The sequence below is a fragment of the Terriglobia bacterium genome (genome assembly GCA_020072845.1).
GTDB lineage: Bacteria > Acidobacteriota > Terriglobia > Terriglobales > Acidobacteriaceae > JAIQGF01.
Genome location: JAIQGF010000023.1, coordinates 1 through 46,575, shown reverse-complemented (window position 1 = coordinate 46,575; position 46,575 = coordinate 1). Strand labels below are relative to the sequence as shown.

Here is a 46,575-nt window from a genome sequence, read left to right as displayed (position 1 = left end):
GTCAGTAGTCAGTAGTCAGGAGTCAGCGTTCGGCGGCGAGGACTTCGGTGAGGGCGGAACGCGGGGTGCGCGACGCGGCGGGCTGATCGAGTGCGAAGACGCGCTCGGCATTGCGGCGGAGGAAACAGGCGCGGGTTTCGGGCAGCAAGGGCAAGGAATTGACGGAGCGCAGGGCGTCACACCAATCCAGCGAGGCGCTGCCCCACATACATCGCTGTTGAAAAACTTCCGACAGAAATCTTGAACTGGATTCGTCGTGGGCGACGGCGAGCGCGGTCCATTGGTGGATGAGGTGGACCAGGGCGCCGGGGTCGAGGGCGAAGTAGACGTTTTCGCAGGCGGCGGCGATGGCGGTGAGGTCCGCCAACTGCGGGCGGGCCTGCGCCAGGACGAGGGAAAGATCCGGAAAATCGGCGGTCACGCGGTCGAGATCGCCGCTGGGAACCGGGGAAGATTGAAGCAGTACGGGTACGCCAAGTTCGGCGGCCTTGGCGAACAGCGGGTACAGGCGTGCGTCGGTGAGCGGCAGGCGGAAGCTGTCGGCATGCAGGTAGGCGCCGCGGAACGCATGGGTGGTGACGGCGAACTCGATTTCGCGGAAGCTTTCGGCGATGTCGAAAGGATTGTAGCCGGCAAGGCCGATGAAGCGCGGCGAGGACGCGGTGTAGCGCAGGACATCATCCAGGCGAGTGTCCACGCACATCCACTGGCGCTCGCAGGACCACCGCTTGCATTGCGAAACCAGCACGCGGGCGATTCCGGCGGCGTCCATGGCGGCGTCGGTGGGCGGAAGCAGCGGGCAGGGGCCGGCGGCGGGGCGTGCGCTAGGGTGAAAAAGAACATCGATGGCGGGGAGAGTTGCGAGACCCGAGTTGCCAGATGCGAGCACAGGTACCTCAGCGGCAAAAGCCGCCAGTCCTATCGAAGCTCAACCGCAGGGCACACGCGAGGGCACGTGCGCCACACAACCACGATTACATGCCCAGAGTAGACCCGGCGGGGGCGCGCGGAAGTGAGTTCTATCACCCCTGATGGTGACCCCTATCACTGCCCCTCCGTAGGGGTAGGACGACCATGAATAATGGGACTGAAGCCTCGCTTCAGGCCAGGGGTGAAGGGGACGCTTGGGCACCCCATCAAGCGCAAAAGCGGCGCTTGTTGGGGACCCCGCAGGCGCCCATGACGGATGGTCCGTCGCCTTCACTTCTGCGAGGTGACGGCAATGCTCCGGCGGAGGGCATCCAGGCAGAATCCAAAGATGGCAGGAGACCGGCCCGGCACTACTCATACGAATTCATAAGCACCCTTTCCAGGCGACAGCGTGCCCTCGTGTGCGCGCGAGAAGAGAGGACGAAATGGCAACAGCGATCGAAATCAAAAAACCGGCCGAGGCGACCAAGGGCGTCCGCTATCCGGGCGTGGTCACGACGACCGACGGATCGGGCGCGGTGGTGTGGGTGGAGAGCCACATCTCGCAGGGCGCGTGCGCGTATCCGATTACGCCCTCGACGCCGATGGGCGATGGCTTCGCGGTGGAGTTCGCCAACGGGACGAAGAACCTGTGGGGCGAGCCGGTGGTGTTCCTGGAGCCGGAATCGGAGCACAGCTCGGCGTCGGCGTGCGAAGGGTTCGCGCTGGCCGGCGGACGGGTGACCAACTTCACCTCCGGGCAGGGGCTGATCCTGATGAAGGAAGTGCTGTACGTGATCAGCGGCAAGCGGCTGCCGGTGGTGTTTCACATTGGAGCGCGGGCGCTGACCTCGCATTCGCTGAACGTGCACGCCGGGCATGACGACGTGATGGGCGTGGCCGACGTGGGCTGGGGCATGCTGTTCAACCGCAACGCGCAGGAAGCCGCCGACCTGGCGATCATCGCGCGGCGCGCCGCCGAGGACAGCGAAACGCCGTTCATGAACATCCAGGACGGGTTCCTGACGACGCACACGCTGGAAACGATCCGGCTGCCGGAAGAAGAGCTGATGAAGGACTTCATCGGCGATCCCAAGCTGCGGCTGCGCAAGCTGTTCGACCCGGCCAAGCCGGTGCTCACCGGCTGCGTGCAGAACCAGGACAGCTACATGAAGGGCAAGGTGGCGCAGCGCTACTTCTACGACCGGGTGTCGCCGGCGCTGTCGAACGCCTTCGAGGATTACGGCAAGCTGACCGGGCGGCGCTACGATTTCCTGAAGCGATACCGGATGGAAGGCGCGGAGTACGCCCTCATCGGCATGGGCTCGATGATGGACACGGCGGAAGCGACCGTGGATTACCTGCGCAGCCAGGGCATGAACATCGGCGCGATCACGGTGGTGAGCTTCCGGCCGTTCCCCTCGTGGGAGCTGGCGCTGGCCCTGCAACACGTGAAGGCGGCGGCGGTGATCGAGCGCTGCGACGTCCCGCTGATGGAGTCGAACCCGCTGTCGGTGGAGGTGAAGGCGGCGCTGGCGGATGCGCACATGGGCACCAGCGGCGACCGCATCCGGCACATCCCGGAAATTTATTCGGGCGTGGCGGGCTTGGGCGGGCGCGACCTGCGTCCGGGACACTTCGTGGCGGCGGCATACAACATGGTGAACGGCGGCGGCAAACGCTCATTCGTGCTGGGCGTGAGGCACCCGGACGCGCTGGAAATCACCGTCGATCCGGACGTGCGGCCCGAAGGGGCGTTCTCGCTACGCGGGCACTCGGTGGGCGGGTTTGGGTCGGTGACTACTAATAAGGTGATCGCGGCGGTGGCGAGCGATCTGTTCAACCTGTACGCGCAGGCGTTCCCCAAGTACGGCTCGGAAAAGAAGGGCCTGCCGACAAATTACTACTTGACGCTGGCGCCGGAGGTGATCCGGATGCACGCGGAGCTGAACCTGGTGGACTTTGTCGCCATCCAGGACCAGAACGCGTTCCGGAGCGGCGACCCGCTGGCGGGACTGAGGCCGGAGGGCGCGATCTACCTGCAATCAACCCTGCCGCACAACGAAGACCAGGTGTGGCGTAGCCTGCCGCTGAAGGCGCGCCAGACGATCCGCGAGCGCAAGCTGAAGCTGTACGCGCTGGACGCGCAGAAGATCGCGCGCGAGTGCGCCACGCGGGCGGACCTGCAGATCCGCATGCAGGGCATCGTGCTGCTGGGCGCGTTCCTGAAGCTGACGCCGTTTGCGGCGAAGGCCGGACTGGACGCGGAGAAACTGTTCGGCTTGCTGCGTACGACTTTGACCAAGTACTTCGGCAAGCGCGGCGGGTCGGTGGTGGACGACAACATCAACGCGGCGCGGCGCGGATATGAGGAAGTGGCGCTGATTACGCCGCCGGCCGAGGACGTGGAACTGGCAGCGGAGAAATCGTACAAGTTCCAGGTCGCGGACATCCCGACGGCGCAACCGGAGGTGGTGGAGGCGGACTTTTGCGAGCACGTGATCGGCAACTACGCCCGCGGCAAGGAAAGCGACCTGGCCGCCGACGAATACCTGGGTCGCAGCTTCATGCCGGCGGCCAGCGCCATGCGGCGCAGCTTCCGCACCCTGGCGCCCGACATCCCCGAACTGGTAGCGGCAAATTGCGTGGGCTGCATGGAGTGCGTAAGCGCCTGCCCGGACACCGCCATCCTGGGCAAGGTGGTGGAGCCGGAGGCACTGCAGGAGCAGTTGGCGAAGGTCGAGATCGCGGCCATGCGGGCGGAGTTGCAGGCGGAGTTCGTCAAGACGCAGAAGTACTGGGCGATTCCGGAAAAGAAAGGCGAGCAGGGCGGGCTGTTCAGCATCTTCGTGGACCCCGACAAGTGCAAGGGCTGCGGCGAGTGCGTGGTGGCCTGCGGCAGCCACAAGGCGCTGGCGATGAAGCCGAAGAATGGAAACGTCAGCCGGATGGATTTGATGATGGACCTCTATCATCACCTGCCGGAAACGCCGGCCCGGCTGCTGAACGAGAAGGCGCTGGGCGACATGATGCTGGCACACCGCTCGCAACTGTTCGTGGGCGGCGCCGGATCGTGCATGGGCTGCGGCGAAGCGACGGCCATACGGCTAATGTTGGCGGCCACCGGGTTCGTCTATGGGGCGGACAAGATCGGCATCGTAGGCGCGACCGGGTGCAACAGCGTGTACGGTTCGACCTATCCGTTCAACCCGTACACGGTGCCGTGGACGAACTCGCTGTTCGAGAACGCGCCGGCGGACGCGATGGGTATCCGTTTGCGCTGGCACCAGGAAGGCCACGACGAGTACAAACTGTGGTGCCTGGGCGGCGACGGCGCCATGTACGACATCGGGTTCCAGTCGCTGAGCCGGATGCTGGCCTCGGGCATGGACATCAAGGTGCTGGTGCTGGACACGCAGGTGTACTCCAACACCGGCGGGCAGGCTTCGACGTCCACCTTTACCGGGCAGGATGCCAAGATGGCGGCGGTGGGCAAAGCGAACCCCGGGGGAAAAACGGAGCATCGCAAGGAAATGGCGCAGATCATGATGATGCACCCCAACGCCTTCGTGGCGCAGACCATCGCCGGCAATCCCAGCCACTTCTACAAGACGATCATGGCGGCCAACGAGTATCCCGGGCCGGCGGTGGTGATTGCCTATACCACCTGCCAACCGGAGCACGGAGTGGCCGACGACCGTTCGATGCTGCAGGAAAAGCTGGCGGTGGAGTCGAGGGCGTTTCCGCTGCTGGTTTACGATCCGCGCAAGGGCGAGAAGTTCCGCGAGCGGCTGAGCCTGGCGGGCAACCCGGCGGTGAAAGAAGACTGGTACGTGGATCCGCGGAACAACCAGACCGTGGACTTCATCAGCTTCGCCAAGACGGAGGGCCGATTCTCGCGGCACTTCGACGCCGACGGCAATCCCGACGAGGCCATCAAGGCGGCGCAGCAGGACCGCTTGGAGAATTGGCGGAGACTGCAGGAGTTGGCCGGACTGAAGTAGCGATTAGCAATTAGCGAATAGCGATTAGGAATGCCGTCCCGAGTGGGGCGGCATTTTATTGTCGCTGTAGCCCCCTTCCGACGACCAATACAAAAGAAGAACTGCGGCGGCACAAGGCGGATGTGCACAACAATCGTGGCGATGCTTCGGCGTTCCGATGTGAAACCGCGGGTCTTTCCGGGATTTGGCGTGGTACGGCGCAGGCGCTCTTCTGCGCTGCCCGCGCCACCGCGTGCTAGCGTGAGTCGGTACTAACTTCGCCACGCCGAGTGAATCCATGAGCGCCGCTCCTGACGGTAACGCCGATGTCCAGCCTGGTAGCGGCAGCGCCGAGGCGGACGCGATGTCGTTCTTCAGATTGCTTCGCCGCTGGTCACGGGCCGAATGGATGGCCGCCTCCGCCGCGCTGTTCTGCTGTGTCGTCGGCGTACTGGACATGCTGGCCTGGCATCTTCACCTGGTTCCTTGGCTGACCTACCCAGCCGGCTCCATGCCGATGGTGCACAACACCGCCCTGTTGTTCTTCCTGAGCGGTATTTCGGTCCTGGCCGTGCTGGCACGGTGGCCGCGGATGGGGCTGTGGATCGGCATTGTGGTGGCAGCGATCGCCGCCGCGGTCGAACTGCAGTACCTGGCCAACGTGGATTTCGGCATTGACCAGTTGCTCTGCCGGGCGTACCTGCCCGGCTTTTCCCACCCGGGAGGCATGGCGCCGAACACCGCCCTTTGTTTCATCGCGGCTGGCGCAGCGTTGGCATTGGCCAATGGCCGATGGCGCTTTGCTCTGCGCGCGCCGCTCATCGGCTTGTTGGGATCGGCGGTCGCGGTGCTGGGGCTGGCCGCCCTGCTGGGATACGCCATCTCCCTGGCGACCGCCTACACCTGGATCGCCTCCACGCCGATGGCGCTGCTGACCGCGGTATCGCTGGTGATCCTGGGGATAGGCAATGGGGCGCTGGCCTGGGCGGCCACGAAGGCGGGAGCGGCGCCCGGCTGGCTGGCTTATGTGGTCCTTACCGGCTTGGCAAGCGCCTCCGCCCTGCTGTGGCAGGCGCTCGACGCGGAGCGCAGGTATCCAGTCAAGATCTACAGCTCGTCCCCGGAGGTGACGCTGGCGCTGGGACTGGTGATCTCGCTGCTGGCGGCTGGCGCCATCGCGCTGGCGCAGATGGCGCGGCGGCAGGCGCGCGCGACGGCGGCGAGCAACCTCCAACTCGCGGCCGAGATCGAGCAGCGCCGGCAAGCCGAAAGGGAACTGCAGCGAATGAACCGGGCCTTGCGCGCGCTCAGCGACTGCAACCAGCTATTGCTCCACGCGCCGGACGAGCAGTCCCTGCTGGAGGGAGTGTGCCGCATCCTGGTGGAGCAGTGCGGATACGCGCTGGCGTGGGTGGGGCATCCGCAGCAGGACGAAGCCAAGACGGTGCGGGCGGTGGCGGCTGAGGGCGTCGCGAAGGACTATCTCACGCCCGGGCTGGTGACCTGGGCCGACGAGGAGCGCGGGCGAGGACCGACGGGAACGGCGATACGAACCGGGAAGACCGTGACTCTCGACGACGCCTCCACCGATCCGCGCTTTGGTCCGTGGCGGGAGCGGGCGCTGAGCAAGAGCTTTCACTCCTCCGTGTGCCTGCCGGTCGATATCGGCGAGAGCCTGCCGGCAGGGCTGACCATTTATTCCACGCAAAAAGGAGCTTTCCAGGGCGAAGAACTGAAGCTGCTGGCCGAGCTGGCGCAGGACCTGGGGTACGGCATCCGCATGCTGCGCATGCGCGCCGAACGCGAGCAGGCCGAGCACCGGATGCGCTACCTGGCGGCAATCGTAGAGTCCTCCGAGGACGCGATCTACAGCAAGGATATGGAAGGAAGGATTCTCAGTTGGAATCGCGGGGCGGAGAAGATCTACGGCTATACGGCCGAGGAGATGGTGGGCCAGCCGGTGGCGCGACTTGCCGCGCCCGAGCAGGGCGACGAAGTCGAGCGGATCCTGGAACGCATTCGAGGGGGTGAGACGGTTGAGCACTACGAGACGGTACGGCTGCGGAAAGACGGAACACGATGTGATGTGTCGGTTACGGTATCGCCCATCCACGATCCCGGCGGGCGGATCACCGGCGCATCCAGCATTGCGCGCGATATTACGGATCGCAAGCACACGGCACGCCGCTTGGCGCAGCAGCAGTTCTATACCCGGTCGCTAATTGAGGCCAGCCTGGATCCGCTGGTGACCATCAGCCGCGAGGGGAAAGTCACGGACGTCAACCGGGCGACGGTATCGGTCACCGGCGTGAGCCGCGAGGAACTGGTCGGCAGCGATTTTTGCGATTACTTCTCCGAGCCGGAGCAAGCCCGCGCCGGGTACCAGCAGGTGTTCGCGGAAGGGTTTGTTCGGGACTACCCGCTAGCCATCCGACACAGTTCGGGCCGGCTCACCGACGTGCTCTACCACGCCACCGTGTTCCGTAATCAGGACGGTGAAGTGGAGGGCGTATTCGCGGCGGCGCGCGACATCACGGAGAGGAAGCTGGCGGAGCGCCGGCTGCAGGAACAGCAGTACTATGCGCGGTCGTTGCTCGAGGCCAGTCTGGATCCCCTGGTGACCATCAGCCGCGAGGGGAAGATCACGGACGTGAACCGGGCGACGGAAACGATCACCGAGGTGGCGCGCGATCGGCTGATCGGCAGCGATTTTTGCGACTACTTCACGGAACCCAGGAAGGCGCGCGATGGCTACCAGCAAGTGTTCGCGAAGGGCATGGTGCAGGACTACGCGCTCGCCATCCGGCACATTTCGGGCCAGGTTATCGACGTCCTGTACAACGCCACCCTGTTCCGCAGCGAAGCGGGGGAGATAAAAGGCGTATTCGCGGCGGCGCGGGACGTCACGAAACAAAAACGGGCAGAGTCGGAAGCACAACGCAACATGGAGGAACTGGAGCGCAGCAACGCCGAGCTGCAGGACTTCGCTTCCATCGCGTCGCACGATCTGCAGGAGCCGTTACGCAAGGTGCTGGCGTTCGGCGAGCACCTGAAAGAGCACAGCGGAGACAAGCTGGACGATCTGGGGCGGGATTTCCTGGCGCGGATGCAGAACGCGGCGCAGCGCATGTCGGGGCTGATCGATGCGCTGCTGGAGTACTCGCGGGTGGCGACGCGGGCCCTGCCCTTCCAACTGGTGGACATGTTGGCCGTGGTCTTCGGGGTGGTGGCGGACATGGAAGAGCGGATCGCGAAATCGCATGCCCGGATCGAGGTCGCGGCCATGCCGCAAGTGATGGCCGACCCGATGCAGGTGCGACAACTGGTGCAGAACCTGGTGGGCAACGCACTCAAGTTCCAGCGGCCCGGTACCAGGCCCCACGTGGTGATCGAAGGCCGGACCACCGGGCGCGGTTGGAGCGAGATCAGCGTGCGCGACAACGGGATTGGGTTCGAGGAGAAATATCTCGACCGGATCTTCCGCCCGTTCCAGCGGCTGCATGGGCGGACTGAGTACGAAGGCAGCGGCATGGGGCTGGCGATCTGCCGCAAGGTGGTGGCGCGGCATGAAGGCACGATCACCGCGCACAGCGCGCCGGGCGAGGGCAGCACGTTCGTGGTGACGCTGCCCGCCGCGCCGCAGGTGCAGGTCGAATTACAAGAGAGGAAAGAGCCATGGTTAACGGAAAAGGCGGCGAGCTAGTCCGAATCCTGCTCGTCGAAGATGATGACGACGATTACTTCCTGACGGCGCAGGCGCTGAAAGGGAACCGGTTGCTGAACGAAATCAAACGGGTGAAGGACGGCGTAGATCTGATGCACTACCTGCGCCATCAAGACGATTTTTCGAACCCCGAGAAAGCGCCCGAGCCGTCGCTGATCCTGCTGGACCTGAACATGCCACGCATGGACGGGCGGGAGGCGCTGCGGGAGATCAAGTCGGACCCGAAGCTGCGCCACATCCCGGTGGTGGTGCTGACCACGTCGCGGGCGGAAGAGGACGTGGTGCGCTCCTATGATCTGGGAGTGAATTCGTTCATCACCAAGCCGGTGACGTTCCAGGGGATGGTGGATGCGATGAAGGCGGTGGGGCGGTACTGGTTTGAGGTGGTGGAGTTGCCGACGTAGGGGACCATGATGAGCACGGAGACGCTGCAGTTCCTGGTGGTGGAGGACGACGAGGACGATTTCCTGCATATCCGCCAACTGTTGAAGAAGAGTTCCGGCGAAGCGGATGTGGAGCGGGCGTCGACGGCCGATGCGGCGATGCGGATGGCGAACGATCACCCTCCTGACCTGTGCATCGTCGATTATCGTCTGGGGGACAAGGATGGGCTGGAGGTCTTGCGGGAGCTGAAGAACCGCGACGCGGCGGCGCCGGTGATTTTTCTGACCGGGCAGGGAGACGAAGAGGTCGCGGTGCAGGCGATGAAGGCGGGCGCGACCGACTACCTGCTGAAATCGAAGCTCAATGCGCAGTCGCTGGCAGCGGCGGTGCGCTATGCGCTGACGCTGAGCAAGGAACACGAGGCGGTGCGGGTGGCGCGGCGAGCGCTCTATGCCAGCGAGCAGCGGTTTCGTGCCCTGGTGGAGAACAGCTCGGACGCAATCGCACTGCTGGATGCGCTGGGCACGATCGTTTACGTGAGCCACTCCGTGCAGCGGATGATGGGCTTCGCGCCGGAAGAAATGGTGGAGACATGCGCTTTCGACCACATCCACCCAGAGGATGTGGAGTCGGTTCGGCGGGTGTTTTCCGCCCTGTTGAAATCCCCGGGGATACCGCTGCGGGTCGAATACCGCCGGCGTCACAAAGAAGGCACGTGGCGGGTGCTGGAAAGCACGGCCACGAACCGGCTCAATGATCCGGCCGTCGGAGCCATTGTGGTCAACGAGCGCGACATCACCGAGCGGCGACAGGCGGAAGCCGAATTCCGCAAGCTATGGAGCGCGGTGGAGCAGTCGGCCGACATCGTGGTGATGACAGATCGGAACGGAGTGATTGAGTACGTGAACCCGTCGTTCGAAACGCTGACCGGGTACACGCGGGAAGAGACAGTGGGGAGAACGCCGCGCATCCTGAAATCGGGGCGCCAGGACCGGGCGTTCTATGGACGCATGTGGGCCACCCTGCTGTCGGGCAAGGTCTTCCGGGGCGAACTGGTGAACCGGAAGAAAAACGGGGAGCTGTACTGGGCGGAGAAAACGGTTACGCCCATCGTCGACGAGCGCGGCCAGATCCGCAACTTCATCTCCAACGATCGCGACATTACCGAACGGCGCGGGCTGGAGCAGCAACTGCTGCACTCGCAAAAGATGGACGCGGTGGGGCAGTTGGCGGGAGGCGTGGCGCACGATTTCAACAACCTGCTGATGGTGATCAGCAGCTATGCCGAGCTGCTGTCGGACTCGATCGGGGGCAACGCCAAGGCGCAGCGCCAGGCAGAGGAGATCCAGAAAGCGGCGCGGCGGGCGGCCGGGTTGACGCAGCAACTGCTGGCGTTCAGCCGCAAGCAGGTGTTAGCGCCCCGCATCATGGACCTGAACAGCGTGCTGGCCGATATCGGGCGGATGCTGCCGCGACTGATTGGGGAGGACATCCAGGTGGAAATCCGGCCCGGCGCCTCGTTGTGGAAGGTGAAGGCCGATCCGGTGCAAATCGGGCAGGTCATCATGAACCTGGCGGTCAACGCGCGCGATGCCATGCCGCGTGGCGGACAACTGGTGCTGGAGACGTCGAACGCGCACCTGGACGACGACTACGCGCGCAAGCACGTGGGAGTCTCACCGGGCGAGCATGTCATGCTGACGGTCAGCGACACAGGTTGCGGAATTCCTGCTGACATTCTGCCGCACATTTTCGAGCCGTTCTTTACCACCAAGGAGCAGGACAAGGGAACCGGGCTGGGACTGCCGACGGTGTACGGCATCGTGAAACAGAGCGGCGGGTTCATATGGGTGTACAGCGAAGTGGATCGTGGGACGGTGTTCAAGGTGTACCTGCCGCGCGCCGAAGCGGTGGCGGACCAGAACCAGGACGAGCGGCCGACCGCGCCCCCGCCGCGGGGGTCGGAGACCATCCTGATGGTGGAAGACGAGGAAGCGGTGCGCGAATCCACCTGCGAATATCTAGCCTCGCGCGGCTACACCGTCCTGCAGGGGAAAGACGGCGCCGACGCGCTGCACGTGCTGGAACACTTCGCGGGGAAGATCCACCTGCTGATTACCGACGTGATCATGCCGGGCATGAGCGGGGCAGAGCTGGGCATGCGCGTGCGCGAGCTGCGGCCGGGCACCAAGGTGATCTACATTTCCGGCTACACCGAGTCCACGGTCGGGCATCACGGGGTTGAGGCCACGTCGGGATTTCTCCCGAAGCCGTTCACCTTAACGGCACTGGCCGGCAAGGTTCGTGAAGTGCTGGACCAGGCCGTGCCCGCGTCTGGCGAAGCAGAATCGCTGCCGCTGGCGGAGGCGAAGTAGTGGCGCGCGGCCCAGCACAAAGCTGGGGAGCCGCGATTCCGATCCGAACCGGCCCACGGGTCAGCGGACGACCATCACCGGGCAGTGCGCGTACCGGAGTACGCGCTCCGATACCGAACCCAGCAGCCATTTCTCGAACCGCGACATTCCTCGTCGCCCCAGGATGATCAGGTCCACTTCGTCTTGTTCCGCCCGATGCACGATCTGTTCTGCCGGGTGGCCCACAGCAATGTCCGTGGTAATTTCCAAATCGTGGCCCTTGGCCTTTTCGAGAATCTTCTTAAAACCTTCCTCGTAGTGTTCTCGCGCGTCATCGAGCACCGCTTCCATCTCGACTGACGTGGCAGGTTCGGGAGGGCGAGCGACAGCAAAGATCAGGACGGTGCAATCGAGCGACTCGGCCAGCGAAAGCGCGACATCCACGGCCTTGTCCGCCTGCGCGGACCCGTCGTATCCAACCATGATCTTGCGGAAGTGCGGATTCTGCCTTCGTCCAGTCATTTGCCTCCCCAATCTAGTCCGCCGTAGAGGCCGACACCTGAGGAACGGACCCCACCTGTTCCTCGTGCTTGCGCGGCAACAGATGCCGCGGCATGAAGAACGCATTGGCGATCATCGTCGGAACGACGGCGCTGCCGATGACCGTGGCAACAAGAAACGAATACTGCCCCTGGTCGATGATGCCGTGATTCAGGCCGAAGAGCGAAGAAATCGTACCAAACGTCAGACCGGTGGACATCATCAGCGTGTAATACAGACCTTCCTCGCGCTGATACTTAAATGCCTTCACGGTAGGCAGCAAACCGGTGATCTTTGACAGCATCTTGGCGAAGAACAAGGCCACGAAAATCAACGGGGCTGCGATCAGAGCAGGTACGGACACAAACGAACCAGCCCGGATGAAGTAGAACGGCGTCAGCAGCCCGAAGGTCAGCGTCCGCAGCCTGCGGATGAGCGCGTGATCCTTGCCGACCGTTCCGGCCAGGATCATTCCGATGATGTAGGCCGGAAGCACAGCCTCGCTCCCTGCCCACGACGCTAAAGCGCCCATGGCGAAGAGCACCAACAATAAATACTTGGCTTCAATCTCGGATACGCGCCCGCCATAGCGGCGGAAAAATTTGGGAGTGACCATCGGCAGGACGGCGAACACGGCCACGCTGACGACCACAAAGATCAGCGTACGAATCGTGAACGGCGAAAAAATCAGTCCGAGAGCAATCACGGTCCCGAGGTCATTGACGAAGCAGGCTGCGAGAATCGCTTTGCCGAAATTAGTCTTGTTGAAGCCCAGCTCCAACATGACCGCGTAGACAACCGCGACCGACGTCGTGGAAAGCGCCACGCCCGCCAGCCAACTGGAGCGGGCACTCCAGTGCAAGAGGTAGTGCGCGATGGCCGTACAGCCGAGGAACGGTCCGAAAAAGCCGACCAAGCCCACGGCCGACGCCTCTTTCCACTTGGCGCGGAAAATGGCCGGATCGAGTTCCGCCCCGGCCAGAAAGGTAAGAACGATTGCGCCCGTGCCAGCGAGAAAGCTGATCCATCCAGTGCTGCCCGCCAACCCCGACTTCACCACCAACGACACGATCACGAGTTGGGCCATCGTGCCGACGACGATTTCAGTCAGGGCAACAGAAATTTTGAGCCAATTGCCCAGCAGAGTGGAAACTACCGCCAAGCCGACCCAAACCGCTGCTAAAAGCCACACGCTCTCCATGACTCGCTCCAAAGCTGGATTGCAGGATCGTTGCCGGGCACATGACTCCGCGACAAGGATTCCCGTCAGGAGTCATCATCTGTCCCGGCATGAGGTGGGACAGCGGTTATGCGGCGAACTCCTTCGCCGTTACCAGATTCATTACAGGAAGATGCGATGGCGAGTCAATTGGATTCCGCGACATCGTTCTTTGGCGGACTGGCCCCTATCCGCTCACCACGGGCCACTGCCGTATGGGGCGAAGTTTTCCCTTTTCCAGAATGAATTCGTCGCCGCGCCAAGCCACGGTGTGGCCGGCAAAGCTGGCGATCCAGACTGCCAAGGCGACGACGTCGCGCAGCGGCAGCAGCGCCAGCAAGCGGGGAACGTCATCGTCATGCAGGATTTTTCTGCCGACGACCATCGCCATGGTGAGGCGCAGCGCGGCGGCCACGGCGAGCACGCCCCAGGCCCAGGCGGCGCCGCCGGACAGCAGCAGCGCCAGCAAAGCCCACGGCAGGCCGAAGGTCAGGCCAATTCCGGTGTAACCCCAGCGGCGCGAGTCGCGCGTACTGCGCGCCCAGCGCAGTTGATGCTGGAGAAAGCCGCGCACGCCGTAATCCGGCAGATGATGGTCGACCACGACATCGGAGAGGCGAACCTCAAATCCGGCCTTCGCGACGCGCGCGCCCAGCTCAAAATCGTCGGCCAGGTAATCCACCAGCGGCCCGAAACCGCCGATCGCATGCAGCACCTTGCGAGGGAACGCCAGCGTGGAGCCGAGCGCGAAGCGGATGCCTTCGATCTGGCGCGCGGCCAGAACGCCCGCGCTGAAATCGGTGCTGATCCCGATGCTCTCCAGCTTCGATCCCAGCGTCTTGCCGGCGATGCCGCGATACAGGCAGGTCACCATGCCGACGTGAGGGTCGGCGAATTCCTGCACCACCCGGCGCAGGTAGTCGGGATCGACACGAATGTCGCTGTCGTTGACGATCAGGTATTCATGGCGCGCCTGCGGCAACATTTGCACCAGGTTGCTGACCTTCAAATTCGTCCCCAGCACCTTGGGGCAGACCATCAGCCGAATGTCATGCTGCGGGAACTCGGCTTGCAGCCGCTCGACCAGTTGCGCGGCCGGATCATCGGGATCGCTGACGCCGAAAATCAGTTCGTACTGGGGATAATCCTGCAGGCAATGGCTGCGGAAGCTGCCGTACAGATCGGGATCGGTGCCGCGCAGCGGCTTCAGGATCGAGATGGGCGGAGTCCAGTGAGGCGCGGGGGAACGGCGGCTGTCACGCAGGAAGCGGCGCGCGCTCCACAGACAAAGCAGGTAGTACCCGCAGCCGGCGGCGGCGGCCAGCAGCGCGATCACTTCGACAAAGTGGACCAGGTTCTGCAACATCCAAGCTCGCGCGCCCGGCGCTCACTCCCCTCTTTGCGAACGCAATGGCGTCGCACAACGACAGGACAGAGTAGCAGATGGCTCGCGGCCCCTGTCAGTGAATTCCCACCAATGGGCGCATTCTACTCGTATCGGAGCGCCTCAATGGGATCAAGATTCGACGCCTTCCATGCCGGATAGATGCCGAACACCAACCCGGTGGCGCAAGCAATCCAGAAACCGGTCATGGTCCAGAACACCGACATCCGGGCCGGCAGGGACGACCAGATCACGCGCACCAGGTAAGTGAGCGCCGCCCCCAGCAGCACGCCGAGCAGGCCGCCCAGGGCCGTCAAGGTCACCGCCTCGAGAGTGAATTGCAGCAGGATGTCGCGTTTGCGCGCGCCCATCGCCTTGCGCACCCCGATCTCACGGGTGCGCTCGGTGACCGAGACCAGCATGATGTTCATCACTCCGACCCCGCCCACGATCAGCCCCACGCTCGACACCGCAAACATGAAAACGAACACCGCGCCGGTCACCTGGTTCCAGACATCGGACAGGGAATCCTGCGTCAGGATGGCGAAATTGTCGGGCGCGTTGGGCGGGACGTGACGGCGCCGCCGCAAGAGTTGCCGCATCTCGTCAATCGCCTTCGGCATGTCCTCATGCGAGGTGGCCTTCACGCTGATCCAGTGGTCCTTGATCTCGGGATGCAGCTTGCGGAAGGTGCTTAGCGGAAAACGCACGATGTTGTCGTCGGGGTTCTTGCCGCCGGCAAACGCGCTCTTCACCGGGTCCATGACGCCGATGACACGAAACAACTGTCCCTCGATGTTGATCTCCTTGCCGACCGGATTGCCTTCGGGGAACAGTGTCTGGGCGGTTTCCGCGCCCAGGTTAATGACCGGGGTGCGGTGCTGGTCGTCGAATTCATCGAACCAGCGCCCTTGCGAGATCGGCAGGTCGTACACGATGCGGGCGCTGGCCATGTCGCCCTCGAGAATCACGTTCTTCGCCTTCTGACCGTTGTACTTCACGACGTAGGTGCCGGTGCCGAACTGGCGCATGAAGAAGCGCACGCCGGCGGTGACGTTCTGCACGTGCGGCAGGTCGCGCATGGCCAGCGCGTCCTCGCGGGTCAGTTCCTTGCGCTTGCGCATCTCGTCGGGAATGCGGCCGAAGATGAAGGGCTCCTGGTGGTAGGCAACGATGATGTTGGAGCCCATGGACTGGATGGCCCCGGTGACGTTGTCGTTGAGGCCGCGCACCACGGAAGAAATGGCGATGACCACGGCGACGCCAATCACCACGCCCAGGATGGTCAGTCCCGAGCGCAGCTTGTTTTTGCGGATCGTCTCCCAAGCCATGCGCACGATCACGCCGTAATCGCGACTCTGAATCATTTACTGTTCGGACCTCAGGGCGACGATCGGGTCCAGGCTGGCCGCGCGCTTGGCCGGATACACGCCGAAGAAAATTCCCACGCTCGCCGAAACCAGTAAGCCGGCAGCGATCGCCCACAGCTTGATGACCGACGGCATGCCGATCAACAAGGTCACGGTTTTTGCGATCAGCACGCCGAGGCCGATGCCGAAAAAGCCACCGACAATCGCCATCGTGCTCGACTCGATCAGGAACTGGCGCAGCACGTCGTTGCGGCGCGCGCCCAGCGCCTTGCGGATGCCGATCTCGCGGGTGCGCTCGGTCACCGACACCAGCATGATGTTCATGATGACGATGCCGCCGACGACCAAGGAAATGGCGGCAATGGCGATCATGGCGATGAAGAAGCTGCCGCTGATGTTGGACCAGATGCCGAGAAAGCTGGCGTTGGTTTCGACGGCGAAGGAGTCGGGCGCGCCCGGCAGGTCGTGGCGGCGCGAGCGCATGATGGCGCGCGCCTCGTCCATGGCGATTTCGAACTGCGGTCCCAGCCCCGCCGATTTCGCGACAATGCGGATGCTGTTGTGCGACCCGTACTTCCTCATCCAGGCCGTCACCGGGATCAGGACGTAGTTGTCGCGGCTCTGGCCCAGCGTCTTGCCCTCCTTCTTGCCCAGCCCGATCACGGTGTACATCTCGCCGTCAATGCGGATTTCGCGGCCGATCGGGTCCAGGCCGGGCATCAGCTTCTCCACGATGTCCTGGCCGATGATGGCGACGCGCGAAGCATTTCTGAGATCAACGTCGTTGAGCATGCGCCCGGCCACGATGTCCAGGTCGAGAATCGGCGCCATGCTCGGGGTCAAGCCCCGGACCAAGGTGTCGCTGCTGGACTGGTCCGCGTACTTGACCTTGCCGTTCAGGTTGTAGATGCTGGCGCCGACGTACTTGCAGTGCGTGCATCCGGCGAGCACGGCCTCGTAGTCGTCGAGCGTGAAGTCCTTGCGCTTCTCGCCCTCGATCAACTGATCAATGCTGGTTATAAGCGGCGAGACCTTGCTGACGATGAACACGTCCGCGCCCAGGTTGAAGATCTTGGTGGCCACGTAGCCGTTGATGCCGTTGACGAAGGTCACCACGGCAATCACCGCCGCCACGCCAATGACGACGCCCAGCAGCGTCAGCGTGGAGCGCAGCTTGTTGGCCCACAAGGAGTGCAGGGCGATGCGGATGCCTTCGCTGGTGTTCATGCGGGAGCAGGTATCAGGATACTAGATGAATAGATGTGGGAGGCAGGCGGCTGGAATGAATCGGGCTTGGCGGCTGCGGATCGAATATAATGAGGAAGTTGGCAGCCGGACCGGACGGTCGCTGTCGCCTTCACCGGCGGCAGAGGAAAGTCCGAACTCCGCAGAGCAGTGTGCCGGATAACGTCCGGGAGGCTGGTTTCAAGACCAGTCGACGGAAAGTGCCACAGAAAACATACCGCCGAGCAATCGGTAAGGGTGAAAAGGTGCGGTAAGAGCGCACCGCCCGTTTAGTAATAAACGGGGCAGGGCAAACCCCACACGGAGCAAGACCAAATAGGGGACCAGTCCGGGAGCAATCCCGGCACGTGCCGGCTCGGCGCGGATGAGTTCCGGGTAGGTCGCTACAGCCGGGCAGCGATGTCCGGCGCAGAGGAATGACCGTCCCACCCGCAAGGGCGGACAGAATTCGGCTTACAAAGTTCGGCTGCCAACTTACTGATTTCAAGCAAGTTATTTCCACTCCATCGCCTTAGTGTCCATGTTACGAGAATAGAATTCTCGGTCCGGCAGGGCGTAGCTGAGTAGTTGGCGCGACGTCACGGGTACGCGCCTCCGATAAAGCCCTAGCGTAATCCGCCAGTAATACACGGATGCGTGAGCATTCGCGCAGATTGCTGGCGCATTTTGCATGCATAATGGCATGTTTTGCATATCGTAACACTCGGCGAACATCTAAATTAAATACATGCAGAACGCCAAAGCTTACTCCGCTGCCAGCACGACTTCGCCGCTTGCCTTTACCACGATCCCGAGGCGCGAACCAACCGAACACGACGTACAGATCGAAATCCTGTTCTGCGGTATTTGCCACTCTGATCTTCACTCGGTGCGTAATGAGTGGAGCGAATTCATGCCCACTGTGTACCCGATTGTTCCGGGCCATGAGATTGTCGGCCGCGTGACCAAGGTCGGCTCCGCCGTTACCAAATTTAAGCCCGGCGATCTCGCCGCGGTTGGCTGCCTGGTGGACTCGGACGGCACGTGTCCAGAGTGTCGGGCTAACCTTGAGCAGTTCTGCCCGAATCTCACGCTCACCTTTAATATGCCGGACAAGCACCTCGGAGGCGTGACCTATGGCGGTTACTCCGAGAGCATTGTCGTGGACCAGAGGTTCGTCCTGCGTGTCCCATCGAATCTGAACCTCGCCGGAGCCGCTCCTCTGCTCTGCGCTGGAATCACAACCTACTCGCCCATGCGCCGCTGGGGTGTCACCAAGGGCAAGAAAGTTGGCGTGGTTGGGCTAGGCGGATTGGGCCACATGGCCGTAAAGTTTGCGCATGCGCTCGGAACCCAGGTCGTTGTCTTCACGACTTCACCGAACAAAAAGGAAGACGCACTTCGTCTCGGCGCCGACGCAGTCGTCGTCTCCCGCAATGCCGACGAGATGCAAAGGCACACCGAAAGCTTCGATTTCATCCTCGACGCCGTTTCCGCGGACCATGACATCAACGCCTATATCAACCTGCTCCGCCGCGACGGCAACCTTACTATTGTCGGCGCCCCGGCGAAGCCCCTCTGTGTTTCTGCCTTCGGCCTGATTATGCGCCGTCGCAGTTTTTCAGGCTCAAACATCGGCGGCATCGCCGAAACTCAGGAGATGCTCGATTTCTGCGGGAAGCACAACATCACCGCCGATGTCGAAGTCATCCCGATCCAGAGGGTTAACGAAGCCTACGAGAGACTGCTCAAGTCCGATGTGAAGTACCGCTTTTCCATCGATATGGCTTCTCTCAAATCCGAGTAAACCGATGAATAAGCACTTTCGCTTCTCGGGCAGTACTTTTCAACGATTGGAAGAACTTGGGGTCCGTGCCCGTACGGTCCTGCGCAGAGCCGGGCTCCCCCAGACATTTATCAATCAACCCCGTGTGCTTCTCAACACGGAAGAACTCTTTGCGCTTTGGTGTGCCGTGGGCGAGGTCAGCACAGACCTTTCCATCGGGCTCCTGCTCGGCACAGAAACGAAGGTCGAGCGATTTCACCCAATCGGTCTCGCCGCTCTCTCGTCAGAGAACTTCGGCTCAGCCATGGACCAAATGGCTCGCTATAAGCAGCTCACCTGCCCTGAAGAGATTCTGCAGGAAGTGAACGGCGGAGAGTGGAGCATCCAGTTCCGTTGGCTTCTCGCGCATGAGGTGGAGCCTCCGGTGCTGATCGAATGCTGCTTCGCCTGGGTGCTCTCGACCGCTCGCCTCGGCACGGGGACGCGTATTTCGCCGCTTCGCGTGGAGTTCGTACAACCTCGTGCCCACGTGAAGACTATCGAGCGTCACTTCGGCTGCCCTGTCGTCTGCGCGGCTCCGCGCAACGCTATCATTTTTCGCGCCACGGACGCCAATCGCCCGTTCGTCACGCGTAACGCCGAGCTCCTGGGATTACTTGCACCGCAGTTTGATGAAGAGCTGAAGGAGGAAAACGGGGACGAGAACTTTATCGAACGCGTCCGTATAGCGATACAACAGAGACTCACTGGCCGCCGCCCCACCATCGAGGACATCGCCGATGCGCTACATATCAGTTCCCGTACCTTGCAGCGACGCTTGCAAGACGATGGATCCAGCTTCCAGCGCGTTCTCGAAGAAGCCCGTCACCAGCTTGCTCGCCACTATCTTAATAACTCGGTCCTCGAATTGAATGAAGCCGCCTACCTTCTCGGATATGAGGACGGAAACTCCTTCGTTCGCGCTTTCCGCACTTGGGAGGGAGTTCCACCCGCTCGATGGCGCGAACAACAGCGTGCAAGGGCGGCATCGTAACCGGGACCAATTCGATTTGTAAGGAGAAACAATGCAAAAGCGCAAACTTGGAAAAAGCAACTTAGAGGTATCGGTCATCGGGCTCGGCTGCATGGGAATGAGCTTCGGTTATGGTCCGGCTGCGGACAAAAAAGAGATGATCTCCCTGATTCGGTCTGCCGTCGAACGTGGCGTAACGTTCTTCGACACCGCCGAAGTTTACGGTCCTTTCACCAACGAAGAACTCGTAGGCGAAGCGCTGGCTCCAGTTCGTGACCAGGTGGTGATCGCCACCAAGTTCGGCTTCAAGCCTGATCCCAATGGTGGAACGCGCTGGAGCGGTCTGGACAGTCGTCCGGAACACATCAAAGAGGTCGCCGAGGGCTCGCTCAAGCGCCTCAAGACCGATGTCATCGATCTGTTCTACCAGCATCGTGTTGACCCGAACGTCCCTATCGAGGACGTCGCGGGAGCGGTGAAGGATCTAATCCAGCAAGGCAAGGTGAAGCACTTCGGACTTTCTGAAGCAGGAGTTCAAACGACGCGTCGCGCACACGCCGTCCAGCCCGTCGCGGCACTCCAGAGCGAATACTCACTTTGGTGGAGAGAACCTGAGGCCGAAGTCATACCGACCCTCGAGAAACTCGGCATCGGGTTCGTTCCATTCAGCCCGTTGGGCAAGGGCTTCCTCACCGGCAAGATCAGCGAAGACACGCAGTTCGACAAGACTGACTTCCGCAACATTGTTCCTCGCTTTACGCCGGAGAACCGTAAAACGAATCAGGCGTTGGTTGATCTGATTGGCAAGTTCGCGCAACAGAAAAAGGCGACGCCTGCCCAGATTGCTCTCGCATGGCTGCTAGCGCAGAAGCCGTGGATCGTTCCGATCCCGGGTACGACGAAGCTGCATCGACTCGAAGAGAACATCGGAGCCGCTGCCGTCGAACTTACGCGCGAGGATCTCCGGCAGCTGGAAACCGCAGCCTCAAAGATCGCGGTGCAAGGTGCTCGTTACCCCGAAGAACTGCAGAAGTTGGTGGGCCGCTGAGCAACAACGGATAACGAAAGGCGAGGTAAAGCGGTCGGGTGGTCATCACCGTCCCGTGACACAGGATGTCCGAGTGATCGTATTTGGAAGGAGTAATAAGCATGAGTAAAGAGCCGTCCCCAGCCCAGAAGATGATTGGTGACTTCGCGCCCAAGCTGGTCGATCTGACCGATCGTGTGCTTTTCGGAGAAGTATGGGAGCGCCTGGAGCTCTCCAAGCGCGACCGTAGTCTCGCAACCGTGGCGGCGCTGATTGCGATGAATCGTCCGGATCAGTTGCGGTTTCACCTGAGTTATGCCGTGCAGAATGGAGTCAAGAAGGAAGAATTGCTTGAGGTCATTACGCACCTGGCGTTTTATTCAGGCTGGCCCAATGCAATGAGCGCCATCATGGTCGCAAAAGAGGTGTTCTCGAAGGCATGAAAGCCGGGGGCTATCAAGCTAAGAGTTAGGTACAGAGGAGATCGCGAAATCACGATTACCGTGACCGGCAGAAAGTCAGGACGCACCATCTCACTGCCAATCTGGTTCGTGTGGGATGACGGGAAGCTGTACCTCTTGCCGGTGAAGGGATCGGACACACAGTGGTACAAGAACGTGCTCAAGAACCCCTCAATTCGGATTGATGCTGGGGGTGCACAGAGTCAACTTAAGGTTTTTGCTGTCACTGACGCCACGCAGGTGAAGTCCGCGGTCGAGAAATTCCGCGGCAAGTATGGGACCAGCGGCGTGAATCTTTATTCGAAGCTCGACGTAGCAGTTATCGCCCAAACGCGCTGATCGTGCGTCATCACGCCTCCGAAGTCGGATTGGAGGAAGTTTCGCCGGATTGGTACTGGGAAATACTGTTGCTTGGAGTTTTTGGTGAGGGACTTTGGTGTCCATTTAGTGTCCGGTTTGTAAGGTTCCAGGCGGACTGGAGGGCAATGGCGAGACTGAGCAGAATCTCCACAAGCCGCTGAAATCGCGGTGTTTGGACACTATCTTCCGGTCCGACAATAACTTGGGCCAGATTGGCGTTATATAATTCAACTTACAGGTCCGGCTGCCACTGTGCCCTCCACTTCGCGACACGAGGTGGAGGGCTTTCATTTAGCCTTTGGACGCACCCAGAGAATCATCTGACGGAGAATGACAATCGGAGTTGCCAAACCGCAGACGTAAAAGGATCGAGGCACTGCAATGCACTACTTGTTGTTTTACGAGGTGGGTGAGGACTACGTTTCCAGGCGCGCGGAATTTCGCGATGCGCACCTCGACAAGGCATGGAAGGCAAGCGAGCGCGGTGAACTTGTCCTGGGAGGCGCGCTGGCCAATCCGGTGGACGGCGCCGTGCTGCTGTTCAAGGGCGACTCGCCCGAGGTCGCGGAGAAGTTTGCCCGGGCTGATCCTTATGTGACCAGCGGCGTGGTGAAGCGATGGAGGGTCCGGGAGTGGACCACGGTGGTTGGAGAGGACGCCGCGACTCCCATCCGAAGCGCACAATGAACTGCGATCGGCGCGCCGTCGTTTCGCGCTAAACGTTTACACGCCATCGGGATAGAAATGGCTGCCTGAATCACCGTCGCCCACCCTTGGCTCCGGCGAAGGGTGGGATTTTTCTGCGGCGTCGGAACGACGGCCCATGAAGGGCGAGATCAGAGTCTTGCCGTCGGCAATCAATTGCAGGAGTTGCCGGTCGCGGATGTAGAGCGTGGACCCATCCAACTCCGCGAGCTTTCTTTTCTTGAACTCGACGAAAAGGCGGCTGACGGTTTCGCGCGAAATCCCGATCATCTGCGCCACCTCTTCGTGCCGGAAGGCAAACTTGATCCGCGAGGCCGTGTCACCGGCGCTCATCGGCCAATCCAACAGCAACAGGGCCAATTTTTCACCGGAAGATTGCGACAGGCCCAGACAACGGATCTCGTGACAGGCGCTGATGTAACTGGAGGTGAGCTGCCGGGCAACTCCCATGCTGATCTCCCGGCAATTGTTCATTAAACGCAAGAAGGGATCCCGCTTGATGAAAGCCAGTTGGCAAGGGCCCATGGTCTCGGCCGTCAATTCGTACTGTCTTCCGGAAAGTGTTCCGGGAAGACCGAGCACGTCGCCCGCCTTGGCCATTCGTAAGATCAGGGTCCTGCCGTCAACCGAGGTGAAGTAGAGCTTGACCCGGCCGCTCTGGAGAATGAAGATGCCACGCGCCGGCTCCCCTTCGGTAAACAGCTTGGCGGCATCCGGGTAATGGATGGGAAAACTGATCGCTTCCAGCTCGTTGGCAATGCTTTGAGTCAAGACGCCGAATACCGTGGCTGTCGTGGGCTCAGCCTGGCGTGCACGCCGGCTGGCTGCATGGTCGCGCGAAGTAGCCATAGACACCCTCCATAGGGCTGCGCCGCACAACCTCGAAGTCATGCTGGCTCAACCCCATATCAGCGATGGTTCCGGCACAGGTCTGACGCAGGGCAAGATCGAACGTCGGATCGTGCCGGGGTTCGGGTGGCCAAGACTACTCCGAACGGCCGGAAAAAACGAGGCAAATGTTACAGAAATTAGTGATGTACGTCACACGGAGCAGTGCGCTCGTCGGCGGGGTAATCCCGGGCGCATCACCTAGTCACCCGCGGCCGCATTCTCTTGCTCGTGATCCGGTGGAGTGATCTGGATCAGGTTGTCCTGGCGCAAAGCGGCTGTGGCCAGGTCGCGCTCCCAGCGGAGCGCCTCGCGAACGCCGGGGCGGAAGTTTGCGGCAAACTTGCCCACACGGACCGACCCACGCACCAGGTGGCCGACCGTGAGCGGGCCGGCTAGCTTGCGGTGGCCGATCCAGTGGAGCGCCGAACTGATGGCGCATCCGCACCGGCTGCAGTCCGGATCGCCGCCAAAGATGCACGGCTCCACGCGCGTGCGCATGTCGGCGGTGTAGTTCACCGACATCTTGGAAAAGATGCAGTCATCCGGGTCGCGCGGAGGCGCCAGCAGGGTGCGCGCAATCTCCTGGTTGAAAAGGAACTTCGGATAGCGGCGCCGCAGGTCTGGAGTCTCGCGGATGAGCCGCTCGTAATGTTCCGGCCTGAGCATCTCTGCCGAGTCCTCGTCCCGCTGCGGCGAATACGTGCTCACCCAGATGAAGTTCACCTCCGGGCGCTCGCTCCAGAAGCGTATGTACTCTTCCAGGTAACCGTCGCGCTCCAGCATGGGGCGCGTCAGGGTCCAGTGCACGTTGACTTCACAGCCCTCGATGTTGCGCAGGATGCGTTCGTAGGTGGCGGGCTTGCGGCGGACGTCGTGATGCTCGGGAAGACCGTCGATGGAGATCGTGACGCGAAAATCCTTGAACTTCATCCAGTGCTTTGGGATAGGGATGACGGCGCTGGTCACCAGCATGGCGAAAGTCCCCAGCGCGGTGATGCGCGGGATCATGGTTTCCAGTTCGCGGTGGCGCATCATGGGCTCTCCGCCCACCAGCGAGACGTGCAGCGGCCGGTAGCGGCGGATCAGGTCCACCACCCGTTCCACCAGTTCGTCGCCCTTGAAGTCGCTGAGGTCGCGCAGGCTCTTCTCGCCGCCGAGGTGGTCATCGCCGTAGGCATAACAGCCGGGGCAGCTCAGGGGGCACTCGCGCGTGATCTCGATGGACATCAGGGGCGAGCGGCCGGCCAGGATTCCCCCCCAGCCTTTCAAGAGGTGTATGGCCCGCAGGCTGCTTTTCTTTTTCATGCTTGCATTTCTCCTGGCTTCGCGGGAGACCGGTTAGGGTACTGAAGATTGTAGCCGAGGATGATTCGGCGAAACAGTGCGCAAGCAGACCAGCACGCACACCACCGCCCACATCAAGTGATTAGACGTGGGCGGTTGCTCAATTGGTTGTTTTATTGTTTTCCGGTAAATGTGGAGGCGCCTTCGCAGCCTGGAGCCTAAAGCTTGCTTACGGTTTCCACCGGTGTTGCCGCCGGCTCGCCCGCCACCTCGCGGTACACGTTCAGGATGCGCTGCACCGAAGTTTCCCACGAGAAGCGCTCGACCTGCTCGTAGCCTCTCTGCTTCAGCTTCTCCCGCAGCGGCTGGTCCACCAGGACCTTGTGCAGCGAATGCATGATTTCGAAGACATTTTCCGGGTTCACCAGCACGGCCGCGTTGCCCACCACCTCGGGCAGCGACGAAGTATTGGAGGTCACCACCGGCGTGCCGTGCGCCATCGCCTCCAGCGGCGGCAGCCCGAACCCTTCGTAGAGGGATGGAAACACGAACACCTTGGCCACATCGTAGAAAATCCGCAGCACCTCGATGGGCACGAACCCGAGGAAGCGCACGTCATTCTGCACGCCGCTCTTGATCACCGTGCGCCGCAGGTCGGGATGGCGGGAAACCTCGTCGCCGATGATGATCAGCTTCAGGTCAGGGAATTTTCCTTCCTTCTCCAGCTCCGCCTTGAGCGCGGAAAACGCCTCGATGATTCGCACCACGTTCTTGTGCGGGCTGATCCGGCCCGCGTACAGGATGAACGGGTAATTGCACTGGTAGCGTTCGGCGATCAGCTCGCGGTCGGCGTCGGTGGCGTGGCCCACCCGAAAGCGCTCGTCAATCGCGTTGTACACCACCTCGATCTGGCTCTCGGGGATATTGAACAGCCGCTGGATATCCATCTTGGTGAATTGCGAGACGGCCAGGATGCGCGCGGCGCGGCTAAGCACGCGATGCGTCAGGTAGCGATTTGCCGCCCGGCGAATTCCCGAGCCGTTGTGCGTCCGGTACATGAAATCCAGCAGGTCGTGTACGGTGATCACGTACGGGCAGGGCAGGTACAGTGGCGTCCAGAACAGGTGCGGGATGTGCACCAGGTGGCACTGGTAATGGCGCAACACCTGGGCGAATGCGAGATAACTGCGCGGCGAATGTTCGTCTACCGAAAACGGGACGATGCGGAAGTTCGGCGGGAGCTTGCCGATTTCGCGCACCCGGTCGCGCCCGCCGATCAGGAAGTAATCGCTGGCCTGGTCGAGGCGCCCCAGCGCCCGCACCACATTGCGGATGTAGGTGCCGACGCCGAAGTCGTGAATCGGCCGAATATCAATTCCCACGCGCACGCGGATAGTGTAGCGCGGAGTGCTGAAACTGAAACTCGAAACTAGTGTGTTCCCGCCATGGCCCGCGCCCGCCGCTCGGGATACAGCGGGAACGTCTCGCACATCGCCAGCACCTCGCGCTTGATCTTGCCCAGCACCTGCGCGTCGGTGCGGCTGTTGAGCGCCTGCGCGATCCAGCGTCCGATCTGGCGCATCTCGTTTTCCTTCATGCCGCGCGTGGTCAGCGCCGGCGTGCCGATGCGGATGCCGCTCGGCTTCATCGGCGGGTTGGTGTCGAACGGGATGGCGTTCTTGTTCACCGTGATGCCGGCTTCGCCCAGCGCTTTTTCCGCCTCGCTGCCCAGCATGCCCTTGCTGAAGACATCCACCAGCATCAGGTGGGTGTCGGTGCCGCCGGAGATGATGCGGATTCCTTCGCCGGCCAGCGTTTCCGCCAATACCTTGGCGTTGACCACGATCTGCCGCGCGTAGTCCTTGAACTCCGGCTGCATGGCTTCGTGGAAGCAGACCGCCTTGGCGGCCACCATGTGCACCAGCGGACCGCCCTGGTCGCCGGGGAAGACGGTCTTATCAATGGCGGCGGCCAGGTCCACCTGCTTGTCGCCCACCTGCGCCATCTTTTGGCACAGGATCATGCCTGCGCGCGGCCCGCGCAGCGTCTTGTGGGTGGTGGAAGTGACGATTTGCGCGTGCGGCACTGGCGACGGGTGCACGCCGCCCGCCACCAGACCGGCGAAGTGCGCCATGTCCACCAGGTAAAGCGCCCCGACTTTGTCGGCGATCTGGCGCATGCGGACGAAATCAATGATCCGCGGGTACGCCGAGCCGCCGCCGATAATCAGCTTCGGCCGCTCGCGCTCCGCCATCTTCTCCAGGTCGTCGTAGTCAATGGTTTCCGTTTCCTTGGTCACGCCGTAGGGCACGATCTTGTAGGTCTTGCCGGAGAAATTCAGGTGATGCCCGTGCGTGAGGTGGCCGCCGTGCGCCAGGTTCAGCCCGAAGACCACGTCTCCCGGCTGAATGACCGCGGAGTAGGCCTCCATGTTTGCCGACGAGCCGGAGTGCGGTTGCACGTTGGCATGCTCGGCGCCGAACAACTGCTTGGCGCGCTCGCGGGCCAGGGTTTCCACCACGTCGGTGAACTCGCACCCGCCGTAGTAGCGCTTGCCGGGATAGCCTTCGGCGTACTTGTTGGTGAACACCGAACCCATGGCTTCGAGCACGGCCTCGCTGACGAAGTTCTCGCTGGCGATCAACTCCAGGCCTTCGTGCTGGCGGCGCTCCTCGTTGTAGACGGCGGTGGCGACGTCGGGATCAACTTCATAAAGAGGGCGCGACATGCGGTTGTTCATAGGAAGCTCTCAGCTATCAGCCGTCAGCTCTCAGCCGCGACGGCGAATCGGAAGACGGTAAAGGATACTCCCGCCTGCGGTGGTATCCAATGAAAACACAGTTGCCGGGAAGAACAAAGCCTAACCGGTACTCACACACCGCGCTTATACATTCCCGGATCGAAGATCTCCATGTAGGTCGCCGGGTCGGCGAGCGCTTTGAAGCCGACCTTGGCATAGATACGCTGGTCGTGGGTGTACAGCATCCAGCGCCGGAGTCCGTGTAAATCGGGATGCTGCTGGATGGTCTGCATCAGCCATTTGCCCAGGCCGCGGCCGCGGTGGCTCTCCTCGATGTAGTCGTCGAGAATGAATGCGAACGTCGCGTAATCGGTGACGACGCGCGCAAAGCCGATCTGCCGCTCGCCCTCGTACACGCCGAAACACAGGGAATTTGCGAGGGCGCGCTCCAGCGTCGCGCGCGGAATGCCATCCGTCTCCCACCCCGGCCAGTTCGCGAGGAATTTGTGAATGGCGTTGAAGTCCAGGCGGCGAGGATCGGTGCTGATCACGTACTCGCCGTTACGATACTCGTGGAATTGCGGTGTCACTTGTGACGTCCCCATAACACCTCACTTGCCGGGCGGCTTAGCGATGGGCAGGTCGCGGATGGGAGGGGGTGGAGGCACACCGTGGGTTTGGATCAGGCGCAGCGGTACGTCGCTCAACGTCTTCAGCGGCGGGTCGGAGTAGGGATCGTGTCCGACGGTGATCCACCAGGTCACGGGCTTGCCGGCTATGCCGCGCTGGTAAGTGCCCACGGCAATGCAGACGACAATCACGCGCTTGTCGCGCAGGTGCGCCTCGGCTTCCACGCACAGCGGGAAATCGCTGTCACGATCCTCGGGTGTGCCCGTCTGCTCGCCGCAATCGTTCACTTCCCAACTGATCTCGGCGCCTTCGCCGGCCTGTTTGATCAACCAGCGCTCAAACGGAATGGCCGGCAGCTTCGGGTCGATCTGTGAGACCAGGAGCGCTTTGGTGTGGGCAATGGCCTTGCGATCCCGCGGCGTCTGCCCGGCGGCTGCAACGGCGATCAGCACGATCAACCACGCGGCTGTGCGCACGAAACGCAACCTGCACTCTCCGCAACTCGGTACTAGGTACTCGGTACTCTTTCCTCTTTCTCGATCTGCGCAATCTTCTCCACCCGCCGCTGATGCCGGCCGCCGGCGAACTTGGTGCGCAACCACATATCGAGAATGCTGTGCGCCTCGTCGTCGGTGAGCACGCGCGCGCCCAGCGTGAGCACGTTGGCGTCGTTATGCTCGCGGCTCATCTGCGCCTCATATACGGTATGCGCGTTGGCCGCCCTGACTCCCGGCACCTTGTTGGCCGCGATGGACATTCCGATCCCGCTGCCACACACCAGCACGCCGCGGTCCGCCTTCTTGGCCGCGACCGCTTCGCCGACCTTGCGCGCGTAGTCCGGGTAGTCCACCGAATCGAGAGACAGCGTGCCCTTGTCGTCCACCTGGAGGCCTTGTTCGGTGAGCCACTGCCGGATCTTTTCCTTGAGCGGAAAGCCCGCGTGATCGGCGCCGAGTGCGATTTTCATAATCAGTATTCTAGTCCCGAGTCCCGAGTCCCGAGCATTGACTTTGCGCCGCTCGGGACTCGCGACTTCAGTGCTTGCCGCCGGACATTATGCGGCACTCAACCGCACTTGTCCGCTTCCGGATTTCGGCACATAATGCGCGGCTTAGGGACCTTGGGAGGCAATTATGGCTACCGCGCCGAGTGCCGCGCAGGAATTCAAGTTCATCAAGTTCGACCACAGCACCTTCGCCGCGCGCATCACGCTGAACTACCCGCCCTACAACGTGCTCACCGTGCCGATGATGACGGAACTGGCGGTTGCGATCGAAAGCCTGAACAGCCGCCCCGACGTGAAGTGCATCGTGCTGGATTCGTCGCAGAAGACCTTCTCCGCCGGGATCTCCGTCGAAGACTCGCGCCCGGAGCGGGTTTTCCAGACCCTCGATGCCTTCAACCGCGTCTTCCAGGCGATCGGGGAAATTTCCAAGCCGCTCATCGTGGTGGTGAATGGCCCCGCTATCGGCGCCGGTTCGGAGCTGGTCGCGTTCGGCGACATGGTCATCGCCACCACCAACGCCCGTTTCGCGCAGCCCGAGGTGAAGATGGGCGTCTTCCCGCCCTTCGCGGCCATCATGCTGCCCGCCCTGATCGGGCCGAAGAAGACCTACGAGCTGATCCTCACCGGCAATCCTCTGACCGCCGAAGACGCACTGGCGCTGGGCTTCGTGAATAAGGTGGTTGCCGAGGTGGAACTTTCCAGAACGGTGAACGAGGTGCTGGCGCGCATTGGTGAGTTCAGCGGGCCGGTGCTGGAAATGACCAAGCGCGTGATCGGCAGCTCCATCGGCCTGCCCCTGGCCGAGGCGATGAAGAATTCGCAGGACATTTACCTCAACCAGCTCTATGCGCTGGAGGACGTCGCCGAAGGCCTGCGCGCGGTGGTGGAGAAGCGCAAGCCGGTGTGGAAGAACAAGTGACGGCGTTTTGCGGGCCGTCTGAGGATAGAAACCAGGAAAGAGTCGACGGTCGATGGTCGACGGCAAAAGCAGATTCCTCGCTGCGTTCGGAATGACAATCCTCGAGAGATAAAGCCTAGAGGGCGCCGTTGATGAAGCGCACCAGGTGCCAGGCGTCGAGAAATTTGTACGGTGTCTCGCCGGTGGTGTAGTGGCCGCAGGGCAGCACGGCGATGCGATGGTCAAGCCGGCGGCGGCGGAACTCGGCGACGATCTGCCGCGAGAACTCGGGCAGAAACGTCAGGTCGTAGGTAGCGTAAACCACCAGCGACTTCTTGGGAAAGCGGCTGAACTGGTCGAAGTACGACATCGGGCTGATGGCCCGCCAGCAATCGCGCAGGCTCTCCAGGGTGATCTCGCGCTCGACGCCGGCGCGGACGTGGCGGGTGGATTGGCCGGTCCACACCACGTCGGCAAAATACGTGGAGGCGTGATTGAAGGCGTTCACGCGCAGGCGCGGGTCATGGGCGCTGGCGATGAAGGCATAGCAGGAGCCCAGGCTGGTTCCGAGAATGCCGAACTCGCGGTAGCCCTGCGACTCCAGCCAGTCGAGGCAGCAGCGGATGTCCAGGATGGCCTGGCGCGCGGCGGCGATGGTGCGTCCAATGTTGGCGGAGACGGCATAGTCGGCGCGCTCCAGTTCGGCGGGGCGGCGCACGTCGTGATAGGGCATGCTGAGCCGAAGTCCGGCGATGCCGCAGAAGTTCATCATGCGGCAGAGCGCGTTGTGGCTGAGCGCGTCGGCGTTCCACTGCGGCAGCACGATCACGGCGCGGCGCCCGCGAGCCGGGAACCAGCGCGCGTTGACGGTGTTGTTCTCGGCATAGGGTGTTTCGACGGCCGAGGTGAAACGCAGAAACTCGCCCGTGCCACGCTCTTCGTCGTCACCGTTGTTGCCGCCGGAAGCGTGCAGCTTGACGGGATGCTTCTCGATGCGGAAGTCGGTGGGAGTGCGGTAGGAGAAAAAGTCGTCGCTGTGGGCGACGATGTGGCGGTTGAGTTGGTGGAAGAAATATTCGAGCGCGTTGGGATCGGGATGGGCGCCGTTCACGCCCGGCCAGCCGCGGGTCCATTCCACGCCCCAGTCGAAGGGACGCACCACGCGGTTGGTGTCGCGGGTGGTGAGGCGGGTCTCCCAGGTGTGCATCCAATTTTGATAGCGCTGGCGCATGGCGTGTGGGAAGAATAACAAAGCTGTCAGCTATCAGCTATCAGCTGTCAGCTTGTAGCCGCTGGCGACTCAGCCGTCCCTACGGGACTTGGATTTCGCGAGGTGACGTTCCCGGCACTGAAGTGCCGGGCTATTTTCATTCGCGCCTACGGCGCTGACACGCGAGGGCGCCGGGACCTACGATTTCTTGGGGGCTTTCTAGGTACATCGAGATGTGCGCGTTGAAGAGCGAGCGGGCATTTCGGGTGATGCGGCAGGGTAGGGGGCCTTCGACTCGGCGTCGCCAAAATCGGGCGACTCCTCGCTCAGGATGACAACCGTTGAAGTATGCGTCTAGCTCAGAGCTGACGGCTGACGGCCGACGGCCGAATGCTGAGAGCCAAGAGCTGAGAGCTGAGAGCTGAGAGCTGATAGCTGATTGCTGACAGCTATTCCTTGTACATGCGGCGGACGCGGCCGCCGACGCGGCAGAGGACTTCGTAGGGGATGGTGGCTTCCAGGCGGGCGTGCTCCCAAGCGTCAATCATGCAGTCGCCGTCGGCGCCGAGGATGGTGACCTCATCGCCGAGCGCGGCGCCGTTCACATCGGTGACGTCCACGACCGTAATGTCCATGGAAATGATTCCCACCATCGGGGCGTAGGTTCCGCGCACGATCACGCGGCCGCGCGAGGAGAGATGACGCGACAGTCCATCGGCATAGCCGACCGGCAGCACCGCGAGCTTGGTGGGGCGATTGGTGACGTAGGCAGCCTTGTAGCCGACGGTCTGGCCGGCGCCCACGTCCTTCATGGAGATGATCTTGGTTTTCCAGGAAAGCACGCGCTCGACGGCCAAGGGGTGCGGAATTTCGGGATCGTCCTCGGTGCGCATCAGCGGCAGGCCGTAGCCGTAGAGCAACATTCCCGGCCGCACCATGTTGCGCCATAGCGACGGGCGACCGCCGACGGCGGCGCTGTTGGCGATGTGGCGGAAGCGGGGCGAGAAACCGTGCTGGACAATGAACTGCTCGAATTCGGCGAAGCGCTGCGCCTGGTGCTTGGCGTCTTCGGCATCGAGCACCTCGGCCGATGCGAGGTGGCTGAACACGCCTTCGAGTTCGATGGGTTCGGCGGCTCGGATGCGCTTCAGGAAGAGGTTCATGAAGTAGTCGGGCACGCCGAGGCGCGCCATGCCGGTGTCGACTTTGATGTGCACGGGAAAGGAGCGCGGCGGAGCGTTGATTTTGCCGAGCGCGGCTTCCAGCGCGCCGATCTGCCACCACTCCCAGACGGTCGGCGTCAGATGGTGGCGGACCACGTCTTCCTGCTCGCCGCGCCAGAAGCCGGTCATCAACAGCACCCGCCCGGTGACGCCGGCTTCGCGGATCTTGATGCCCTCTTCGGTCGAGGTCACGCCGTACCAGGTGGCGCCGGCCTCCTGCAAGGCGCGCGCGCACTCGGGTGCGCCGTGGCCGTAGGCGTCGGCCTTGATGACGGCGCAGACGGTGACTTCGGGGCCGACGTGCTGGTGGATCAGGCGGAAATTATGGCGCAGCGCGCTGAGGGAAATCTCCGCCCAAGTGGGTCTCATGACATTGGCAATTTGTAATTGGTAATTTGCAATTGCCGAAGAGTGATTGTAAACGAGGACACCGGGAACGATTGGCGGAAAAGACCCACATCTGCCAAAGGCTGGCAGATGTGGGGCACCGCATCAGGTGGAGTTGGGACGAGGCTGCGGGAACAGCGACCGCCATTGCTCCAGATCGGCCCGCGGTTGGGAGATGACGGCGAGGTCTGCCTTGACGTGCTCGGGCCTGCCCATGCCGACCAGGGCAGTAACCAATCCCGGGCTGGATCGCGCAAACTGGATGGCATTCTCCGCCGAGGATTTCATTCCCAGGCGCTTGGCGACGAAGTCCGGCAGTTCGCCTGCGAGGTTGCCTTGCGCCAGCGCGCCGCTGCCCACGGCGGCAATGCCCAGGCGATGGGCAAACTCCAGCGCCGACACCCCTTCCTCGGACTCGTCGAGCTGGTGGTTGTTGGCCGACCACGCTTCGGTCATGGCGAGATTGAACGGCAACTGGATGAAGCGGAAGTGATGTTCTTCTCCACCCGCGTTAAACGCGCAATGCAGGACTGCTTCCAGGGGCATATAACCGCGGTCGTTGGGATTCACGCGAAACGCGTTCCAGCTAGCTACGCCGTAGCAGCGGATCTTGCCCGCCTGGACGGCGTTTTCCAGCTCGGCAAAGGCGGCGGTGAGGCGCGTGACGAATTGGGACGGCGGGATCTCGGCGAGCTGTGCCTCGGGATTGTGAACGTAGAAGACATCAATGGTTTCCAGGCCAAGGTTGCGGCGCGAACGCTCGAGCTGGTCGGCAAGGAAACGGGGCGCCATGCAGTGCATGCCGCCGGCGATCTCGGCCGGATCAAGGATGCCGGGCTCGATGTATTCCTGCATGAAGTAGGCGCGCGGATCGGAGGGCATGTCGCGATCGAAGGCCAGGTATCCGGCCTTGCTGCAAACCAGCACCTCGTCGCGGCGCAGTTGCCCGGCGCCGATCACCTCCGCCAGCGCGGCGCCGATGTTGCGTTCCGAGCGCTGGTGGCGGTAGTTGATGGCGGTGTCCACGACATTGATTCCGGAGCGCAGGGCTTCGGAAACGGCGGCGGTGTAGGCGCGGTCGGCGTCATCGTCGGCCTCGCCCAGATAGGTGCCGATGCCAATGGAGGAGAGAGTAAGCTCGCCGACGTCTTTCACCCACTCGGGACGGCGGAAGTGGCCGGCGCCACCCGCCTGTGGAAAACGTTGTGCATAGCGTGCGGTGCCTTCAGCGGTAGCAAAGCCTGAGTTCATGGCCGCCTAGTCTATCAGTGCGTTAGGCACGAGTCTTTATTCTGAATCGATTTGCGAGTTGCACCACAATTGCAGCAGCAAACTTTCTCAGCAGTTTCGCATCTGTGTAGCAGTGGGAAGAGGTGTGTTGGGCGAAGGCCGGGGCGCAGGCCCGGGGCAGGGTTCAACCGGCGGACCGCAGAATTGAGAAGGAGAACAATCATGAAAGCGTTTCTGTTTGGCTTGGGGCTGGGGATCGGCTTGGGCGTTCTGTTTGCGCCCACGAGCGGGGAAAAAACACGGAACTCGCTGCAAGAGCGGGCGCAGGACCTGGCCAGCTCGGCGCGCGAGACCTACAAACAGGGCCGCGACCGCGTGCAGCGCACGGTGAGCGGCATCCGCAGCGAAGCCACGCCTCCCACGGGCACGGAGACAGGAGCGTAAGGAAAAGTCAGAAGGATGAAGTAGAAGTCAGAACTGAATCAGACTGAACGGGGGTGGCAGTCTATCAGTCAGCCGGTCATGGAACGACGGAGAGACCGATAGAGGGAGCGACCGTGCGACCGTTTCGCAATTTTCGGTTCTGACTTCTTAGTTCTTGGCTGCCCGCATTCGCCCTTGAAATCCGCAGCCTATTTACATATCGTTGGCAGGCCCACAGAGGAGAAATATGCGCCGCCAACGGGGGTTCTCGCTTATCGAGCTGCTGATTGTGGTGGCCATTATCCTGGCCCTGGCGGCGATGGCCATTCCCAACCTGCTGCGCTCCAAGATGTCGGCGAACGAGGCGTCGGCGGTTTCGTCGCTGCACGCCATTGCCAGCGCGCAGACGACCTACCAGATCACCTACCCTACCGTCGGCTATGCCGACGAGCTTACCAGGCTGGGCTACCCTCCACCGGGCCAGCCGATTGACTCCAACCATGCCGGCATCATTGATTGGGTGCTGGGGTGTGCGGCGCAGCCGTGCCCCAAAGCGGGATACCAGTTCTCGATCGGGAACCCCACAGGAACACCGGTCAGCGCGTTTACAGCGGCGGCTACGCCTTTACTTCAGGGCCAAACCGGGCGGCGTGGCTTTTGCCTGGACCAGATCGCGCGCATCACCCAAGACCCGGCTGGCGGCGTGAATTGCACCCAGCCGCTAGAATAGTCCCAAGTTGCGAGACCCGAGTCGCGAGCAGGGAGCTTCCGGTCTTGCTCGCGCCTCGGGTTTCGGGACTTGCATTGACACCTCTCGCTCTGCCCTTTATTCTTTAGTTTTGCCCCAGGGAGAATTCTGCCGTCTGTGCTGCCCCCGGGTAAGGGCCTGATGGGGTTGCGCTTAGGGCAGTACCGAGATGTTCATCAGCCTGCAAGTTCTGGTCCAGAAGGAGATCAATTTTCGGGAGGAATATCCCCCGGAAACGATCGATCTCGGTCCAGACATGCGCCAGTCGGCGCCACTGCTCACCAGTGGCCGGGCAACACTGATCGAAGAACGTCACGGCAACCAGGGCGCCATCCTGGACATTCGCGTCCAGGGCAAGCTGGCGACCGCGGTGGAAACGGCGTGCGCCCGCTGCCTGGAGCCGGTGACCCGCGAGGTGGCGCGAGAATTCGAGTTGCTATACCGCCCGCGGGGCGTGGATGCGGGGCGGGAAGAGATCTCGGTAACGCAGGCCGAGGCGGAAATCGGCTATTACGTGGGCGACGGCGTCGAGTTGGCGGACATCCTGCGGGAGCAGATCCTGCTGGAGGTGCCGATGAAAGTGGTTTGCCGCGAGGAATGCAAGGGCCTGTGCCCGAGCTGCGGACGCAACCTCAACGAAAGCGATTGCCACTGCCCGCCGCCGGTCGCCGATCCGCGCTGGCAAGCGCTGAAGGATCTGCAAGAAAAGCTGGAGCACTGAAAAATTTGAAATTTGAAATTTCAAAATTTCAAATTTTCCGACGCGCCGAAGCCCTGGACGAAAACATGAGATTCAAACGGAAACACTATGGCAAATCCTAAACGCAGACACTCCAAGGCGCGGACCTCGACACGGCGCGCACACGACTTCCTGACGGCGCTCTCGCTTTCCGAGTGCCCCAACTGTCACGAGAAGAAATTGCCTCATCGGGCCTGTTCGAAGTGCGGCTACTATAAGGGCCGCGAAGTTCTGGCCATCAAGGAAAAGGAATAGGCCGTACGGGCCCGGCGCTCCATCGTTGTTGAAGCCTGGCGCCTGAAGCCTGAAGCCTGATTCATGACCACGGTCATCGCCGTCGACGCTATGGGCTCGGATCGCGCCCCGAAACCGGAAGTCGAAGGCGCGATCCTGGCCGCGCGTCACCACGACATCCACGTTTTGCTGGTCGGGCCGGAAGATGAGGTCCGCGACGAACTGCGTCACCACCCCTCCGCGCCGTTGGAGCAGATGCAGGTGGTGCATGCCAGCGAAGTGATCGGCATGAACGAGAAGGCGGCGCAGGCGGTGCGGGCCAAGCGCGATTCCACGCTGCGGGTCGGGCTGCGCCTGGTGCGCGACGGCAAGGCGGCGGGGTTCATTACCGCCGGAAATACCGGCGCGGCCATGGCCACGGCGAAGATGGTGCTGGGCGCGCTGCCCGGCGTGGACCGACCCGCGCTGGCCGCGGTTTTTCCCACCGCGCAGGGGACGGCGAGCATCATGCTCGACGTCGGGGCCAACGTCGACTCCAAGCCGCACAACCTGGAGCAGTGGGCGGTGATGGGCGAGATTTACTCGCGCGCCATCTTCGGCGCCGAGCATCCGCGCGTAGGCCTGCTCTCGATTGGCGAGGAAGAGTCCAAGGGCAACGAGCTGACGCGCGCCGCGCACCAGCTCTTGAAACAACTGCCGCTGCAGTTCGTCGGCAACGTCGAGGGCCGCGATTTATACAACGGCAAAGTGGACGTGATCGTCTGCGATGGCTTCATCGGCAACGTCGCGCTGAAGGTTTCCGAGGGACTGGTGGAAACCGTCGGCTACATCCTGAAGGAAACGCTGCGCGCCACCATCACGCGGCAGGTTGGGTTCCTGCTGTCGCGCCGCGCCTTCGAAGAATTCAAGAAGCGCCTCGATTACTCCGAATACGGCGGCGCTCCGCTGCTGGGCATCAAGGGAGTGTGCATCGTCAGCCATGGGTCGTCGAACGCGCACGCCATCAAGAACGCAATTCGCGTGGCCTCCGAGTTTGCCAATGCGAATATCAACGCGGCGATTGCGCGCGGGCTGGCGAAGGCGGGGGTCTCCGGCGCCGGCTCGCAGTAGTTTGTCAGTTTTTCAGTATGTCAGTTTGTCAGCTGCGGACCTCAAGCTCGTACTCGTCGTGCTGTACTGACTATCGGACAAACTGACGAACGGAAATGCTGTTGAACGTACGCATGAACCACAACGTCGCTTTCATCTTCCCCGGCCAGGGCTCGCAAACCGTGGGCATGGGCCGCGAGCTGGCGCTTATGTATCCGGTGGCGCAGGAGACTTTCCAGGAAGCCGATACCGCGCTCGGGTTCAAGCTTTCCCAAGTGTGCTGGGAAGGTCCGGAAGACAAGCTGCGGCTGACGGAGATCACGCAGCCGGCGATCCTGACGGTGGCCGTGGCGGCGTTCCGCGTTTTGCGGGAGAAGGGAATCAAGCCGGCCATCACCGCCGGGCACAGTTTGGGCGAATACTCGGCGCAGGTTGCCGCCGGGACGCTGCACTTCCGGGACGCGGTGCGCACCGTGCACCATCGCGGGCGCTACATGCAGGAAGCGGTGCCGGTGGGCGAAGGCGCGATGGCGGCGGTGCTGGGCATGGCCATCGAGCAACTGCAAGAAGTCTGCGACGAGGCTGCGCACGGCGGCGTCTGCCAGCCGGCAAACATTAACTCGCCGGACCAAATCGTGATTTCCGGCAGCAGAGCGGCGGTGGAACGCGCGGCGGAAATGGCGAAACACCGCGGCGCCAAGCGTGCGATCATGCTGCCAGTCAGCGCGCCCTTTCATTCCGCGCTCATGCAGCCGGCGCAGGACCGGCTCGCGCCCGACCTGCAGGCGCTGGCGTTTCACCGCATGAGGGTGCCGGTGGTCACCAACGTAGACGCCGAAGTGGTTTCCGACCCGGACCAAGCCCGCGACGCGCTCATTCGCCAGGTTACCGGCGCGGTCCGATGGGAGCCGTGCATGCGCGTGCTCATTGGGCGCGGTATTTCGACTTTCATCGAGGTCGGGCCGGGCAAGGTCCTGTGCGGCCTGATGCGCCAGATTGACCGTTCGAAGACGTGTCTCAACGTCGAAGATGAAATGTCGCTGCAGAAGGCAGTAAACCACTTTGCGGGCGCGGAAGTAAAATAGCCTCGCACAATCTGTGGCAGAGCCACCCCGCGGAGGGAAGACCCGTGCAAACTGCCGACCGGACGATCCTCCTTAGGACCATACGCAACGCGCTATCGGGAAAGGGAGCGCACGTTGAGATAGCGAGCGCGTTTGCGGGATTAGACTGGAAACTCGCTGCGGCCAGGCCGGAGAGGGCCGCACACTCGGTTTTCCAGTTGTTGCGCCACATGAGTTACTGGCAGGATTGGGTAGTGAAGTGGCTTGACGGCCAGAACCCTGCTGTTGCCCGACATGCTTCCGCCGGTTGGCCCACCGAGGCGGGGCCGGCAAATGCGAAAGATTGGGAGCGGACTGTGCGACGTTTTCGTGCCGGCCTTAAGGAACTGAATCGCCGCATCGGCGAGCCCGATCTATTGGCGAAGCCGGGAAGAAAAACGCGGCTCGAAATGCTGCATGCCATCGCATCGCACAACAGCTACCACGCCGGGCAGGTTGTGATCCTGAGACGCATGCTTGGTGCTTGGCCGCCGCCTTCCGGCGGGCTAACCTGGTAGCGTCTCGCTCGGGTCCAGATTGTTCCGCCGCTAACCGTTCCCCTTGTTTATTCCGGCGCGCTTTACCGGCGCTCCCACCAGCCGCACGTACTCCTGCATGGTCACCAAGCGATATCCACGCGACTTCAGTTCCGGTATCAGGGTCTGCAGCGCGATCACCGTGGTTGACAGCTCGTGGAAGGCGAGGATGTGCGTGGTCACGCCTTTTTTCTCGCGCTGCTCGATTTGCTGCAGCACGAAGGCGTTCAGGGAAGGCTTGGGGCACTTCACCGGGTGCGCGCCGGCGCAGAGATAATCGGCGCTGTTCACGTCGCGCATGGGCAGCGGATTTTCCGACGAAATGGTGAGCACGCGATAGCCCCGGCTTTCCAGTTGGCGGTTGAGCGCGTCCCAGGTAATCCAGTCGGGCGGGCGCACAAATTCGGCGCGATGTCCGGTGACGCCCTTGATCAACTCCGAGGCGCGATCCACGTCGCCGACCGCGCTGCCTGCGCCGTGCTGTTTTTCGAACAGCTTGAACTGCACATGGCTGAAGGTGTGGTCCTCGATTTCGTGCCCGCGGCGGAACAGGTCGCGCGCCGCGTCGAGACAGGTCTTGTCGGTCTTGAATTCACGGCGATCGCCATAGCTGCCGGGCGTGAGCCGCCACCCCATGACGAAGAACGTAGCCTTCACGTGCTCGCGGTCGAGCAGGTCGAGCAGCCCCGGCGTGGGTGCCTGCCCCGGCTGCGCGTAGCCGTAAAGAATGTAAGGGCGCGGGCCGTCGTCGAAGGTGAGCGCGATCAGCTTCTGGTCGGCAGCCACGGCCACGGTCGCGAAAAAGAGAAAGAGAGCTGCGGCAATCCACCGCTTCATCGGATCCCCTGTTGTTTAGGAACTCAGCATCCGATGTTACTGCGGATTGCGAGTGGACGTAAGCAGTGTTAAGTACTCGGGGCGTTACCTTTGTTGCGCACCGGGAGTTATCGGTTTTCGGTTGTCGGTTTTCGGTAACCAGTCCTCGGCTGTGGTGAATCGCTGCGCGCGCCCAGAAGGAAAACTGACAACCGACAACCGAGAACCGACAACCTGAACCTGAAACTATTTTGAATACTGGTCGCGCAGCTCCATCTGGCGGTCCCAGAGGGGAATTTCCCGGCCATTGATGAAGACGTGCTTGACGTCGGTCTTCACATCCAGCGGGTCGCCGTTGGCCACCACCACGTTGGCGATCTTGCCGGCGTCGAGCGACCCCAGCTTGTCGGCCAGCCCCCAGATTTCAGCGGCGTTGATGGTCAACGCCTTCATCGCCTCGTCGTAGGGCAGCCCGTAGGCGACCGCGTATCCCGCCGCGTAGGGCAGGTTGCGCACCTGGTGCGAGTCATAGGAAGCGAATGCGATCTTCACGCCGCGTTTCACCAGCTCGCCGGGCAGGCTGTACACCGCGTCGTAGCGCTCGTTGTCCTTGGGGAAGTCGTAGATTGGCCCCACGATGACGGGCGCCTTCAGCCGCGCGATGTAGTCCAGCACCGGCCGCGAGTGGGTGACGTGGTTGAGAATGAATTTCAGGTGAAATTCGTTGGCGAGTTTGACGGCGGTTTCCAGATCGCTGGCCTCGCTGGCGGCCAGCACCACCGGTTTCTTGCCATCCAGGTAGGGAAGCAGCGCCTCCAGCTTCAGGTCGCGCTTCACCGGTGGCACGCCCTTTTCGCCCTTGCGTTTCTCGGAATCGGCAACCTTCTGCTGGTAGTCGAGCGCGTCGAGAAATGCCTGGCGAAGTTGTGCGGCCATGCCCATGCGGGTGGTCGGATAGGTGCCGCGTCCGGTCTGCCAATCCATCTTGCGGCGCTGCGCGCCACTGAAGTTGAGCGGCATGGCGATGTCGCGCACCACCAGCATCTCGTCGGCGGACGGCCCGGCGAGCTGGATGAACGAGTCCTGGCCGGGCAGGGTGTCCTGCGAGGCGGGCGCGACGATGGCGTTGGTGATGCCATTGACGCGCGCGGTCGGGATCAGCTCGCTCTCGGCATGGAAGGCGTCGGCGACGTGCATGTGCGGCATGATCTCGTCGCTGGTCTCGACCAGGTCGTTGGTGGAGGGGACGGCAGAAATTTCGGTGAGGCCGAGATGCGATTCCGAATCGATCAGGCCGGGATAGACAGTCATCCCGGTGGCGTCAACGACGCGCGCGTTGGCGGGAATTGGCGTCGAGGCCGAAGGACCGACCGCGGTGATTTTCCCGTTCTCAATGACGATCACCCCGTTTTCAATCGTTCCATGGGTGATGGTCAGCAGCTTCCCGCCCTTGATTGCCGTGGCTCGCGTTTCCTGCGCGCGTGAGGGTTGCTGGGCAAAAGCACTGGCGGCGAAGAAAAGCACAACCGCAAAGGACGCAAAGATACGCCAAGGATTTTTCATTAGCGCACCTCCGCTTCCGGCTCGGCGCCGGAACTTGGTGGGGAAGGCAGGCTCTCGGGCGTGCCGGCGAAGTGCGTCAGCCCATATCCGGCAAGCGTTCGGTCGAAAAACAGCTCGCCGTCAATGAAGACTTTTTCGGGCACGCCGTAGCTGGACAGCGGGTAGCCGTTCCAGATGACGAGGTCGGCGTCCTTGCCGACGTCGATCGAACCGACGCGGTCGTCGACGCCAATGATCCACGCCGGGTTGAGCGTGATCATCTTCATCGCTTCATCCTCGGTGGCGCCGCCGTAGCGCATGGTCTTGGCGGCCTCCACATTCAGGCGGCGGATCTGGTCCTCGGAGTCGCTCTTGATGGCGACGCGCACGCCCTTGCGCATCAGCAGGACGGCGTTCCATGGCGTCGCGTCCCAGGCTTCTTCCTTAAAGCCCCACCAATCAGCCCAGGTGGCGACGCCGACATTGTTGGCCGCAATCTTGTCGGCGACTTTATAGGCCTCGAGCGCGTGGTGAAAGGCGCGCAGCTTGTAGCCGAACTCTTTCGCCATCGCCATCTCGGTGAGGAACTCGTCGGCGCGATAGCAGTGGATCTGGACGTAGAGCTTGCCCTTGAGCACGTCCACCAGCGCGTCGAGCTTGAGGTCGCGCTTGGGCGGCTTCGCGTCCTTGTCGCCCTTCTGCTTTTTGGCCTCGTATTCGTCCCACTGGCGCATGTAATCCTGGGCGTCAACCAGGGCCTGGCGCTGCACGGCGAAGTTGCCCATGCGGGTGGAGGGCAGTTGCTGGCGCTGGCCGAAGACACGCTTGGGATTTTCGCCGCTGGCAAACTTGATGGAACGGGGAGCGTTGGGGAAGAGCAACTGGTCGCGCTCGAGCCCGTACTTGGTCTTCATGATGACGGCCTGGCCGCCGATCATGTCGGCCGAACCGTGCAGCAGCATGGCGGAGGTGACGCCACCGGCAAGGGCGCGGTAGATGTCCTTGCTGGCGTACTGAAAAGCGTCGACCATCATCATCTGCGGGACGATGGGGCTGGTGGCCTCGTTGACATCGTCATCGAGCGCCATGTGCGAGTGCGCATCAATCAGCCCGGGCGTGACGTACTTCCCGCCGGCATCGATCACCATGGCGCCGGCGGGAGCGGCGACGTTAGCGCCGAACGCCGCGATCTTGCCGGCGTGCACCACCACGCTGCCGTGCGGAATGCGGCCGTGGGTGGCGGTCAGCAGGGTGGCGTTCTCGATCACCAGATCGACCACCCCAGCACGCGCGGCGCGTGCCGGGGGCCCCGGGCGAGGCGGCGCTGGTGCGGGCGATGATTGCGCCAGCGCGGCCGAGGCCAGCAGCACGATCGCGAACAGAAAAGTCGGGACACGATGCAACATCGGCAGACTCCACGGTGATATGGACGAAGCGGCGATTCTAGGCTGCGGGTTCCGAGTAGGTCAATGAGCGAGTGCACCACGGAGGCACGGAGACACGGAGGGGATTTGGTAATTGGGTAATTTCGTAATTTAGTAATTTGAAAGACGGGGTCGCGGCACCTTCCGCCTAAATTACCAAATTACAAATTTACGAAATTACCAATTCTATTTTCCTCCGTGTCTCCGTGGTGGCCGATCTCCGTGGTAGGTTGAAGCCATGCGAGCGGTGGTGCAGCGCGTGAGCCGGGCGTCGGTGAAGGTCGGCGGCGAGCTTGTCGGCGAAATCGGGCATGGCCTGCTGGTGCTGCTCGCGGTGGCGCAGGACGACACCGAAGCCGACGCCGACTACCTGGCGGACAAGATTGCCGGACTGCGCATCTTCGAGGACGCTGATGGAAAGATGAATCGCGCCGTCGCGGATGCCGGCGGCGCGGTGCTCGCCGTTTCCCAGTTCACGTTGTATGGCGATGTGCGCCGCGGCAAACGTCCGTCGTTCGATGCCGCCGCGCGGCCGGAGCAGGCCGCGCGCCTCTATGAATATTTCGTCGGCAAAATTCGCGCCGCCGGGCTGCGCTGCGAGACCGGAAAATTTCAGGAGATGATGGAAGTCGAACTGGTGAATGACGGGCCGGTGACGATTTTGCTGGATTCGAAGAAACTCTTCTGATCAGCAACAACACAGAATGGCCGATGGTGGCTCGTAGCTGGTAGCTCGTATGTGCCGAGTAAATGCTCCCCACCCTGAGTACCAGCCCCGAGCTACCAAATACCAACTACCGTCTATCGGGCTTGGTAATTCAATACCGCATCGGCCATCGCCGCCGCCTCCACCGTTTCCTTCACATCGTGCACGCGAACGATGTGCGCGCCTTTCATGATGCAAATCACCGCCGCGGCCAGGCTTCCGACCAGGCGCTCGCCGGCCGGCGTGGTGCTTCCCGCGCGCGAGGTCGCCCGGCCGATAAACGATTTTCGCGACGGGCCCGCCAGCAGCGGAAACCCGAGCGCGGCAAACTCCTGGAAGCGGGCGAGCAGCGGATAATTTTCTTCGAAGCGCTTGCCGAAGCCAAAGCCTGGGTCGAGCACCAGCCGGTCCCGCGCGACGCCGGCGCTCAGGGCGCGTTCGCTCGATCGGCGCAGCTCGTCGCAGACCAGCGCGACCATGTCGTCCACCGCCGGCAGCGTGCGCCACTCGTCGGGCCGGCCGCGGGTGTGCATGAGCACCGCGCCGCAGCCCAGTTCGGCCAAGGTCGCTGGCATCGCAGGGTCCCAGAGAAAGCCGCTGACATCGTTCACGATCTCGGCGCCCGCCTGCACCACCGCGCGCGCCACTCCCGACTTATAGGTATCAATGGAAACCACCGCGCCGGGCCGGCGGCGCTTCAGCTCACGCACCACGGGCAACACGCGGCGCAGTTCTTCTTCTTCGGCGACGAATTCCGGGTTGGCGCCGGCGGTGGTGGCGCCGGGGCGGGTGGATTCGCCGCCCACATCCACGATGTCGGCGCCGTGGTCGAGCAGGCGCAGACCGTGCTCGACGGCGGCAATGGTATCGAAGTAGCGCCCGCCGTCGGAAAAAGAATCGGGCGTGACGTTGAGCACGCCCATGATGAGCGTGCGTCCGCCGAGCGGCAGGACGCGAGAGCCGAGATTCCATGTGAAACGCGGGCGCATGGTGTGCCGCTGATTAAACAGGGTCAAGGCCACGGGGCGCAAGGCTTAAGGAGGTTTTAGGTTTTAGGCGATAGGTCTTAGGCGTTACGCAGCACGGCCGGCGCAGATTGTCACCCTAGAGCCTAAAGCTTAACGCCGGTGTTTCTCGGTCTTGAGCGCCTCCGCAAAAGTGCTACACTCGACTTGCTACTTCCATGTTCCGAGCCCGCCACGCCGTCGCCCGCATTTGCATTCTTTTTCTGCTAGTGCAATTCGCGGTTGCAGCGCCAAAACCCAAGGACAAGAAACCGGCGCGCGAGTCAACCGCGCTCGCCGACCGCATCGAAAAGATCCTTTCGCACCCGGACGCGGCGCGCGCTTTCTGGGGCATCGAGGTGGTGGATGTCGCCAGCGGTAAGACGCTCTACACGCAGAACGCCGACAAGCTGTTCACGCCGGCTTCCAATACCAAGCTGTTCACCACCTCGGCGGTGCTGGCGCTGATCGGGGCGGACTACAAGTTCCGCACCACCATCGAGACCACCGGGTCGCTGGACAAGTACGGGCGGCTGAGCGGCGATGTTGTGGTGGTGGGTCGTGGAGATCCCAACCTGACCGGCGGCACGCTGGCGTACAACTTGCGCTCGGAGCGGAATTCGCCGCGGGCGCGCGTGCTGGAGCAGTTGGCCGATCAACTGGTGCAGCGCGGGGTCAAGTTTGTTGACGGCGACGTGGTCGGCGACGATTCCTACTTTGCTTTCGAGCGCTACGGCGAGGGCTGGTCGCAGGAAGACATGCGCTACGAGTGGGGCGCGCCGGTGTCAGCGCTGACCATCAACGACAATCTGATCCTGGTGAGCGTCATGCCGGGCGACCACTCCGGCGACAAGGCGTTCATGAACGTCACGCCTTTTCCAGACTACTACCACTTCGACAACCGCATCATGACCACGCCGGCGGGCACCGGGCCGCGCAGCGTGACCATCGGGCGCGAGCCGGGCTCCAACACGCTCACGCTCTGGGGCAACATCCCGGTAGACGATCCCGGCTTCCATGAGTCGCTGGCCATCGAAGACCCCGCCGACTTCACCGCCCAGTTGTTCCGCAGCATGCTGGAGCAGCGCGGAATTGTGGTGTACGGACGGACGCGCGCCAAGCACCTGGAACTGGCGAGCCTGTCCACGTTCAGCGTCACGGCAACGGCCTCCGCGGGCGGCGGCGATATTCCGCGGACGACGCGGCCAACCATTGGCGGGCTGGTGCTGGGCGAATTTCAGTCGCAATCGCTGGTCTCCGATATCCGGGTAATCAACAAGGCCAGCCAGAACCTGCACGCCGAGTTGATGCTCCGCCTGCTGGGCCGCGAGAAGGGTGCGGCGGGCACGATTGAAGCGGGGTCGGAGGTGGTGCGCGGATTCCTCTCGCAAGCCGACATTCGCTCCGACGAGTATGCCTTCTACGATGGCTCGGGGCTTTCGCGGCAGAACCTGGTTACGCCCCACGCCATCGTCAAGCTGCTGCTCTATGACAGCCGCCAGCCGTGGGCGGCGCAGTTCGACGATACGCTGCCGGTGGCGGGCGTGGATGGTTCGCTCACGGAGCGCTTCCGCGGGACACCGGCGCAGGGGCGCGTCCACGGCAAAACCGGCTCGCTGAAGAACGTGAATGCTCTGTCCGGTTACGCCACCACGCTGCGCGGCCGGCGGATTGCGTTTTCCATCATGGTCAACAATCACAACCTGAGCAGCCGCGTGGCGCTGCAGACCATTGACCAGATCGCGAACGCGGTGGTCGAGGAAGCGAAGTAGCTGTCAGCTCTCAGCTATCAGCTTTCAGCTTTCTGGTTCCAGCCTTCCCTTCCAGTTTCCAGGGGGAAGTCACCCCTTGCTGCTCGCCGACACTCACGAGCATGCTGGTGCAGGTGGAAACTGGAGAGGATTGGCTCTGTTGACATCCTGCGAGGCCGGAAGCTTCTTCGTGCCGTCCCTGCGGTGTCTGCGTCATAGCCGTGCCGCGCCGCTGGCGCTCACGCTTTTTGGTCCACTTTACCCAGCGCTGCCGCGCTGGGCTAACGAATTTCGCCGCACCGCGGCTGGTTTCGGTTCGCTTTTGGACCACTGCAACGCGCGAAATCGAGCTATGACACAGACACCTACGGGACTCGGGCCTGTCATCGAATTCTTCCCAGGGCTGGCGCCCCTTCGACTGCGCTCAGGGCAGGCTCTGGGCTACTAGCGTTCGCCCCCTTCGACTTCGCTCAGGGCAGGCCCTGCGGGGCTGGGGTCACGGTGATCCTGAGGCCAGAA

40 protein-coding genes, 1 other RNA gene and 1 pseudogene are annotated in these 46,575 nt (G+C 62.4%); 22 read left to right on the top strand and 20 right to left on the bottom strand.

All coding sequences use genetic code 11. The features are described 5' to 3' along the window. Nucleotides 1–22: 22 nt before the first annotated feature. Nucleotides 23–889, bottom strand: coding sequence for an amidohydrolase family protein (locus tag LAN70_18495; protein MBZ5513141.1), 867 nt, complete (start codon nt 887–889; stop codon nt 23–25). Between the two features lie 466 nt (nt 890–1,355). Between LAN70_18495 and LAN70_18490 the strand changes: the two are divergent. The 5 genes and pseudogenes from LAN70_18490 (at nt 1,356) to LAN70_18470 (ending at nt 11,375) form a co-directional block, all read left to right on the top strand. Beyond that, nucleotides 1,356–3,317: pseudogene (locus tag LAN70_18490) on the top strand (2-oxoacid:acceptor oxidoreductase family protein). Nucleotides 3,318–3,476: 159 nt separating this feature from the next. Beyond that, entirely contained in the window at nt 3,477–4,913 is a 1,437-nt protein-coding gene (locus LAN70_18485; GenBank protein MBZ5513140.1) for a 4Fe-4S binding protein, read from the top strand. 277 nt (nt 4,914–5,190) lie between these two features. Further along, complete coding sequence (locus LAN70_18480) at nt 5,191–8,595, top strand: PAS domain S-box protein (protein MBZ5513139.1); 3,405 nt, start codon at nt 5,191–5,193, stop codon at nt 8,593–8,595. Further along, a complete protein-coding gene (locus tag LAN70_18475) occupies nt 8,568–9,020 on the top strand; it encodes a response regulator (GenBank protein ID MBZ5513138.1) in 453 nt (150 codons plus the stop codon). The genes LAN70_18480 and LAN70_18475 overlap by 28 nt, the downstream gene beginning before the upstream one ends. A gap of 9 nt (nt 9,021–9,029) precedes the next feature. Further along, complete coding sequence (locus LAN70_18470; GenBank protein ID MBZ5513137.1) at nt 9,030–11,375, top strand: PAS domain S-box protein; 2,346 nt, start codon at nt 9,030–9,032, stop codon at nt 11,373–11,375. A 60-nt stretch (nt 11,376–11,435) separates the two neighbouring features. On the opposite strand, the gene LAN70_18465 is transcribed toward LAN70_18470, so the two are convergent. The 5 genes from LAN70_18465 to LAN70_18445 form a co-directional block, all read right to left on the bottom strand. Continuing rightward, entirely contained in the window at nt 11,436–11,876 is a 441-nt protein-coding gene (locus LAN70_18465; GenBank protein ID MBZ5513136.1) for a universal stress protein, read from the bottom strand. 13 nt (nt 11,877–11,889) lie between these two features. Next, nucleotides 11,890–13,095, bottom strand: a complete 1,206-nt coding sequence (locus LAN70_18460) for a cation:proton antiporter (protein MBZ5513135.1) — start codon at nt 13,093–13,095, stop codon at nt 11,890–11,892. 205 nt (nt 13,096–13,300) lie between these two features. Beyond that, entirely contained in the window at nt 13,301–14,479 is a 1,179-nt protein-coding gene (gene hpnI / locus LAN70_18455) for a bacteriohopanetetrol glucosamine biosynthesis glycosyltransferase HpnI (GenBank protein ID MBZ5513134.1), read from the bottom strand. A 122-nt stretch (nt 14,480–14,601) separates the two neighbouring features. After that, nucleotides 14,602–15,864, bottom strand: coding sequence for an ABC transporter permease (locus LAN70_18450; protein ID MBZ5513133.1), 1,263 nt, complete (start codon nt 15,862–15,864; stop codon nt 14,602–14,604). Further along, on the bottom strand, nt 15,865–17,094 hold the full coding sequence (locus LAN70_18445; GenBank protein MBZ5513132.1) for an ABC transporter permease: 1,230 nt from the start codon (nt 17,092–17,094) through the stop codon (nt 15,865–15,867). A 102-nt stretch (nt 17,095–17,196) separates the two neighbouring features. Here LAN70_18445 and rnpB point away from each other — a divergent pair. The 7 genes from rnpB (at nt 17,197) to LAN70_18410 (ending at nt 22,424) form a co-directional block, all read left to right on the top strand. Then, nucleotides 17,197–17,585, top strand: an RNA gene (gene rnpB, locus LAN70_18440) — RNase P RNA component class A. Nucleotides 17,586–17,839: 254 nt separating this feature from the next. Further along, nucleotides 17,840–18,898, top strand: coding sequence for an NAD(P)-dependent alcohol dehydrogenase (locus tag LAN70_18435; protein MBZ5513131.1), 1,059 nt, complete (start codon nt 17,840–17,842; stop codon nt 18,896–18,898). A gap of 4 nt (nt 18,899–18,902) precedes the next feature. Beyond that, nucleotides 18,903–19,910 carry an AraC family transcriptional regulator gene (locus LAN70_18430; protein ID MBZ5513130.1) on the top strand — a complete coding sequence of 336 codons (1,008 nt, stop codon included), beginning with the start codon at nt 18,903–18,905 and terminating at the stop codon, nt 19,908–19,910. Nucleotides 19,911–19,941: 31 nt separating this feature from the next. After that, nucleotides 19,942–20,937: an aldo/keto reductase gene (locus LAN70_18425; protein ID MBZ5513129.1), complete on the top strand. Its 996-nt coding sequence runs from the start codon at nt 19,942–19,944 to the stop codon at nt 20,935–20,937. A 101-nt stretch (nt 20,938–21,038) separates the two neighbouring features. After that, on the top strand, nt 21,039–21,359 hold the full coding sequence (locus LAN70_18420; protein MBZ5513128.1) for a carboxymuconolactone decarboxylase family protein: 321 nt from the start codon (nt 21,039–21,041) through the stop codon (nt 21,357–21,359). A 12-nt stretch (nt 21,360–21,371) separates the two neighbouring features. Further along, nucleotides 21,372–21,716 (top strand): nitroreductase/quinone reductase family protein, encoded by a 345-nt coding sequence (locus LAN70_18415; GenBank protein ID MBZ5513127.1) that lies wholly within the window; start codon nt 21,372–21,374, stop codon nt 21,714–21,716. 402 nt (nt 21,717–22,118) lie between these two features. After that, nucleotides 22,119–22,424: a YciI family protein gene (locus LAN70_18410; GenBank protein MBZ5513126.1), complete on the top strand. Its 306-nt coding sequence runs from the start codon at nt 22,119–22,121 to the stop codon at nt 22,422–22,424. A gap of 36 nt (nt 22,425–22,460) precedes the next feature. On the opposite strand, the gene LAN70_18405 is transcribed toward LAN70_18410, so the two are convergent. The 7 genes from LAN70_18405 to rpiB form a co-directional block, all read right to left on the bottom strand. Then, complete coding sequence (locus tag LAN70_18405) at nt 22,461–23,291, bottom strand: Crp/Fnr family transcriptional regulator (protein ID MBZ5513125.1); 831 nt, start codon at nt 23,289–23,291, stop codon at nt 22,461–22,463. Nucleotides 23,292–23,531: 240 nt separating this feature from the next. Next, nucleotides 23,532–24,638 carry a radical SAM protein gene (locus LAN70_18400; GenBank protein MBZ5513124.1) on the bottom strand — a complete coding sequence of 369 codons (1,107 nt, stop codon included), beginning with the start codon at nt 24,636–24,638 and terminating at the stop codon, nt 23,532–23,534. A gap of 197 nt (nt 24,639–24,835) precedes the next feature. Beyond that, nucleotides 24,836–25,999, bottom strand: a complete 1,164-nt coding sequence (locus LAN70_18395; protein ID MBZ5513123.1) for a glycosyltransferase family 4 protein — start codon at nt 25,997–25,999, stop codon at nt 24,836–24,838. Nucleotides 26,000–26,046: 47 nt separating this feature from the next. Continuing rightward, nucleotides 26,047–27,345: a serine hydroxymethyltransferase gene (locus LAN70_18390; protein ID MBZ5513122.1), complete on the bottom strand. Its 1,299-nt coding sequence runs from the start codon at nt 27,343–27,345 to the stop codon at nt 26,047–26,049. Nucleotides 27,346–27,488: 143 nt separating this feature from the next. Beyond that, nucleotides 27,489–27,962 carry a GNAT family N-acetyltransferase gene (locus LAN70_18385; protein ID MBZ5513121.1) on the bottom strand — a complete coding sequence of 158 codons (474 nt, stop codon included), beginning with the start codon at nt 27,960–27,962 and terminating at the stop codon, nt 27,489–27,491. Between the two features lie 6 nt (nt 27,963–27,968). Continuing rightward, complete coding sequence (locus LAN70_18380) at nt 27,969–28,463, bottom strand: hypothetical protein (GenBank protein MBZ5513120.1); 495 nt, start codon at nt 28,461–28,463, stop codon at nt 27,969–27,971. 32 nt (nt 28,464–28,495) lie between these two features. Continuing rightward, nucleotides 28,496–28,957 (bottom strand): ribose 5-phosphate isomerase B, encoded by a 462-nt coding sequence (gene rpiB, locus LAN70_18375; GenBank protein MBZ5513119.1) that lies wholly within the window; start codon nt 28,955–28,957, stop codon nt 28,496–28,498. A gap of 163 nt (nt 28,958–29,120) precedes the next feature. On the opposite strand from rpiB, the gene LAN70_18370 reads away from it, so the two are divergent. After that, nucleotides 29,121–29,912 (top strand): enoyl-CoA hydratase/isomerase family protein, encoded by a 792-nt coding sequence (locus LAN70_18370; protein ID MBZ5513118.1) that lies wholly within the window; start codon nt 29,121–29,123, stop codon nt 29,910–29,912. Nucleotides 29,913–30,027: 115 nt separating this feature from the next. Here LAN70_18370 and LAN70_18365 read toward each other — a convergent pair whose 3' ends face one another. The 3 genes from LAN70_18365 to LAN70_18355 form a co-directional block, all read right to left on the bottom strand. Then, entirely contained in the window at nt 30,028–31,098 is a 1,071-nt protein-coding gene (locus tag LAN70_18365; GenBank protein ID MBZ5513117.1) for an alpha/beta hydrolase family protein, read from the bottom strand. Between the two features lie 452 nt (nt 31,099–31,550). Next, on the bottom strand, nt 31,551–32,693 hold the full coding sequence (alr, locus tag LAN70_18360) for an alanine racemase (protein MBZ5513116.1): 1,143 nt from the start codon (nt 32,691–32,693) through the stop codon (nt 31,551–31,553). Between the two features lie 123 nt (nt 32,694–32,816). Further along, the gene (locus tag LAN70_18355) at nt 32,817–33,962 is read right to left on the bottom strand and encodes an aldo/keto reductase (GenBank protein ID MBZ5513115.1); all 1,146 of its coding nucleotides are present in this window, start codon (nt 33,960–33,962) and stop codon (nt 32,817–32,819) included. A gap of 201 nt (nt 33,963–34,163) precedes the next feature. Here LAN70_18355 and LAN70_18350 point away from each other — a divergent pair, with 201 nt between their 5' ends. The 7 genes from LAN70_18350 to LAN70_18320 all read left to right on the top strand — a co-directional run bounded on the left by LAN70_18350 (nt 34,164) and on the right by LAN70_18320 (nt 38,795). Beyond that, entirely contained in the window at nt 34,164–34,385 is a 222-nt protein-coding gene (locus LAN70_18350; protein MBZ5513114.1) for a YtxH domain-containing protein, read from the top strand. Nucleotides 34,386–34,611: 226 nt separating this feature from the next. Next, entirely contained in the window at nt 34,612–35,094 is a 483-nt protein-coding gene (locus LAN70_18345; protein ID MBZ5513113.1) for a prepilin-type N-terminal cleavage/methylation domain-containing protein, read from the top strand. A gap of 187 nt (nt 35,095–35,281) precedes the next feature. Then, nucleotides 35,282–35,833: a DUF177 domain-containing protein gene (locus LAN70_18340; GenBank protein MBZ5513112.1), complete on the top strand. Its 552-nt coding sequence runs from the start codon at nt 35,282–35,284 to the stop codon at nt 35,831–35,833. A gap of 87 nt (nt 35,834–35,920) precedes the next feature. Further along, a complete protein-coding gene (gene rpmF, locus LAN70_18335) occupies nt 35,921–36,106 on the top strand; it encodes a 50S ribosomal protein L32 (protein ID MBZ5513111.1) in 186 nt (61 codons plus the stop codon). Between the two features lie 63 nt (nt 36,107–36,169). Further along, the gene (gene plsX / locus LAN70_18330; protein ID MBZ5513110.1) at nt 36,170–37,195 is read left to right on the top strand and encodes a phosphate acyltransferase PlsX; all 1,026 of its coding nucleotides are present in this window, start codon (nt 36,170–36,172) and stop codon (nt 37,193–37,195) included. Nucleotides 37,196–37,308: 113 nt separating this feature from the next. Continuing rightward, nucleotides 37,309–38,259 carry an ACP S-malonyltransferase gene (fabD, locus tag LAN70_18325; GenBank protein ID MBZ5513109.1) on the top strand — a complete coding sequence of 317 codons (951 nt, stop codon included), beginning with the start codon at nt 37,309–37,311 and terminating at the stop codon, nt 38,257–38,259. 44 nt (nt 38,260–38,303) lie between these two features. Continuing rightward, nucleotides 38,304–38,795 (top strand): DinB family protein, encoded by a 492-nt coding sequence (locus tag LAN70_18320; protein ID MBZ5513108.1) that lies wholly within the window; start codon nt 38,304–38,306, stop codon nt 38,793–38,795. 30 nt (nt 38,796–38,825) lie between these two features. Here LAN70_18320 and LAN70_18315 read toward each other — a convergent pair whose 3' ends face one another. From LAN70_18315 to LAN70_18305, 3 genes are all read right to left on the bottom strand, one after another. Beyond that, complete coding sequence (locus tag LAN70_18315) at nt 38,826–39,650, bottom strand: polysaccharide deacetylase family protein (GenBank protein ID MBZ5513107.1); 825 nt, start codon at nt 39,648–39,650, stop codon at nt 38,826–38,828. 225 nt (nt 39,651–39,875) lie between these two features. After that, on the bottom strand, nt 39,876–41,192 hold the full coding sequence (locus tag LAN70_18310) for an amidohydrolase family protein (GenBank protein ID MBZ5513106.1): 1,317 nt from the start codon (nt 41,190–41,192) through the stop codon (nt 39,876–39,878). Beyond that, nucleotides 41,192–42,577, bottom strand: a complete 1,386-nt coding sequence (locus LAN70_18305) for an amidohydrolase (protein MBZ5513105.1) — start codon at nt 42,575–42,577, stop codon at nt 41,192–41,194. Before LAN70_18305 ends, LAN70_18310 begins: the two co-directional genes overlap by 1 nt. Nucleotides 42,578–42,833: 256 nt before the next feature. Between LAN70_18305 and dtd the strand changes: the two genes are divergently transcribed. Beyond that, nucleotides 42,834–43,283 carry a D-tyrosyl-tRNA(Tyr) deacylase gene (dtd, locus tag LAN70_18300; protein ID MBZ5513104.1) on the top strand — a complete coding sequence of 150 codons (450 nt, stop codon included), beginning with the start codon at nt 42,834–42,836 and terminating at the stop codon, nt 43,281–43,283. A 113-nt stretch (nt 43,284–43,396) separates the two neighbouring features. On the opposite strand, the gene folP is transcribed toward dtd, so the two are convergent. Further along, nucleotides 43,397–44,290 carry a dihydropteroate synthase gene (gene folP / locus LAN70_18295; protein ID MBZ5513103.1) on the bottom strand — a complete coding sequence of 298 codons (894 nt, stop codon included), beginning with the start codon at nt 44,288–44,290 and terminating at the stop codon, nt 43,397–43,399. 194 nt (nt 44,291–44,484) lie between these two features. On the opposite strand from folP, the gene dacB reads away from it, so the two are divergent. Next, nucleotides 44,485–46,077: a D-alanyl-D-alanine carboxypeptidase/D-alanyl-D-alanine-endopeptidase gene (gene dacB / locus LAN70_18290; protein ID MBZ5513102.1), complete on the top strand. Its 1,593-nt coding sequence runs from the start codon at nt 44,485–44,487 to the stop codon at nt 46,075–46,077. Nucleotides 46,078–46,575 lie beyond the last annotated feature (498 nt).

Bases quoted from the DNA above. Each gene is read 5' to 3' on its own strand.
- LAN70_18485 (MBZ5513140.1), top strand. From the start codon at position 3,477: ATGCCGGCGGCCAGCGCCATGCGGCGCAGCTTCCGCACCCTGGCGCCC.
- LAN70_18480 (MBZ5513139.1), top strand. From the start codon at position 5,191: ATGAGCGCCGCTCCTGACGGTAACGCCGATGTCCAGCCTGGTAGCGGC.
- LAN70_18475 (MBZ5513138.1), top strand. From the start codon at position 8,568: ATGGTTAACGGAAAAGGCGGCGAGCTAGTCCGAATCCTGCTCGTCGAA.
- LAN70_18470 (MBZ5513137.1), top strand. From the start codon at position 9,030: ATGAGCACGGAGACGCTGCAGTTCCTGGTGGTGGAGGACGACGAGGAC.
- LAN70_18465 (MBZ5513136.1), bottom strand. From the start codon at position 11,876: ATGACTGGACGAAGGCAGAATCCGCACTTCCGCAAGATCATGGTTGGA.
- LAN70_18460 (MBZ5513135.1), bottom strand. From the start codon at position 13,095: ATGGAGAGCGTGTGGCTTTTAGCAGCGGTTTGGGTCGGCTTGGCGGTA.
- hpnI (MBZ5513134.1), bottom strand. From the start codon at position 14,479: ATGTTGCAGAACCTGGTCCACTTTGTCGAAGTGATCGCGCTGCTGGCC.
- LAN70_18450 (MBZ5513133.1), bottom strand. From the start codon at position 15,864: ATGATTCAGAGTCGCGATTACGGCGTGATCGTGCGCATGGCTTGGGAG.
- LAN70_18445 (MBZ5513132.1), bottom strand. From the start codon at position 17,094: ATGAACACCAGCGAAGGCATCCGCATCGCCCTGCACTCCTTGTGGGCC.
- LAN70_18435 (MBZ5513131.1), top strand. From the start codon at position 17,840: ATGCAGAACGCCAAAGCTTACTCCGCTGCCAGCACGACTTCGCCGCTT.
- LAN70_18430 (MBZ5513130.1), top strand. From the start codon at position 18,903: ATGAATAAGCACTTTCGCTTCTCGGGCAGTACTTTTCAACGATTGGAA.
- LAN70_18425 (MBZ5513129.1), top strand. From the start codon at position 19,942: ATGCAAAAGCGCAAACTTGGAAAAAGCAACTTAGAGGTATCGGTCATC.
- LAN70_18420 (MBZ5513128.1), top strand. From the start codon at position 21,039: ATGAGTAAAGAGCCGTCCCCAGCCCAGAAGATGATTGGTGACTTCGCG.
- LAN70_18410 (MBZ5513126.1), top strand. From the start codon at position 22,119: ATGCACTACTTGTTGTTTTACGAGGTGGGTGAGGACTACGTTTCCAGG.
- LAN70_18405 (MBZ5513125.1), bottom strand. From the start codon at position 23,291: ATGGCTACTTCGCGCGACCATGCAGCCAGCCGGCGTGCACGCCAGGCT.
- LAN70_18400 (MBZ5513124.1), bottom strand. From the start codon at position 24,638: ATGAAAAAGAAAAGCAGCCTGCGGGCCATACACCTCTTGAAAGGCTGG.
- LAN70_18390 (MBZ5513122.1), bottom strand. From the start codon at position 27,345: ATGTCGCGCCCTCTTTATGAAGTTGATCCCGACGTCGCCACCGCCGTC.
- LAN70_18385 (MBZ5513121.1), bottom strand. From the start codon at position 27,962: ATGGGGACGTCACAAGTGACACCGCAATTCCACGAGTATCGTAACGGC.
- LAN70_18370 (MBZ5513118.1), top strand. From the start codon at position 29,121: ATGGCTACCGCGCCGAGTGCCGCGCAGGAATTCAAGTTCATCAAGTTC.
- LAN70_18365 (MBZ5513117.1), bottom strand. From the start codon at position 31,098: ATGCACACCTGGGAGACCCGCCTCACCACCCGCGACACCAACCGCGTG.
- alr (MBZ5513116.1), bottom strand. From the start codon at position 32,693: ATGAGACCCACTTGGGCGGAGATTTCCCTCAGCGCGCTGCGCCATAAT.
- LAN70_18355 (MBZ5513115.1), bottom strand. From the start codon at position 33,962: ATGAACTCAGGCTTTGCTACCGCTGAAGGCACCGCACGCTATGCACAA.
- LAN70_18350 (MBZ5513114.1), top strand. From the start codon at position 34,164: ATGAAAGCGTTTCTGTTTGGCTTGGGGCTGGGGATCGGCTTGGGCGTT.
- LAN70_18345 (MBZ5513113.1), top strand. From the start codon at position 34,612: ATGCGCCGCCAACGGGGGTTCTCGCTTATCGAGCTGCTGATTGTGGTG.
- LAN70_18340 (MBZ5513112.1), top strand. From the start codon at position 35,282: ATGTTCATCAGCCTGCAAGTTCTGGTCCAGAAGGAGATCAATTTTCGG.
- rpmF (MBZ5513111.1), top strand. From the start codon at position 35,921: ATGGCAAATCCTAAACGCAGACACTCCAAGGCGCGGACCTCGACACGG.
- plsX (MBZ5513110.1), top strand. From the start codon at position 36,170: ATGACCACGGTCATCGCCGTCGACGCTATGGGCTCGGATCGCGCCCCG.
- fabD (MBZ5513109.1), top strand. From the start codon at position 37,309: ATGAACCACAACGTCGCTTTCATCTTCCCCGGCCAGGGCTCGCAAACC.
- LAN70_18315 (MBZ5513107.1), bottom strand. From the start codon at position 39,650: ATGAAGCGGTGGATTGCCGCAGCTCTCTTTCTCTTTTTCGCGACCGTG.
- LAN70_18310 (MBZ5513106.1), bottom strand. From the start codon at position 41,192: ATGAAAAATCCTTGGCGTATCTTTGCGTCCTTTGCGGTTGTGCTTTTC.
- LAN70_18305 (MBZ5513105.1), bottom strand. From the start codon at position 42,577: ATGTTGCATCGTGTCCCGACTTTTCTGTTCGCGATCGTGCTGCTGGCC.
- dtd (MBZ5513104.1), top strand. From the start codon at position 42,834: ATGCGAGCGGTGGTGCAGCGCGTGAGCCGGGCGTCGGTGAAGGTCGGC.
- folP (MBZ5513103.1), bottom strand. From the start codon at position 44,290: ATGCGCCCGCGTTTCACATGGAATCTCGGCTCTCGCGTCCTGCCGCTC.
- dacB (MBZ5513102.1), top strand. From the start codon at position 44,485: ATGTTCCGAGCCCGCCACGCCGTCGCCCGCATTTGCATTCTTTTTCTG.